Here is a 57,671-nt window from a genome sequence, read left to right as displayed (position 1 = left end):
TTCAATTTCGCCAGTCGCCATATCAGCGTTGACGTTTTTCGCGTCACGCGCACGCACGGTGCCCGTTACCTGAATGCAGAACTCATTACGCAGTTCGGAGGCCAGCTTTAACGCGTCCGCACGGTCCGGATCGAAAAATACCTGCACGATACCTTCGCGGTCGCGCATATCGATAAAGATCAGGCTACCAAGATCACGACGACGGTTGACCCAACCACACAGAGTCACCTGCTGCCCCTCGTGGGACAGACGTAGCTGTCCGCAATATTCTGTACGCATGAGATATCCCTTAACTTTGCCGCAGGCGGATTGTCATCTGCCCGGCAGATGACGAAGTCGCAGCTTTAGCTGAATGTCACAACTGAATGAAAAAAGGCGGCTATTATACTGGAAATTCTGCCGCACGATAAGAGCCTACTGGGATAGACTCTCAGTCCGGTACTGACTGTACGCGTGTTTCCTAAGCGGGTATTGCGTAATCTCACAAAAAATAACAAAAATTGTCACCCCTTTCACACAGATTCGCGATTAAGGTGTAACGGAAATCTTTTTTTACTGGAGTCACCATGCTGGAACTGAACGCAAAAACAACCGCTCTTGTCGTCATCGATCTACAGGAAGGGATCCTGCCTTTCGCGGGTGGGCCTCATTCGGCAAACGACGTCGTCGCCCGCGCGGCACAACTGGCGGAAAAATTCCGTACTAACGGTTCACCAGTGGTGATGGTTCGCGTCGGCTGGTCTGCGGATTATGCCGACGCGCTAAAACAACCGGTTGATGCCCAAGCGCCAGCCAAAGCATTACCCGACAACTGGTGGGAATACCCACAAGCGCTGGGAAAGTGTGCGACAGACCTGGAGGTCACCAAGCGCCAGTGGGGAGCATTCTACGGTACTGACCTGGAACTGCAATTGCGCCGTCGTGGTATCGACACCATCGTCCTTTGCGGGATCTCCACCAATATCGGCGTCGAATCCACCGCGCGTAACGCCTGGGAGTTGGGTTTTAATCTGATCATTGCAGAAAATGCCTGTAGCGCCGCCAGCACTGAGCAACATCAGGGCAGCATGACGCACATATTCCCGCGCATTGCCCGCGTACGCCGCGTGGACGAGATCCTGCAAGCGTTATGATCTATATCGGCTTACCCCAGTGGTCGCACCCAAAGTGGGTGCGTCTGGGGATCACCAGTCTGGAAGAATATGCCCGCCACTTTAACTGCGTGGAAGGCAACACCACGCTGTACGCACTGCCAAAAGCCGAGATTGTTGCGCGCTGGCATGCACAGACCACCGATGCGTTTCGATTTTGTTTTAAGTTTCCGGCCACCATTTCACATCAGGCTGCGCTGCGTAATTGTGATGACCTGGTACAGGAATTTTTCGCGCGCATGTCGCCGCTGGATGCCCGTATCGGACAATACTGGTTGCAGCTACCTGCCACGTTCGGCCCGCGTGACCTCCCTGCCCTGTGGCAATTCCTCGATGCCCTCCCTAAAACGTTTACCTACGGTGTCGAGGTTCGTCATCCGGATTTCTTTGCGAAAGGTGAATCAGAGATCCGACTCAATCGGGGTCTGCATGAACGCGGGATTAATCGGGTCATTTTAGACAGCCGTCCGGTCCATGCCGCGATCCCACACACGGAAGCGATACGCGATGCTCAACGTAAGAAACCTAAGGTCCCGGTGCATGCGGTGGTGACGGCAACCCACCCGATGGTCCGTTTTATCGGTAGCGATGATATGGCTCAGAACCGGGCATTTTTCGCCGCCTGGCTGGCAAAGTTACCACTCTGGCAACAGACCAGCACGCCATACCTGTTTTTGCACACGCCGGATATCGCACAGGCTCCTGAGCTGGTAGACACGCTATGGGCAGATTTACGTAGTGCCCTGCCAGAGATCGGATCAGCACCGTCGATTCCACAGCAATCTTCTCTTTTCTGAAAATGCCACCTATCATAGTCAATGCCAGCAGCCATTTTAAAAGGGAGTTTGTATGGTAAGCGCGCTTTATGCCGTCCTGGGTGCGTTATTGTTAATAAAGTTCTCCTTTGACGTCGTTCGCCTGCGCATGCAATATCGCGTTGCCTATGGTGATGGCGGCTTTAGTGAGCTGCAAAGCGCTATCCGCATTCACGGTAATGCGGTGGAATATATTCCCGTTGCATTAGTGCTGCTGTTATTTATGGAAATGAACGGCGCAGAAACGTGGATGGTGCATCTTTGCGGGCTGATGTTGATTGCCGGGCGACTGATGCATTATTACGGATTCCACCACCGTCTTTTCCGCTGGCGCCGTTCCGGCATGAGCGCCACCTGGTGTTCACTGTTGCTAATGGTGCTGGCGAATCTTTGGTATATGCCCTGGGAGTTGGTTTTCTCCCTGCATTAGCGCACAATACGCCACTTTATTTTTCCCGGATTTTTACGTTATGTCTCACCGCGACACGCTTTTTTCTGCGCCTATCGCCAGTCTGGGTGACTGGACCTTTGATGAACGGGTAGCTGAAGTCTTCCCGGATATGATCCAGCGTTCCGTTCCTGGTTATTCCAATATCATTTCGATGATTGGCATGCTGGCCGAACGTTTCGTGCAACCCAACACGCAGGTCTACGATCTGGGCTGTTCTCTGGGCGCGGCGACGCTCTCGGTACGTCGCAATATCCATCATGAGAATTGCAAAATTATTGCCGTCGATAACTCCCCGGCCATGGTTGAGCGCTGTCGTCGTCATATCGATGCCTATAAAGCCCCCACGCCTGTTGACGTGGTCGAAGGCGATATTCGCAACATAACTATCGAAAACGCCTCGATGGTGGTGCTGAATTTTACCCTGCAATTCCTTGAACCACCCGAGCGCCAGGCATTGTTGGATAAGATTTATCAGGGGTTAAACCCCGGCGGCGCGTTGGTGCTGTCAGAGAAGTTCAGCTTCGAAGATACCAAAGTTGGCGAGCTGCTGTTCAACATGCACCACGACTTCAAACGCGCCAATGGCTACAGCGAACTGGAAATCAGCCAGAAGCGCAGCATGCTGGAAAATGTGATGCTAACTGACTCTGTTGAAACGCACAAAGCGCGTCTGCACCAGGCAGGTTTTGAGCACAGCGAATTATGGTTCCAGTGCTTCAACTTTGGTTCTCTGGTGGCATTGAAAGCTGAGGCTAGCGCATGATCGACTTTGGTAACTTTTATCAGCTGATTGCCAAAAATCATCTTTCCCATTGGCTGGAAACGCTGCCAGCGCAAATCGCGACCTGGCAGCGCGATCAACACGGCTTGTTTAAGCAGTGGTCGAATGCCGTGGAGTTTCTGCCGGAACTGACGCCACATCGTCTGGATTTACTGCATAGCGTGACAGCCGAAAGCGAGGAGCCGCTCAGCGAAGGACAGATCAAACGGATTGATACGCTGATGCGTCATCTCATGCCGTGGCGCAAAGGTCCATATTCGCTGTACGGCGTCAATATTGATACCGAATGGCGTTCCGACTGGAAGTGGGATCGCGTTCTGCCGCATTTGTCTGACCTCACCGGACGTACCATTCTTGATGTTGGCTGCGGCAGCGGATACCACATGTGGCGCATGATTGGCGCGGGGGCGCATCTGGCGGTTGGCATTGATCCTACGCAGCTGTTCCTGTGTCAGTTTGAAGCGGTACGTAAACTGCTGGGTAACGATCAGCGCGCGCATCTGCTGCCGCTGGGTATTGAGCAGCTTCCGGCGCTCAACGCCTTTGATACCGTATTCTCTATGGGCGTGCTTTATCACCGCCGCTCACCGCTGGAACATCTCTGGCAGTTGAAAGATCAACTGGTAAAAGACGGAGAGCTGGTGCTGGAAACGCTGGTGGTCGAAGGTGATGAAAATACCGTTCTGGTACCAGGCGATCGCTACGCGCAAATGCGTAACGTCTACTTTATTCCATCCGCACTGGCGCTTAAAAACTGGCTGGAAAAATGCGGATTTGTCGATGTTCGTATCGCCGACGTGTGTGTGACCACTACCGAAGAACAACGTCGCACCGAATGGATGATAACCGAATCGCTGGCCGACTTCCTTGACCCGAACGACCACAGCAAGACGGTGGAAGGCTACCCCGCCCCACTGCGCGCGGTATTGATTGCACGTAAACCGTAATGGATTGCCGGAGCACCGTTTCTCCAAAATAGTTCAAGTTGCAGCAAGGCGGCAACGCAGCAAATCCCCGGGAGCGTAGATAACTACGTGACCGGGGTGAGCAAGGCGGCCAACGCTGCTGCGGCTTGAAATATGAAGGAGAAAAAAAGGCCCCTGTTGAATTGGCAGGGGCCTGGTACGAGCAAGCATCATATTGGGCGACATGATGCAACGGTAAAAATCAGCTGGCCTGGTGGTGCGCAATGATTGCCTTCATTTCAGCAACCGCCGCCCCGTCAACCGCATAGCGGGAATATTCATCCGCCTGCGTATCCGAAGACATCGACAACCCCGAATTGCGATACCGCATGGGTGAAGCCAGCCATACTCCGGCAGAACTGTGGACTTCCTGCACTCCAGCGTTGAGGAACAGGGATAAATTCGCGGCGCGAACCCCCGCTCCGGCCATAATGATTGGAGCATCCACCTGCTCAATAAGTTCCATTATTTTTGTTAAACCTTGCGCTGCATCTGATTTTTGCCCGGAAGTTAGTACTCTGGCGACGCCTAAATCGGACAATTTATTCAGCGCATTTAATGGGTTGGCGCACATATCGAAGGCCCGATGAAACGTGACATTTAGCGGGCCCGCAGCAACCATTATTTTTTCCATACGTGGCATATCGACATTCCCGTCCACATCGAGAATGCCGGTCACCAGCCCTGAAAAACCTAAATCTCTGACCATCGCGATATCATCAAGCATCGCGGCAAATTCACCGTCGGTGTAACAAAAATCGCCCCCACGCGGACGGATAATGGGATTAACGGGAATAGAGACGTGCTGGCGTACAGAGCGCAACACCCCCAGCGACGGCGTTAAGCCTCCTTCTTTGGGCGCCGAGCACAGTTCAATACGATCCGCGCCGTTTTGCTGCGCCGTGCGCGCGCACTCCATGCTGTAACAGCAGATTTCCAGCAATGTCATATTTACTCCTGTTGCTCGCTTGCGACAATCGCTTCAATTGACCACGGATGAAATTTGAGGGTGACGCTGCCATCACTGACCGCCAGTGTCGGATTCGGTAAACGCTCACGCTCTCCTTTTGGCGAGCTGGTTTTCACGAAAATCCCCGGCTGACTCAATCCTTCATCAGAAAGCAGCGCCAGCGCTCGCGCATTCAACGTCTCCACGTCACCCGGCAGAACTATTTCAACATGCTCCCAGCCTTCATGTGGATAGCGTTTTTCGCCCGGCCATGGCAGCTCTACGATGGTAAATTGCCAGTGTTGCACACAAACGGGTTCATCAAGCTTGAACAGGCAAATCGGTCGGCCATTAATGATATTTTCTGACAACAGTTCGCCACACTGTTCAAATCCCCGACGCCAGCGCTCTGCGGTGGTATTTTGATGACAGCGCAGAGAAATGTGATCGGCTTCAAGCGATGAGACATCCAGCCCAAGGCGAGTGGAAAGATCCGTTAACGCCTGAATGAAATGCGGTAAATCTGCGGAAATATCATGCAGTTCTGCAACTGTTTGCCAGTTCGCCATAATGAAAGCTCATATCCATGTTCAAAGCGGCTAATTTACCCTGTTGCGCAGCCCCAACCAACTGCTGATTTTCTTAAGCGCGATATGAATAATTATACGTAATAACAATGTTTATATTTCAGGCTGCTGGCGGTACTCGCAATGCTGACGGCAACGGGCATTTGCAGTATACTCCCGCCCTTAATTCTTAAACTGGTGCGGTCAATTTTAAGCCGCTTCATAAATGTAAGGTATTCCGGTGAATATTCAGGCTCTTCTCTCAGAAAAAGTCAGTCAGGCCATGATTGCTGCAGGCGCGCCTGCAGATTGCGAACCGCAGGTTCGTCAGTCAGCAAAAGTACAGTTCGGCGACTATCAGGCTAACGGCATGATGGCTGTCGCGAAAAAACTGGGTATGGCGCCGCGACAACTGGCTGAGCAGGTGCTGACTCATCTGGATCTCAACGGGATCGCCAGCAAAGTTGAAATTGCGGGCCCGGGCTTTATTAACATTTTTCTCGATCCGGCATTTCTGGCGCAGCATGTTCAGCAGGCGCTGACCTCCGATCGTCTGGGCGTTACCCAACCGGCTAAACAAACCGTTGTGGTTGACTACTCCGCACCTAACGTCGCGAAAGAAATGCACGTGGGTCACCTGCGCTCCACCATCATCGGCGACGCTGCGGTACGTACGCTGGAGTTCCTTGGTCACAATGTTATCCGCGCTAACCACGTCGGCGACTGGGGCACTCAGTTCGGTATGCTCATCGCATGGCTGGAAAAACAGCAGCAGGAAAATGCCGGTGAGATGGCGCTGGCCGATCTGGAAGGTTTCTACCGTGATGCGAAAAAACATTACGACGAAGATGAAGCCTTCGCCGAGCGCGCCCGTAGCTATGTGGTGAAACTGCAGGGCGGCGACGAATATTTCCGCGAGATGTGGCGCAAACTGGTCGACATCACTATGTCGCAGAACCAGTTAACCTATGACCGTCTGAACGTGACTCTGACCCGTGACGACGTGATGGGCGAAAGCCTGTACAACCCGATGCTGCCTGGCATTGTGGCCGATCTCAAAGCCAAAGGTCTGGCTGTTGAAAGCGAAGGCGCTACCGTCGTATTCCTTGATGAGTATAAGAACAAGGAAGGCGAACCGATGGGCGTTATCATTCAGAAGAAAGATGGCGGCTATCTCTACACTACAACCGACATCGCCTGCGCCAAGTATCGTTACGAAACGCTGCACGCCGACCGCGTCCTCTATTACATCGACTCCCGTCAGCATCAGCATTTAATGCAGGCCTGGACCATCGTGCGTAAAGCCGGTTATGTGCCGGACTCCGTACCGCTGGAACACCATATGTTCGGCATGATGCTGGGTAAAGACGGTAAGCCGTTCAAAACGCGTGCGGGCGGCACGGTAAAACTGGTCGATCTGCTGGATGAAGCGCTGGAGCGCGCACGTCGTCTGGTTGCGGAAAAGAACCCGGACATGCCTGCTGATGAGCTGGAAAAACTGGCGAATGCCGTTGGTATCGGCGCGGTGAAATATGCGGATCTGTCGAAAAACCGTACCACCGACTATATCTTCGACTGGGACAACATGCTGGCGTTCGAAGGCAATACCGCGCCGTACATGCAGTATGCTTACACCCGCGTACTGTCCGTATTCCGTAAAGCGGATATCGACGAAAGCGCGCTGGCCAGCGCGCAGGTGATTATCAACGAAGATCGCGAAGCTCAGTTGGCCGCCCGCCTGCTACAGTTTGAAGAAACGCTGACCGTTGTAGCACGTGAAGGTACACCGCACGTGATGTGCGCTTATCTGTACGACGTTGCCGGCCTGTTCTCTGGCTTCTACGAACACTGCCCGATCCTCAGCGCTGAAAACGAAGAAATTCGTAACAGCCGCCTGAAACTGGCACAGCTGACGGCGAAAACCCTGAAGCTGGGTCTGGATACGCTGGGTATCGAAACCGTAGAACGCATGTAATCACCTCGAGTGATGTGAAAGCCTGCGCTATGTCGCGGGCTTTTTTATTTTCCCGAATGACCTCCCTCGTAGGCCTGATAAGCGAAGCGCCATCAGGCGGTCAGGCGCACCTTGCCGGATGGCGGCATAAACGCCTTATCCGGCACGACTACGTTCACTGTAATTTGTAACAACTCACAAGGAATGACACATTTCCGTAGAGGGATGGAACATTTTTTGCCTGTCATCCCGTTTACTCCTCCGTATCATTAGGCGGCGAATTAATCGGGTACGGGTCAATGACATTCAGAGATTTTGAGGCGGAAGAAAAACTTTTCCAGCGGCGTGTAATGGTGGCCTTTGGCCTGGTCGTCATCTGTTTTGGCATCCTGATTTATAACCTCTACAACTTACAAATCCGTCAACACCAGTATTACACCACCCGATCGGATGCAAACGACATCAAAATGCTGCCCGTCGCCCCAACGCGCGGTATCATTTATGATCGCAACGGTATCCCGCTGGTACGAAATGTCACCTGGTACGACATTTCTGTTACGCCTTATAAAATCAGCGATATGGACGCCCTGCTGAAACAACTCACGCCGATTGTTGACCTCACGCCAGATGATATTGACCAGTTTCGCCATGAACTGAAGGCCAGTAGCCGCTATCGCCCGGTAGTACTTAAAAATGCGCTGACCGATGTAGAAATTGCCCGTTTTTCTGTGAACCAGTTCCATTTCAGCGGCGTGACCATCAATAGCTACGAAGATCGCCAGTATCCTTATGGGGCGGCACTGGCACATGTACTTGGCTACGTATCAAAAATCAACGATAGCGATCTGAAAGCACTGGATAAAAAAGGACTGGCAGAGAACTACGCCGCCGATCACAACATCGGTAAACAGGGCATTGAGCACTACTACGAGAATGATCTGCACGGCAAAACGGGTTATCAGGAAGTGGAAGTTGATAATCACGGGCGTATTGTACGTTTGATTAAAGACGTTCCCCCTGTCGCCGGCAAAGATATCCATCTGACGCTGGATTTACACTTGCAGGAATACATTGAAAGCCTGCTGGTGGGCCAACGCGCCGCGGTGTTGGTGGAAGATCCCCATGATGGCTCCGTGCTGGCAATGGTCTCAAACCCCAGCTACGATCCGAACCCGTTTGTCAAAGGCATCAGCTACCAGGATTACAACACGCTGTTGCAGGATAAAGACCTGCCATTAATTAACCGCGTCACCCAGGGGTTATATCCTCCTGCCTCAACGGTAAAACCGTACATGGCGATGTCAGCGTTACTGGACGGCGTGATCACGCCGCAGACCAGCTTCTTCGGCGCGCCCACCTGGACGCTCCCCGGCACCGAGCGACATTACCGGGACTGGAAGAAAACCGGCCACGGTATGCTGGATGTCACCAAAGCGATTGAAGAGTCTGCCGACACGTTCTTTTATCAGGTGGCGTATATGATGGGAATTGACCGCATTAACAGCATGCTTAGCCAGTTTGGCTACGGCAAACCGACCGGCATCGATCTTGATGAAGAGTACAACGGCCTGCTGCCAAGCCGCGACTGGAAACAACGGGTGCATAAAAAAGCCTGGTACCAGGGAGATACCATTTCGGTCGGCATCGGCCAGGGCTACTGGATTGCCACGCCAATTCAGATGGTAAAAGCGATGGTCGCACTGATTAACAACGGGAAAGTTATTGCCCCTCACCTGCTACAGGATGAAGAAAGCGGCAAATCAATCACCCACTATCAGGCACCGGAGGCACCCACACAAATTGCTTCTGCTTCATCACCCTATTGGGGACTGGTACGTCAGGCGATGTTCGGCATGGCGAATGCACCAAACGGTACCGGGTATAAATTTTTCCATACGGCACCTTATGGCATCGCAGCCAAAAGTGGGACATCACAGGTCTTTAGTCTGAAAGAAAACCAGACTTACAATGCGAAGATGATCCCCATACGACTGCGTGACCATGTGTTCTATACCGCATTTGCGCCGTATAAGAATCCAAAAGTCGCCATCGCATTGATTCTGGAAAACGGCGGCAGCGACGGGGTTACCGCCGCGCCAGTCATGCGTCAAATCATGGACCATCTGTTTGCGCCGCAGGACAACAGCGGGCTACCCGATGCCGCAGAACAACCAGGCCCGGTCAGCACGGCGTCAGCGAACGACACGATTAATAGTACTTACGCAAGTATTCGGTAAGGCACAGCATTGCCATTGCCTGCCCGTAAGGCATAGAGGTGAGTGGGATGTTGTGGTAGAAATCGAGATCGTGCCCCATGCCGGTGCCAAACGAGGTTTGTAGCAACTCCCCTTCAGGGGAAATGTGTTGCACAATACCTCTGATAGCTTTCTCCGCCACCCCCGCATATTCCTGCCCGACATAGCGTTTACGCACCGCTTTGAGAATACCGTAAGCGAATCCAGACGTTGCGGAGGCTTCCAGATATGACTGAGGATCGTCCAGTAAGGTGTGCCACAACCCGCTCTCATCCTGACATTCCGCCAGAGCTGCAATTTGCGCATTGAGAACCTGCACCAGATAACGGTGAACGGCACTGTTTGCCGGCAAATCGATAAGTTCAAGGAAGTCCGGGATCACCATCGTAAGCCAACTATTACCACGCGCCCAACGGGCGTTTGCGAAGTTATGCCGTCCCACATAGCTCCAGCCGTGGAACCACAGCCCCGTTTTCTTATCCATCAGATTTTGTACATGCAGCAGAAACTGATACGTGGCCTCTTCGATATACGCTGGACGATTGAGCAACTTGCCAATTTTCGCCAGCGGCAGCACCGTCATCATCAGCGTGTCATCCCACATCTGTTGATGATTTTCTTCTGCCAGCGTGATGTGTTGCATACCGCCAAACTCGGTGCGGGGCATATCATGCATTGCCCACTCCGCCCAGTTGTCGAGCCACGGCAGGTACGCCGGATTACGCGTTTCTTCATAACGATATGCCAGCGTTAAAAACGGGGCCATGGTGTTAACGTTTTTGGTTGTTGCGCCTTCCGCAAAGCGTTCGGTAAACCAGCTGTCGATGATATCGCGCATCGTTGCATCGCCAGTTTGCTGATAATACTGATACATTCCGTATAGGCCAACGCCGTGCGTCCACTCCCATCCGGCCCAGCCTTTGGTATCAATAACACGTCCGTCATCCAGCCGCAGCAAGAACTCGCCCGTTTCATCATGAATATTGACCAGGTTATGCGTCACCTTTTTAATGAGCGTTTTTAATTCATCCCTGGCAATAAAATGTTCTGGTTGACGCAACAATGGACTGTGTTTAACCGGGTAAACAATCATTTCCTTAACCTCTGTCAGTGTCGAATTCAATGCTGCACCCTGTTCCAGTTTCGGCGCGGCAGGTTTATTACGATTCGGATAACCCTGTGTGTTGTTACCCTAAAGTGCTTCGTAAACATTGGGTATCATTACCGGGCCACAGTAAAAGCTAACCGCAGGGGAAACCTTTTTGTTTCTGCCAGGGGTTTTTTCGAAATGGCAATAGCACAAAGAGTCCGATAACACAGGTCACTGATTTTATAAAACAGCGTTTCTTTTTAATCGGGATGGTTGATCAGAACTGCGAGGTGACCAGCAGTTTCGCCTGCTGGCCGACGTAAAGAAGGGAATTAACGGTAGTTCACAATCACCTGATTGCTCTGAACCTGCAAGGCAGGGAGCAGGCGACCGCCACCAGGCACTTCCCAGACGAAGTGCATTGGTTCAATTGCAGGGACATTATTAAAGCCATTGGTGGTACCGCTTTGTCCATCCAGTTCGACACAACGGGATTGAGAGCATAAGCGCACACGTAACCCCGCAGGCGTAGGACCATTTAATTCATAGCGCCAGGCGACCAGCGTCATCAGACCGGAAACGGGCTGGCTGGGAACCAAAGGCGAAGATGAAGCCGACTCTCCACGATAATTTAAGGTAATCCCCATACCACTTGCCTGCCATGTCCCTTCCCCGGCGGCCTGTGCCGCCAGTGGAAAAAGCAACAGCCAAAGAAATGTACGCATTATTTACCTCCAATGGTCGCGGTCATACGGATATGGCGGTTATCGGAAAGCTCCATATTCGACAACACCACCAACTGCGGAATACTGCGGCGTAAAAAACGCGCAAGGAGAGGTCGCAGCGCATGATTCACCAGCAATACTGGCGGCGCACCCAACATTTCCTGACGCGACAGTGCTTCCTGCGTCTGTGCCAGCAACCGGTCTGCCAGACCAGGTTCAAGGCCCCCACCGCCCTGTAACGCCTGCAACAACAGACGCTCAAGCGGTGTATCAAGTCCGATAACCTGAACTTCCTCGTTACCCGGGAACCACTGCTGAGTAATCGCCCGTCCAAGCGCCACACGCACCACTGCGGTAAGTTCATGCGGATCATTCTGTAACGGGGCATGTTCCGCCAACGTTTCAAGAATGGTGCGCATATCACGAATAGGGACTTTTTCATCCAACAGGTTCTGCAGCACTTTGTGCAGTGTGGTCAGTGTGACCACACCCGGCACCAGATCTTCTGTCAGTTTTGGCATTTCTTGTGAAACTCGATCCAATAACTGTTGCGCCTCCTGGCGACCAAAAAGCTCTGCGGCAAACTGGCCAATCAGATGGTTCAGATGTGTGGCAACGACCGTACTGGCTTCGACAACGGTGAAGCCCTGAATTTGCGCCTGCTCTTTTAGCGCGCTTTCAATCCAGATAGCATCCAGACCAAAAGCAGGATCAACTGTTTTCTCCCCTGGCAGCGATCCGGCCGCGGTACCTGGGTTGATAGCCAGCCAGCGCCCAGGGTAAGCATCACCACTACCAATCTCGACCCCTTTCATCAGAATACGATAGCGGGCAGGTTGCAGATCCATATTGTCGCGAATGTGTACCACTGGCGGCAGGAACCCCATATCCTGGGCAAATTTCTTACGAATGCTGCGAATACGCCCCAGCAATTCGCCGTCCTGTTGGAAGTCCACCATCGGAATCAGGCGATACCCAACCTCCATTCCCAGCGTGTCTTCCAACTGAACATCACTCCACGTAGCTTCCACCACCGAGTTGTTTTCCGGCATTTTCACCGGCTGAGCTTCTTCTGGCGCTTTTTGCTCGCGTCCGCGCATCCACCAGGCCAGCCCCAGCAATGCCGCGGTAAACATCAGAAACACCAGGTTTGGCATTCCCGGTACCAGCCCCAGTAAACCGAGGACCGCCGCACTAAGCAGCATAACGCTTGGGTTGCTGAACAACTGGGTGACCATCTGCTCACCCACGTCCTGATCGGTACTCACGCGGGTTACGATAACCCCCGCCGCCGTTGAGATAACCAACGCAGGGATCTGGGCTACCAGCCCGTCACCGATGGTCAGCAGGGTATAGCTTTCTGCCGCACTGCCCATGCTCATACCGTGCTGCAACACCCCAACCAGCAAACCGCCCACCACGTTGATGACCATGATCAGAATACCGGCGATGGCATCCCCACGAACAAATTTACTCGCACCGTCCATGGAGCCGTAAAAATCGGCTTCCTGTGTCACTTCAGAACGGCGTTTTTTTGCTTCATCTTCACCAATCAATCCCGCATTCAGATCGGCGTCAATCGCCATCTGTTTACCCGGCATCCCATCCAGCACGAAGCGCGCACCCACTTCCGCGATACGTCCCGCACCTTTGGTGATAACCATAAAGTTAATGATGACGAGAATGACGAAGACCACGATACCGATGGCAAAGTTACCGCCGACAAGGAAGTGACCAAAGGCTTCCACCACCTTACCTGCCGCCGCGGCACCGGTATGTCCTTCCATCAAAATGATACGCGTTGACGCGACGTTCAGTGCCAGGCGCAACAAAGTGGTGAACAGCAGAATCGTTGGGAATGCGGCGAATTCAAGCGTGCGCTGAGTGAACATCGCCACCAACAGCACCATGATCGACAGCGCAATGTTAAAGGTGAACAGTAAATCGAGGATGAAGGCCGGAAGCGGCAACACCATCATCGACAGGATCAGCAGAATGAGGATCGGCCCGGCAAGAATTTGCCATTGCGTGGATTTCAGGTTGCCGGGCAGACGCAGCATCGCGACCAGATTAGCCATCAGTATTCTTCTCGTTCATAAAATCCAGTGCTTCAGGCACCGGAAGGTTTCCAGGTTGTGGTGGCGGTGTGCCGCCAGCCAGACGCCAGCGTTTTAGCTGCCATACCCATGCCAACACTTCGGCAACGGCGGCATACAATTGGCCAGGTATTTGCTGACCGATCTCAGCATGGCGATATAACGCACGCGCCAGCGGCGGAGCTTCTAACGTTGGGACACGGTGCTCCGCGCCAATCTCTCGAATACGCAATGCCACCCGCCCGGCCCCTTTAGCCACAACTTTTGGCGCGCTCATTTTGTTTTCGTCGTACTGCAAGGCAACCGAATAGTGCGTAGGGTTGGTCACAATAACATCCGCCTTCGGCACATCCGCCATCATGCGGCGCTGCGCGGCCGCACGCTGCATCTGGCGAATTTTGCCCTTAACGTGCGGGTCACCTTCGCTTTCTTTAAATTCGTCACGGATATCCTGACGCGACATCCGCAGTTTTTTCACGTGGCTATAAATCTGGAAAAAGACGTCAAACCCCACCATCGGGATGACGCCAAGCACCACCAGTAATGCGCACATACCGACTAAATCCAGCGCATTACCCATCGCCGTAATCGGGGATTCGGCCATCAGGCGCATCATCTCCGGCCAGTTGTGCCAGAGATAGAAGCCCGCTACGCTACCCACCAACGTGGATTTTAATATGGCTTTGAGCAGCTCCGCCCCGGTTTGCGCCGAGAACATACGCTTAATACCTGGTAACGGATTCAGCTTTGAGAATTTGGGTTGCAGCGATTTACCACTGAAGATCAAGCCGCCAAGCATCACCGGGGAGATCAATGCCACCAGCACAACCCCGGTAATCAGCGGCAACAACGCAATCATGGCGTCTTTAATCAACAAAATGATTTGACTCAGGATCAGGTTTGGGTCGTTGACCATACTGTGGTCAAAACGTAATCCGGCCGACAGCATACCGGCCAGTCTGCGGGCAAGCGACTCCCCACCAATCCAGATGATGCACACGCCCACCAGCAAAATAAGCAGTGAGGTTAGCTCCTTGGATCGGGGTATCTGCCCTTCTTCCCGTGCTTTTTCAAGTCGGTGGGGTGTGGGGGCTTCTGTTTTGTCGTCGTCGCTTTCTTCTGCCACGCATCAGACCCTGGATAGAGATATAGGCGTGAATGATGCCAGAACAGCCATGCAACAATGGGAAGAGTAAGCGGTAAAAAAGACGGGATTTATGGCTTTAACGCCAATTGCCGATGAATAACATGTAAGCCGGATGAGAAGTTTCCTTCCGCATCCGGCAAATACACATCAGAAACCGAGGCTATCCAGCAGGTCGTCGACCTGATCCTGGCTTGCCACTACGCCGGCTTTAGAAGTGTCAACCTGCGGACCGTTCAGCAAGCTTTCGTTCTCGCGTTTTGGACGAGCGCCCTGCTCCGGAATGTTTTCCAGCAGCACCATCAGCAGTTGACGCTCAATCTCCTGGATAACATCCATCATGCGCTTGATAACCTGACCGGTGAGATCCTGGAAATCCTGCGCCATCATGATGTCCAGCAATTGGGCATTGGTAAAGCTGGTATGACCGGGGACATCACCAAGGAACTGGCGGGTATCAGTGACCAGTTCACGGGCATCGGACAGTTCAATCGGATTTTCGAACCATTCATCCCAGCGTTTGGTCAGGTCTTTTGCCCCTTTTTCCATGGCATCCTGGTGCGGCTGTGAAGCTTCTACGCTGTTCAGCGCACGCTCTGCCGCCTGTGCAGTCATTTGTACAACGTAGTCCAGGCGATCGCGCGCGTCAGGAATGGCTTCCGCCGCTTCGGCAATGGCCTGATCCAGCCCCAGTTCACGCAGGCTGTCGCGCAGCATTCGGGTCAAACTACCGATGCGCGCAATGATGTCCCCTGCAGAGTGTTCGTCAACAGGTTTAATTTGTGGTTGCATCATCATCACATCCTCACATGCCCAGTTTCTCAAAGATCTTATTGAGTTTTTCTTCCAGCGTCGCCGCGGTGAACGGTTTTACAACATAACCACTGGCACCCGCTTGTGCTGCCGCAATAATGTTTTCTTTCTTCGCTTCTGCCGTCACCATCAGCACCGGCAGGGCAGACATACTGCCGTCAGCACGAATGGTTTTCAGCAGTTCAAGACCGTCCATGTTAGGCATGTTCCAGTCGGAAATCACAAATCCGAATCCCCCTGCCTGCAGTTTGTTCAACGCGTCTACGCCATCTTCAGCTTCTTCAACGTTGTTAAAACCCAGTTCTTTCAGTAGGTTACGCACAATGCGACGCATGGTGGAAAAGTCATCCACAACCAAAAACCTAAGCTCTTTATCCGCCATAAAAATAAACTCCTGATTCAAATACGTATTGCCTGTCCGGCACTGATTTTCGCCAGCATTTGCTGGCTTACCTGGCTAAGATCGACCACTTCGCTTACGCCACCCATATTGATGGCCTCGCGCGGCATGCCGAACACCACACAACTTGCTTCGTTTTGCGCAATGGTCCAGGCACCAGCCTGGTTCATCGCTAACATTCCGGCGGCCCCATCGTTGCCCATACCTGTCAGGATCACCCCGACGGCATTGCGCCCCGCATGTTTCGCCACCGAATGGAACAGCACATCCACTGAAGGCCGATGCCGGTTAACCGGCGGGCCATCATGAATTTTGATCTGGTAGTTCGCCCCGCTACGCGCCAGTTCCATATGCTTGTCGCCAGGTGCGATATACGCATGCCCAGGAAGCACACGTTCTCCGTCTTCAGCCTCTTTCACGGTTATCTGACACAGTTTGTTCAGACGTTCGGCGAACGAACGGGTAAATCCTGGCGGCATATGCTGGGTAATAAGAATACCGGGACTTGAAAGCGGCAATGGCTGGAGTACATGACGAATTGCCTCTGTTCCTCCGGTTGATGCGCCGATAACCAGCAGTTTTTCCGAACTGAGTAACGGTCCTGCTTTCAAGGTCGCTGGCGCTGCCGTGGGTTTGTGGGCGGCCAGTTTTGCGCGCGATGCAGTGCGGATTTTCTCCGCAATCATCTCGCTATACGCCAGCATTCCTTCGCGGATCCCCAACTGAGGTTTGGTGACAAAGTCAATTGCCCCCAACTCCAGGGCCCGCAGCGTGACCTCAGACCCTTTGCCAGTCAGTGAAGAGACCATCACCACGGGCATCGGACGCAGACGCATCAACTTTTCAAGAAAATCGAGGCCATCCATGCGCGGCATTTCAACATCCAGCGTCAGAACGTCGGGATTAAATTTTTTGATGAGATCCCGCGCAACCAAAGGATCAGGCGCCGTCGCAACCATCTCCATATCGCTGTGGCTGTTAATAATCTCGGTCATGATTTGACGCATCAATGCAGAATCATCAACCGACAATACCCTGATTTTACTCATGCTTTATCCTTACCTAGCGCATACACCGTCTGCCCGCGCAGGCTAAACTCGCGCACGAGGTTGCTAAAGTTTTCTGAATGACCTGCAAACAGCAGTCCGTCAGGTTTAAGGAGTGGAACAAAACGGTGCAAAATGTCCTGCTGAGTCGTTTTGTCAAAATAGATCATGACGTTACGACAGAATATGGCGTCGAACGGGCCTGGCACGTTGTATTTTTTGTCCAGTAAATTCACGCTGGAAAACTCAACATGGCTTGCCAGTTCCTGCCGTACGCGCACCAGCCCTTCATGAGGCCCGGTACCGCGCATGAAATAACGCTGCAACTGTTGTGGCGACAACGTCTTTAGCTCGTCAAGACGGTAAATACCGCTTCTTGCCTTTTCCAACACCTCAGTATCAATGTCGCTCGCAAAAACACGCCAGCGACCCGGCGCCATACCCAGGGTATCGGCCAGCGTAATCGCAATACTGTAAGGTTCTTCTCCGGTAGACGCTGCCGCGCTCCAGACGCGATATTCACCGCTGTGTCGACGGGCGTGGTCAGACAGCACAGGAAAGTGATGCCCTTCGCGAAAAAAAGCGGTCAGATTGGTGGTCAGGGAGTTAATAAAAGCCTGCCACTCAGCACTGTTCTGGTTGGCTTCCAGCATACTGAGATAGCGACCAAAATCATCCAGTCCCAGGGTACGCAACCGGCGAACCAGGCGGTTATAGACCATGTCCCGCTTGTGGTCGGCCAGCACGATCCCCGCGCGCTGGTAGATTAATTGACATATCCGACGAAAATGCGCGTCAGACAGCGCGAGGCGCTGTGTCATCTGTAACAATAATGACGTTTGCCCGGAGGGCAGAGATGATGTCATAGCGCCTTCTCAATCACATTCAGGATACAACGGGCACAACCTGCGGCTGTGCCAATTCTTGTTGTGTTACGGTTTGTTCTTCAATTTTAAAAAACGCGACACAGGCGGAAAGATTATCTGCCTGGGTAGCTAACTGCTCAGTGGCGGCTGCCGCTTCTTCCACCAGCCCGGCGTTCTGCTGTGTGACGGAATCCATCTGGCTGACGGCTTGCGCCACCTGCTCAATGCCTCTGCGTTGTTCATCGGAGGCCGAGGCAATCTCCCCCATGATGTCGTTAACCCGGGTAACCGAGCTAACAATCTCTGTCATCGTGCGCGCCGCCATATCCACCAGTTGTGATCCCTGGTGAACGCGGGTGACGGACTCTTCGATCAGTCCTTTAATTTCTTTCGCTGCCTGTGCGCTACGGCTTGCCAGATTACGGACCTCTCCGGCGACCACGGCGAAACCGCGCCCCTGCTCACCGGCACGGGCAGCTTCTACCGCAGCGTTTAACGCCAGGATGTTGGTCTGGAAGGCGATGCTGTCAATCACACTGGTGATGTCACCTATCTTCTGCGAGCTGGCAGAAATCTCATGCATAGTGCTGGCAACCTTAGCCGTCTGTTCCCCTCCTTTATGCGCCGTGTCGGCCGCACTTTTGGCAATGCCTGAGGCTTGTCGCGCGTTATCCGCATTTTGCCCCACGGTAGCGGTAAGCTGTTCCATACTGGCTGCCGTTTGCGCCAGCGATGCCGCCTGCTGTTCAGTTCGCGAGGACAGGTCGTTATTACCCATCGCGATTTCCGAGATCCCGGTATGCATTGCCGAGCTCCCCTGGCGAACCTCACTGACCGTCTCACGCAGTGCCTGTTGCATCGCTTTCAGGCTGGCAAAAATGGCTGAAATCTCATTACGCCCATAAACCGCTATCGGTCGCGCCAGATTACCCGCCGCAATACTGTCGAAATGGCTACCGATGATAGCCAGCGGCTGTACAATCATTTTGCGCGACCAGTACAGCGCTGCAGTCGTTAATAGCGCCGCCAGTACCAGCATGGTGGCGAAAATCACCCCGGACATATGGTAACTACGCTGGCTGTGATCCTCTGCTTTTTGCAATACCTGGTTGATGTTGTTTTGCCACGCCGTAAAGTTTGCATCAAAGGCATCCTGTGAAGCCTGCACCGGGGCGGTCAAAAAATCTGACAGCTGATTATTTTCCAGCCAGGTTGCCTGGTGAACCAGATCGCTATGCCATTGACTGAAACTTTTCTCGGTTGCGCTTTGCAGCGCCTTCCCCTCTTCTGCCGTCTCTGTCGTCGCCATAAAGCGTTTAAATATCGATTCGGACTGGGCCAGGCTGTCCTGTGCAATCGTCATCAGCGCTTTGATATCCTCTGGCGGATAGCTCAGAGCCGTCAACGTGCCTGCTTTATTAAGCGCAGTACTGGCCTGTAATAACACAGCGCGGGTTTGCGCCAGCGCAGCGCGTTGCTGATTACTCTGTTCGACCTGGTTCAGGTTCTGAAAACCATCCCGAAATGCCCAGAAGGACAAGCCATTACTGCCAATCTGCAAAACACCGCAGAGGATTAAAATCAAAAACAGCGTGGTCGAAATTCGAATACGATTAAACATCAACGCTCCCATCAGGCGGCGCAGGCCGCGGTTTAGCTGTCAGTCAAAATGTTTCCCAATGCGTATCTTGTTCGGTGGCTAGCTGGCGCGGTTGTGACGCCGGAGTCGCTGTCGCAGGTAGTCGTGTATCTCGTGTCTTTGATGATGAAGGACGTGACGCGAGGCGGAATGTCGACACCGACTGGGTCAGGCGACTGGCCTGCTCCTCAAGTGCGGCAGCGGCAGCGGCCGACTCCTGCACCAGCGAGGCGTTCTGTTGCGTAACCCGGTCCATTTCAGACACGGCGAGCGCAACCTGATCTATCCCTCGACTTTGTTCATCGGATGCCGAGGCGATTTCCCCCATGATGTCGGTCACACGCGTGACCGCATTAACGATGTCATGCATGGTTTCCCCGGCGCTTTCTACCAATACAGAACCGGTATCAACCCGCGATACAGAATCTTCAATTAGCGCTTTAATCTCTTTTGCTGCCTGCGCACTGCGGCTCGCCAGGTTACGCACTTCACCGGCAACGACGGCAAAACCACGGCCTTGTTCACCGGCACGCGCAGCTTCTACCGCCGCATTCAGCGCAAGAATGTTTGTCTGGAATGCAATGCCATCAATAACGCTAATAATGTCGGCAATTTTCTTCGAACTATCGGCGATTTCGTGCATGGTATTCACCACGCTATCGACCACTTTGCCGCCATGTTGCGCGGTATCGGAGGCGCTTTTCGCCAGTTGAGAAGCCTGACGCGCATTGTCCGCATTTTGCTTCACGGTAGCCGTCAGCTGTTCCATGCTGGCTGCTGTTTCTTCCAGTGCGGAAGCCTGTTGTTCAGTACGGGATGAAAGATCGGTGTTACCACTTGCAATTTCACTGGTACCGGAATAAATCGCATCCGAACCTTCGCGCACCAGGGTTACCGTTTCGGTTAGCGAACGCTGCATATGATCGACCGTGCTGGCCAGCTCGCCAATTTCATTACGACCGCTGACCGCCAGAGTTGCGGTTAAGTTACCGCTGGCAATTTCACGGATATGCGCAATGACGCGAGACAAAGGGTTTAGCAAGGCATGACGAATGCCATACCACACCACCACCAGAATCAGTACCAGCACGACAGCCAGAATGCCAAGTTGCCATTGAGCAAAATGGTAATCGCTTGCGCTTTGATCAAAGGCCTGGCGGTAGAGTTTCTCGCTAACATCGGCATATTTACCTAACGCTGCGCCGAGGGCATTTTGCATACCCTGAGTTGGCTGTGCGAAATATGCATCCATGTTGCCGTTTTCAAGGAACTGGACGAGCTCCACCAGGGCCGCATGGTACTGCTGATATTTTTCATCGACGTTACCGCTGGCATCCGTCATATCAGGCAACGGCGTGATTTTTTTGAAATTAGCGTAATGCGCTTCGGCTTGCGCCAATGACGCTTTCGCATTCTTCAGCAGATCGTTTTTCGCGCTGCTTTGCTGGTTGGACGCATCCATCATCATGCGCGCAGAGGAACGACTCAAATTGATGCGTGTTTGCAGCATCAGATCCCATGTTGAGGTGAGTTCGCTTTGCTGCTGTCGAAGATCGTTAGAAATAACAAAACTTTGCTGATTCTGCTGCAATGAAGAAAACAACAGACCACCGGAAACAAGCTGTAGCAGTGCGAAAACCCCCAGCACCATCATCAGCATTGTGACAACGCGGATACGGTTAAACATAAGGCACCTTCCTGAAAACGAGTTATCAACATTATCGGCATTCACTGAGATAACTTTACGTTTGCAAAAAGGAAATCCATCAGGAAAGCAAGGCCCGGTGGGTGGAGGGAAAGCCGGAGGCACAGAAACCACAACTCATTTACATAAAAACATCATAATTATCATGCAAATAACATTTTCAACTCGCCTGATTTTGCCGCTATTTGTATTCTCCGCCCCTTTTTCGTGTGACACCGTTCACATAATCACTCGCCAAATACCACAACAAAATGGATAAAAAATTAAAAAAAGTTGTATCTGCTTACGCTTTAATCCAATTTATATGATGAATATTTCGTTACCACTTAATAAGTATAAAAAATGAGTAACAGAACAATAAATGTTAAATCCTTACTGAGGGCTTTTTAGTGGCAAATGCAAACAAACTCACGTTGTTTATTGTGATCTTCATGCTGGCGGGGATCCTGTCGGGTGCGGTGATCCACTCTTATGCCTCCCCCGGCGTCGTTACCGCCTGGGCCGATAATATTACGCTGCTCACCGACATCTTTTTGCGCCTGATTAAGATGGTAATTGCGCCTTTAGTATTCAGTACCCTGACCGTGGGTATTATGCGCCTGGGCGAAACCTCAACCATCGGGCGCGTGGGCGGCAAAGCGATGATCTGGTTTATCAGCTCTTCTATTCTGTCTATTCTGGTCGGCCTGTTTGTGGTCTCCCTCGAACAACCCGGCAGCGGTCTGAACCTGGCGATCCCGCTGGAAGCCACTGATACCGGCCTGGCCGTTGGTGGTATGAGCCTGAAAGGTTTTCTGACGCATACCATTCCCACCAGCATCGCCGAAGCGATGGCGAATAATGAGATCCTGCAAATCGTCGTATTCTCGATGTTCTTCGGAATCGGTGGTGCTTCGCTCGGCGAAAAATTTAACGCACCGCTGGTTGCTGCGCTGGATGTGGTCTCCCACATTATGCTGAAGGTGACCGGCTACGTGATGTATGTTGCGCCGCTGGCTATTTTTGCCGCTATATCTTCCGTTATCTCCACCCAGGGCCTGGGGATCCTGCTCAACTACGCATCGTTCATTGGTGGTTATTATGTGGCGATTTTGCTGACCTGTCTGGTCCTGCTGGCCGTGGGTTATATGATGCTGAAAAAAGAGGTATTCCGCCTGGTCAGTATGCTCAAAGACCCGGTTCTGGTTGCCTTCACCACCAGCAGCTCCGAAGCCGCTTATCCGAAAACGCTGGAGCAATTAACCAAATTTGGTTGCTCGCCCAATATCGTGTCATTTGTACTGCCTATCGGTTATTCGTTTAACCTGGTGGGTTCCATGGTCTACTGCTCGTTCGCCTCCATGTTTATCGCACAGGCTTATAACATCCACCTTTCCTTCGCGGAAATTACCGTGCTGATGCTGACATTGATGCTGGCGTCAAAAGGGATAGCCGGTGTGCCGCGTTCAGCGCTGGTGGTGCTGGCGGCAACCATCCCAAGCTTTAATATTCCGGTTGCCGGAATTCTGCTACTGATGGGTATTGACCACTTCCTGGATATGGGACGTTCAGCAATCAACGTATTAGGTAACGGGATTGCAACGGCGATGCTGGCACAGGATGAAGGTTTACTGGAAGAAAGCGAGTCTTCAGAAAACATCACAGAAGAGATTAAGGCTTAACTTTTTTAAGACAAGAGCGAGCTAAGTAAACAAGAGCAGCAAATCAACAAAGATTACCCCAGCCACAGGCTGGGGTATTTCAACAACACCTGGATGATAATTTACATCAATTACCAGCTGTAACGTACGAGCAAACTACCGCTGAGATCGCCATAGTCATTACGTCCTTTTTGACCCGCCACTTGTCCAGTGATACTCCACTGGCTATTCAGATTCGCCTGGATACCCACTTTCACCTCGGCGCGATCTGCCGGAAGATCCTGCTTCACCTCAGCACAATCAAATGCTACGCCAACATCATCACTGGTGTGTAACCAGTTTACCTCCGCAAATGGCTGGATAACCGACGTCGTATTCTTGTGCAGCTTACCATCTACCCGCAGTCCGAGGCGCGTGGTCCAGCTGTCACCGTTTTGTCCGTCAATACGCGTTCCATTCTGCACAACCGCGTCCGCTTTATATTGCTGCCATGTCACCTGAGCCTGTGGCGTCAGGCTGACAGTATTCAGGTTTTCAAGTCCGATGTCGTACCGATAGCCCGTTTCCAAGGAGACCGCGCTGGCCGCCGAATCATAATCTGTTGACCCGACATCGCCGTTATCGACGCTGTTATTGTAGAGGCCGTACTGGTACCAGCTATCCACATACAGCCCGCTGTGATTCTTCGCATCCGCAAACCAGGTGGCATAAGCGCCGAGATTATAACCGGCTACGTTACCACTGGCAGAGAACTGGCTCCCATCCGCCCCTCGGTTACCGGTGCTGTCCGTGTCGGCGTTAATGTAACTCACCATCAGTCCCGCCTTCAGGCTCTGCTCGCCATTATCCCAGCTAAGCACATCACCACCGATTTGCAGTTGCGAGTAAGTGTTGTCAATATCCACATGACCGTCTGCCGCTGTTGACGACGCATCACCTGCTTTAAAGCGCATCCACATACTGCCATCATCGGTACGTAATTGACTCCCTTCGCGGTCATAAAGGGTCTGCATTTGCAGATTACGCGCCATCCACTGGTTGCCCAGATAAGCGCCAATATCAGCCCGATATTGCGGATCTACCGGTTTACTATCACCACCATCGTCCGGTTCTACCGGCGTAACATCGTCGCCATCATCCGGGTCTACCGGCGGGACAGCCTGCGAACGCAAATACCAGTCACCGCCGTCTTCATACAATCGGTATTCATACAAACCTGTCTGCACCTGATTACCCTGAGTAAAAACGCCATCAGACTGACCGCCGACATCAATCACTTCAATACCTTTTGTTGTTAACGCCCCTTCCCCCCCGATGTTATTGACATAGAGCGTCGTGCTACCGGAGGTATCACCAGTGATAATCACTTTATCCGTCGGTGAATTGTCATCCCCTAACTGCGTGTTCAGATAAAGATGACTGTTATCGCCATGATAATTCCCATTAATCGTCAGCGTTTTAAATTGTCCGTTCTGTGAAGGAGTATCAAATACAATATCTCCGGCATTATTTAATTGAGTTAAAGAAGAATCACCGGTAATTGTCCATTGCGTCTGTTCAGCCAGTGAGAGATTCAGCGAGGAGTCTACCGTCGGATCGGTGTTAACAAACGTCGCCCCCACCAACCGCGAACCAGACGCCATATCCAGTGAAATACGGCCTTCACCCGCGCTAATGATATCGCCCGTAATATCCATTACACCTGAACCGGTCACGGTCCCGCCGGGTAAGAGATTTCCCGCACTGTCGGTAACAACAGGAACAAGAATAGCGACACCATCCTGGGTTTTAATGGTAGTGTCACCGGTCAGCGATATTGCCCCGCCCTGCTGAACCACCGCGCCATAACCATTTGCCCCACTCGCTGTCACATCAATGGTCAGGTTTTCACCATTAATTATTCCCGGACGGTTTAAATTATTACTTCCTATCGCCCAAAGCCCGTAAGGGTTATTTTGCCCACTCATGAGAATATCGGTATTCGCGATATTAACCGTTGCGCCGTAGAACTGGGATGACACGCCGTAACCATCGATCGCGTAAATAACATTTCGATTGTCGGCATCCCCTTTAAAATCAAGAGTACTCCCGGAGGTCGCAGCGATACCGCTGGTCGCAGAGCCCGACATGGCAGAACTTCTGCCGTCAACAACGCTGCCTGCGCCAATCATCACATCGCCCCCCTGCGCAATGATGCCCACAGACTGAGCGGTATTGACGGTAAGCGCGTCCGCGTGGAATTCGCCCCCCGTCACCCAGAGGGTCGTCGCCCCTCCGGCTGCGCTTATGATGCTGTTTTGGCCTAAATCCATAAAACCTGTGCTCATTGATATTGCACTTACCTGCGTCCCAGTCACATCAATCGTCAGATTATCAGCAATAAATTCAGAACCTTCTGCCGCGGGGTTTATCGTTACTCCAGCCCCATCATAGAACCCGGTGATTGAGATGGTCGATCCGCTGCCCAAATCAATGCGTGATCCGGCCCCATTAATAGCGATGCCACGCGTGGTACACCCCCCTGTACGACAATCCAGAGTCGTACTGATATTAATATCCATATTATTGGCGATTAACGTAGCATCGGGACCCATAACGGAGATGCCTTCAGCAAGATCGGAGGCACCATTGATGGTTACTCTGCTGTTATCTCCCAAATCAACATGATTATTTTTACCCAGCTTTAAACCTGTCACAGAACCATAATCTGTTGCCAGTCCTGTTGCAGTGACAGTGAGTTGATCGGCATCTAATACACCATCAGTACCTATCTCAATACCGGTTGCAATATTATTGCCCTCTACAACCACCTGGCTATTTTTACCTAAATCAATTTTAGCATTACCCGTACTTTGAATCCCCCACGCAGTGTTATCTATACTTGTAGCATGGATAAAACCATTATCCATGGTGAAAGTACCACTACCGCCTAATAAATAGACACCGCGGGCATCACCTATCCCACCAATACTATAATCAGTTTCAGTTATGGCTGTAATAGAACTTCCACTACCAAGATCGACGTTACTGTCTTTGCCTATATTTTTAAATCCATAAACATTATTTTTACCCGAAACATCAATATTAATACCGGATGCTGTTACTTCTGTACCCAGGTTATTACCTGAAATCAAAATTCCGGTGGTATTTTTACTTGAATTTTGTGTGCCATCCGTATCGACGACATGGATTTCGGTATTCGTGCCTAAATCATTTTTGGTGCCATTATCCAGTGAAACCCCGGTAGACAAAGTTTCACCCGATACGTTGATAGTTGCTTTTCCTTTAATCTGTAAGCCATCACCGCCGGTAGTGATGCTCTCAACACCCGTGGTATTTGTTTGTCCACTCGCCGTAACGACTTCATTATCATTCAAAATAATTGATGCACCGTTTTGTGGGCCTAACCCGGCAGCATTGACAGCAGCACTGCATATTAATGTTGCCAGACCTGTTACCCTGATGCTATTACGCATTCCATTATTACCGCGGGAAAACTCACCAGCGACCACAAACATATTACGCGCCGTACTCCAGACTATATTATACATAGCATTCACATTTAGTTCCCTCTACGCCAATAGAAAAATCAGGAGGCACAACTTCATTACATATTCATTAGCAATATAAATCATTCTAAAAGATAAATTATTTATATATTGCACTTGTAGATTATATTATATGTACCCGCAAACGACAGATACTATAAAGATTCGCCAATTTTAATTAAAGAAAAAAATAAAAATAAACCAAGTGAATAAGATAAATATAAACATTCAAAATCAAAATAAAACAACCATTATTACCTGGCTTCCCTACACATAAAATTAAAAGCAAAACGCCCTCCATATTGTGGAGGGCGTTTAATAACTGCCAGCTAAATATTACAAAGAATGATAATATTGACTACTTTTATGCCATATGCGAAGCCGCGATATCCAATAGCGCCATCTCTTCGCTGTTCAGCAATTTCTCAATGTTAACCAGAATCAGCATCCGGTCTCCCAACGCGCCCAGTCCCGTCAGATATTCCGTTGACAGCGTAACCGCGAATTCCGGTGCCGGTCGGATTTGATCGGTCGTCAGCGACAGCACATCGGATACGCCATCCACGACAATCCCAACCACCCGTTGTCCCAGATTCAGCACAATCACCACGGTGTTCTCGTTGTAATCCACATCGCTCTGGCTGAATTTCACACGCAGATCAACAATCGGCACAATCACGCCGCGCAGGTTAGTCACACCTTTAATAAAGGCTGGCGTATTGGCAATACGCGTAACCTGATCGTAGCCGCGGATTTCCTGCACTTTCAGGATATCGATACCGTACTCTTCATCCCCCAGCGTAAACACGAGGAATTCCTGACCTGACGGTTCGCCGGCCAGTTTAGTTACATTACTCATACCGGTCATATTCTTCCCTTTCTTACTCAATCAGGCGGCTGTGATTGCCACACGTTGTTCGCGGTTTAACCCCTGCAATGCAGAGACATCGACAATCAGCGCGACGCTACCGTCGCCGAGGATCGTTGCTGCGGAAATGCCTGGCACTTTGCGGTAGTTGCTCTCCAGGTTTTTTACCACCACCTGGTGTTGACCAATTAGCTGATCGACCAGCAACGCGTAGCGACGCCCTGCACTTTGTAAAATCACTACAATACCCTGAGTTGCTTCGGTTTTTGCACCTTCAACTTCAAAGACTTTCCACAACTCAACCAGCGGTAAATACTCACCACGCACTTCCAGAACGCGCTCTCCGCCGGCCAGCGGATGGAGATCTTCTTCACGAGGTTGCAGAGATTCCATCACCGCATTCAGCGGCAGGATAAACACTTCATTGGCTACACGAACGGACATGCCGTCAAGGATAGCGAGCGTCAGCGGCAGTAAGATACGGATGGTTGTGCCCTGACCCTGTTTTGACTGGATCTCAACATGACCGCCCATCTCCTGGATATTTCGCTTCACCACATCCATACCGACACCGCGCCCGGAAACATCCGTCACCTGCTCGGCGGTCGAGAATCCCGGGGCGAAGATCAGCATGCCGACTTCGTCATCGCTCATATTTTCGTGGATCGGCATCCCCTGGGAAATAGCCTTCGCCAGGATACGTTCGCGGTTCAGACCCGCGCCATCATCAGTCACTTCGATACAAATATTCCCGCCTTGGTGTTCGGCAGAAAGTGTCAGATTACCAATCGGGCTTTTCCCGGATTCGATGCGTTTTTCCGGCAATTCAATACCGTGATCGAGGCTGTTACGTACCAGGTGCGTCAATGGATCAATGATGCGTTCAATCAGGCTCTTATCGAGTTCGGTTGAGCTCCCCACCTGCGTCAGTTCGACCTGTTTACCCAGCTTACCGGCCAGATCGCGCACCAGACGTGGGAAACGGCTGAACACATACTCCATTGGCATCATACGAATCGACATCACCGACTCTTGTAAGTCGCGGGCGTTACGTTGTAACTGCCCCATGCTGGTGATGAGATCGCCATGATTGACGGGATCCAGTTCATTAGAGCGCTGAGCCAGCATTGACTGTGTGATGACCAGTTCACCCACCAGGTTAATCAGTTGATCGACCTTCTCAACCGCCACGCGGATGCTGGTCGACTCGCTGGCGCGGGCTGGTTTCTCACGCTCTGCCCGTCCATGCGGCGCTTCGTTGGCGGTCGCTTTGACCACCGGCGCAGGCGCAGCAACCGGTAGCGGCTGTGGTTCGACGACATCCGCGACAGCTGGCGTTTCTGCAACAGTCGGCGCGACAGTGATAGTTTCGAACTCAATCTGATCCGCTTCAATGACGAAGCAGAGCACAGCAATAATGTCATCTTCAGCGAGGCTACCGTCGATCGTTGCCGACAGCGTATCGGCACCTTTGACCACATCGCTTAAGGTCGCCAGATTCCCCAGTTCCTCTTCCAGTAAATCGACTTCACTGGCTTTCAGGCGCGAGAGAATGATCCGCTTTTTGATCTCTTCAGTGACAGGGGCGGCTTGTGCAACCACCTCGTCTGGTATCGCCGTGCTATCAACAACGCTCAGTTTGGCGCTATTGACCACCGCGGGCGCGGTTTCACCTTTTGCTTCGAGCGCTAACTGTCGTAACGCATTACAAATGTACTCAAAGCTGGCGGCATCCGGCTCCTCTGAGTTTTTATAGGCGTCGAGCTGTTCCTGCATAATATCTTTCGTTTCCAAAAACAGGTTGATAATGTCGGCATTGAGCTGCATCTCGCCACGCCGCGCTTCATCCAGCAGGTTTTCCATCAGATGGGTCGTTTCCTGCAAAATGGTAAAGCCGAAAGTGCCCGCCCCGCCTTTAATCGAGTGCGCTGCACGAAAAATGGCATTCAGCTGTTCGGAGTCCGGGGCTTCAGGCACCAAATCCAGCAGGTGTTGCTCCATGTCAGCCAACAGTTCGTCAGCTTCATCAAAAAATGTCTGATAAAAATCGCTAATATCCATGCTCACGCTATCACCTCGGATTGGCTGGTGGCGATGTGGGAACGCTTGCCGGCGGCATCGCCACTGGCTGTTGTAAGACACTTACCGGCTCATTCTGGCTTTCAGCGTTTTCATGCAAAATGGCCTCTTCGGCCTGCTTATTCAGAACCAGCAGGCTTATACGGCGGTTGATGGCGTCCTCGGGACCGCGATCGCTCAGACGCATCGTGGCGGCCATACCTACCACCCGTAATACTTTTCCATCATCCAGTCCGCCGCTGACCAACTCGCGACGCGAGGCATTGGCGCGATCGGCAGACAGTTCCCAGTTGCTATATCCCTTCTCACCGTTGGCATAGGGATAATCATCCGTATGACCAGAAAGACTGATACGGTTTGGGATCCCATTCAGCACCGGCACAATCGCCCGCAAAATATCACGCATGTAAGGTTCAACCTCTGCGCTTCCGGTTTTAAACATCGGGCGGTTCTGACTGTCGATAATCTGTATCCGCAGCCCTTCCTGGACCAAATCAATTTTCAGATGTGGGCGTAGTGCACGCAGCTTAGGATCGGATTCAATCAGTTGATCAAGATCGCCACGTAGCTTGCTCAAGCGACTTTGCTCCATGCGCTTTCTCAGCTCATCAATGTTGGGCTGCTTATTCACTTCCCCCTGCTGCTGGGTGTAATCATCACCCCCACCAGGAATTGGACTTTGGCTATTCGAGATCCGATTTCCGCCCGTCACCGCAGTGGCCAGCGGAGTACGGAAATATTCGGCAATTTGAATCAGTTCTTTAGGGCTGGAGATGGAAATAAGCCACATCACCAGAAAGAAGGCCATCATCGCGGTCATAAAATCGGCGTAGGCAATTTTCCACGAACCATGCGCCCCACCACCGTGATTTTTATGTTTGCGTCGCTTTACGACGATAATGGGATGGGCCTGATTTTTCATGCGTCCTCGGTCGTCTGCTGCGCTGCTGGATTCCTCACCGCACGAACATGCTCTTCCAGTTCGATAAACGAAGGACGTTCGCTGGAATAGAGCGTCTTACGACCAAACTCGACCGCAATCGGTGGCGCGTAGCCATTCAGATTGGAGAGCAGAGTTATCTTCACACACTGCATCATCTTGGTGGTTTCAGCACTCTTCTGTCGCAGGACGCTGGCGAGTGGGGAAATAAATCCATAGGCCAGTAAAATCCCGAGGAATGTCCCTACCATCGCATGCGCAATCAATGAACCCAGTTCAGCCGCCGGACGGTCAGCAGAAGCCAGAGCGTGAACAACCCCCATAACGGCTGCCACGATCCCGAACGCCGGTAATGAGTCACCGACCATCGCCAGGCTATTGGCCGGGACTTCAGCTTCACTTTCGTGAGTCTCAATTTCTTCGTCCATCAACGCTTCAATTTCAAACGTGTTCATGTTGCCGCTGATAATCAGACGCAGATAATCAACAATAAAATCAAGCATCACCGCATCCGCAAGAATGCGTGGATAGCTGGCGAAGATTTCACTCTCTTTGGGGTTTTCGATATCGCGCTCAAGCGAAAACATGCCCTGCTGACGTGACTTGGCCATCAGGCGATACAGCAGCGCCAGCAGATCCATATACATCGCTTTGGTGTATTTTGAACGACGGAAAAGCATCGGGATCGCTTTCATCGTCCCCTTGATGGCTTTTCCGTTGTTGCCAACGATGAATGCCCCGATACCTGCGCCACCGATGATCACCAGCTCAGCCGGTTGATAGAGTGCCCCAAGGTGTCCGCCGGTCATCATGTAACCGCCGAAAACTGTACCAATAACAACCAGGTAACCTAATAAGATAAGCACGACATCATCCTTTCGCAATTGACTATGACAGGATGCGCAGTCGGGCAGTTAACTCATGGTCAGGACAAAAAAAAGCAGCGGTAATCGCTTACCGCTGCTGGAGTGTTTATCCACACCGTTTCAGTTAAACAGCCTGTTCGATCTGTTCATCCAGCAGTTGTGGAATAATATCGGCAGCATTCTGGGAAAGTTTACGTCTTTTTACGGCTCGCGATGGCGGCTGACATAAACTGCAGGCAAAGCTACCTGCGGGTTGGTGCGCGTGGGTAATAAAATTTCCGCCGCAGCAGTTACAGGCGGACAATTCAAGCAAACCACTGTCAACAAAACGGACAAGGGTCCACGCACGAGTAAGCGCCAACAACGGCCCTTCTTCTGGTTGCGGGCACTGCTCAAGATATAACCGATACGCTTTAATCACGGCATCCACGCCGCTGCACAAACCGGTTTTAAGCAGAAATTGCCATGCATTACAAAACATCGATGCATGAATATTTTGTTCCCACGTCATAAACCAGTCGGTGGAAAACGGAAGCATCCCTTTTGGCGGAGGACTACCGCGTAATTCTTTGTACAGCTTGATGAGTCGGCCACGGCTTAATTGCGTTTCGCTTTCCAGCATTTGCAAACGGGCGCCCAATGTGATTAATTCCATCGCTAACTGGATATCACGCGCTTCCTGAACAATGCTTTTTTCGCTCATCATCAAGCCCTTTTCTTACGCGCTGCGTCATCGATGTCGTTAAGCAGGCGTGTTGAAAGCATAATACCGGTATGAATTTGCTGAAGATCGTCAACGCGGGAATCTTGCGTCAAACGCGTTACAGTCTGATGATCGTCGAAACGGAAATGGCATACCAGTTGATTGGTTTCAGCCAATTTGACCATTTGAGGAAGTGTTAATGTTGCCAATGTATCTGCCATCTCCTCGCTGATACCCAAGCGGAACATTGCAGACGCTTTGTCCTGAACGATCAAACGCTGTGCTAGCAATAAATACGACAAATTGATGTCATAAATGTGTTTCAGCAACTCGGATGTATGCATTATTTGCATCCATAATAACCAACATTATTTTCATGCGGCAGAACCGCACCCCGTGATGTCGCCGGGAAGGCCCGGTAAAAAAAAAGCAAAAGGTCAAATACATAGCAACGTGATGGCGCTTACGCGTTGTCTAAACATTCCTTTCGTAGAATGCCGCGTCCCTTACAAGCTCACATCATTTCTTACAAATGTCTAAGATTTTTCCTAATTCGACGCAACTCTACCCGCCACCCGTTACACATACAACGTAGCCATGCTGCGAATTTAAAGAATATGTGACGCAGATCACATAATCAAGCTAAACACTTAACATAAATCCATCAGCACAGCTTTTATTTTGGCTATTTTTTAAACCACCATTATCTTTTTCGATTCCAGCCATACGAATAATCTTGCAATAAAAGCGAATAGTATTCTGTTTACGAACGTTAATATCACGCGCAGAAATAGCGAGCTGGATCACAGATTTAATATGAAATGACATTTCAGTTAAACTCTTTATAAACAAAGACTTAAATATTAAGACTGATTAATTAATACCGGGCTGTGATAACCGTTTAAATGTTAATTGATGTATACTTTTTATTAACAAATTGTTTTTATTAGAGATGAGTTTAACTTAAATCATCCGAACAGATTTGCAGCTTATATGAAGTGATTATTCTATTTATAAGAATAATTAATGAATAATCATGATGACATTCACACAATTACCGTACGAAACGTAGCAGTATGGCGTTATACGATCAAAACTGAAAAGTTCTCTCATAATTCATGAACAAAAGGAGCGAGTTATGAGCTATGCGCACATTCTTGTCGCTGTTGCCGCCACCCCCGAAAGTCACCAACTGTTAGCAAAGGCTGTTTCAATCGCTCGCCCTGTCAACGCCCGCATTAGTCTGATAACCCTGGTTTCAGATCCCGAACTGTATAACCAGTTTGCTGCTCCAATGCTGGAAGATCTGCGGGAAGTCATGCAAGAAGAGACCCATAATTTTATCGATCAGTTAAGCAAAGAGGCGCAGTACCCCATTGAGCACACGTTTATTACCTATGGGACATTGAACGAACACATTCTGGATGTATGCCGCAAACACGCGGTTGATCTGGTGATTTATGGCAACCATAACCACAGTTTCTTTTCGCGAGCCTCCTGCTCAGCGAAAAGCGTGGTCAGCGCAAGCCAGGTTGATGTGTTGCTGGTACCGCTTGCCGGCGATTAATCACGCCTGTTTGCTGCAGGCTGTCTGCGGGTCAGGCGACAGGTTTTCTATATGACGCGATGCGACGTTCTTCAGATCGCAAATAAATCGCGCCTGCCAGTTGTTGATATCATTTTTAACGATGGTCTGCAGCATTGCCGCATGACGGGAAATGCGCTCGGCAAGCGACATCGTCAGAGCCTGGTTTAATGCGCCTGCAACATCATCCCGATCATAAGGGTTTACAATGAGTGCAGAAGTCAACTCATTCGCAGCCCCGGCAAACTGCGAGAGCACCAGGACGCCGGGGTTGGCAGGGTCCTGTGCGGCGACATACTCCTTTGCCACCAGATTCATGCCATCGCGTAGTGGCGTCACCAGTCCAACATCTGAGTAACGGAAGACCTTCATCAGTAATTTACGGTCAAAATACTGATTCAGGTAGTACAGCGGCGTCCAGCCCAGTTGCCCGTATTTACCATTGATCCGCCCGGCCTCGGTCTCTAACTGGTGACGAATATCCTGATAAGCCTGTACCTCCTCACGCGAGGTCGGTGCTATCTGCGTATAACGAATCTTACCGTGATGCTGGGGAAACTGTTCCAACAGCGCCTCATAGGCCTGAAAGCGCTCCGGCAGGCCTTTGGAGTAATCCAGCCGCTCAACAGAGAAGATATTTTTCACATTTTTAAGTTCTGCTTTTAACTGCGCCAGTTTCGGCGGTAGCGATCCTGATGCTTGCCGTGCAATCTCCTCAGGTGCAATACCAATAGGATAAACTTCCGTGCGGAACGCTTTCCCCCAGGCCAGATGCTGTTTCTCGCGGAGCGTAGTTACCTGAGTTTGCGCCGTCAGACAGTCAAGAAAGGCCTGGCGATCGTTGTCGGTTTGAAAGCCCAATAAATCAAAGTCGCACAGTTGCTCAAGCAACGCCTGATGTGGCGGCAACGCATTGAAAATTTCGGGTGTCGGAAAAGGAATATGCAGAAAAAAACCGATGCGATTATTCACACCACGTTTGCGTAGCTCGCAGGCAAAGGGTAACAAGTGATAATCGTGGACCCAGATGATATCGTCATCGCTAAGCAGTGGCAGCAGCTTATCAACCAGTAAGGCATTAACCCGCTGGTAGCCTTCCCAGGCACTACGCTGAAACTGTACCAGGTCCAGTCGATAATGGAACGCGGGCCATAACACGGCATTCGAAAACTGGCAGTAATACTCCTCGTAATCCTGTTCACTCAGATTAAACGATGCCCAGGTGATGTTGCCACGGGTAACCTTTTTTAACGGTTGTTCCTCATTGCCTGTATCACCACTCCAGCCGAACCACAGGCCGCCAGCCGCCTTCAGTGCGCCCAGCACACCTACAGCAAGACCGCCAGCACTGCCTTTGTCATCCGGGGAGGCGATGCGGTTAGATACTACGACTAAACGACTCATAGCCACCTCTCCTGTCATTCGTTGCTTCTTGTTCCTGCTGCGGACAGTTGATTTGTTCCAGCCAATGCCAGACGTTCCTGACAGCAGCCAGGCGCCATGTCGCCTGAGTCTCCCCGCTACCCACTTTTACCGAGATACCGCCGGCGCGATTGACCACGACAAAACCTGTTTCATCGGTCAGATCATCACCAACAAAAACAGGGGTCCGTCCGACAAACGGCGCTTCCTGCATAAATGCCGCAATTGCATCTCCTTTATTGGTGTCCTGTGATTTGATTTCCACAACACACTTCCCGGGCTGCAATGCCAATTGCGGCCAGATATGGGTAATACGTTCCGCCAACGCCAGCAGCGCGGCCTCATGCTCAGGCGCCTGCCGGTAATGCAGAGCGAAAGCCATGCCTTTAGTTTCAAGCGTTGTCCCCGGTAACGTCGCCAGCGCCGCATGCAATAACGCCCCCGCTTCGCGCTCGACCACCGCAGGCAGATGCACAATATGGGTTTGACCATTGATGTCACGGCGTTCTGCCCCATGCACCCCGGCGAGCGGGAAACGATAAGGGGTGGTGAGTGCGTCAAGCTCTGCCATTGAGCGCCCTGAAATCAATGCCAGAGCACCCGCATTTTGCGTGGCCAGGCGATGTAATAACTGCAGAATTGCCTGTGGAACAACAACCAGGTCAGGATGCGGTTTGATTTCAGCCAGTGTTCCATCGAGATCGAAAAAATAAGCACTGTTTGTGGGATGCTCAGGGGGTAAGGTTAGCGATGCTGTCACCCGATTCTCCTCCTCGTCATGGTCTGTACGCCGCGCGGATCGCGCCGTATATAGGATGTATGACGGGTATAAGTATAGACAGTGTGACCGTGCTCGCCATTTAGAAAAACAATCGCCAGCCGGGTAGCGGCTGGCGATTGGCGGAAGCTAGACTAAAAAGTTGGGATTTAAATCATCAAACAGTACGCTTAGCTTTTTGTTTGTAGCGGTCGAAGATCACCGCCGCCAGCAGGATCAAACCTCGTACCACATACTGTGCGAATGGAGAGATATTCAGCAGGTTCATCGCGTTCTCGACCGTCCCCAGAATCAACACCCCTGCGACGACATATGAGATTTTTCCGATACCGCCTTTGAGCGAAACGCCCCCTAACACACAGGCAGAAATCACGATCAGCTCATAGCCGATAGAGGTCATTGGCTGGCCGCTGGTCATACGTGATGCCAGGATAATCCCCGCCACGGCGGATACCAGACCGGAGAGAATAAAGATAATAATCTTAGTGCGAACGACCGGCACCCCAGCCAGACGAGCCGCTTCCTCATTGCCCCCAATCGCCAGCGTATTACGACCAAACGTGGTTTTATTCAACAGCAGGCCAAAAATAATAAAACAGCCCACGGTTAACCAGATCGGTGCCGGCAGTCCTAACCAGTTGGCATAGCCAAGCGTAAAGAAGCGCTCGTCTTCGATTCCCACAGCTTTACCGTCGGAGATAATGTAGGCCAGACCACGAACAATTTGCATGGTGGCGAGCGTCGTGATCAACGCGTTAATTTTTAAGCGTGCAATCACGAAACCATTCACCAGACCGCACAGAACGCCGAGCAACAACCCTGCCGCCACGCCAATCCACAGGCTTTCGGTCATATTAATGACCACTGCCGTCGTCACCCCTGCGCAGGCAATAACGGACGCTACCGAGAGGTCAAAATCGCCGGATGCCAGGCAAAATAACATCCCGCACGCAACCATACCCGACATAGATACCGCCAGTCCCAGCCCCTTCATGTTGATGAACGTCGCAAAGTTTGGCACAAAAATAGCGCAAACCAGGAACAACACGGCAAACACCACCAGCATCCCGTACTGATCCCAAATTCGGCCAAGATTTAGCGCCGACTTCGCAGCGCCTGAACCCGATGTAGAAACGGAAGACATCATATTCTCCTTATTCAGGCGACTGCCTGGCTGACTTTAGGCATAGCAAGGCTCAACGCCTGGCGTTCATCCGCCTGTTCATGAAGTAATTCACCTGCGATCTCACCTTCTCTCATCACCACAATGCGGTCGGCGACACCAAGAACTTCCGGCAGGTCACTGGAGGCAAACAGCACGGCAACACCGCGCGCAGCCAGGGCATAAATCACGTTATAAATTTCATGTTTCGCTCCAACATCAATGCCGCGGGTGGGCTCATCCAGCAAAATCACTTTCATCTCTTCCGATAACCAACGCCCCAGAATGGCCTTTTGCTGATTACCGCCAGAGAGGTTCATGATCAGTTGCTCTGCACCCGGCGTTTTAATGTTGAGTGAACGGATATGATGGTCAGCATTGGTCTCTTCCCAGCCGTTGTTGATCAGACATCCCCCCGTAACATGTTTACGGCGCGCACTAATATTGATGTTGTTGCGTACCGAATGGACCGGGATGATCCCTTCGGCTTTGCGATCCTCCGGACACAGCATCATGCCTGCTTCAATGGCGTGACTGGGTTTGCGGATATCTATCGCTTGTTCGTCAATAAACACCTGGCCCTGTGTGATACGCGTCCCGCCAAACAGACCTTTCATTAATTCGCTACGTCCGGCACCAACCAGGCCGAACAGTCCGACGATTTCGCCGCTACGCACCGATAAGCTGATCGGAGTGCGCACGCCTGGCGCTTTTACCTCATGCAGACGCAGACGCTCCGCGCCATAAGGTCTGGCTTTCCAGCCATAGATGTCCCCAAGATCACGCCCCACCATCGCCTGTACCAGTGCGTCGTGATCAACCTGCTGCATATCCGTAAACGTTTTGACGTACTGGCCATCCTTAAACACCGTTATGGCATCGCTGAGGGCGAAAATCTCCTCCATGCGGTGGGAAACGTACAGAATGATGCGGCCCTCATTGCGTAGCTCACGAATTACGCGAAACAGATTGTCAATCTCCCTGGCGGAAAGAGAGCTGGTGGGTTCATCAAAAGCGATAATCTTGGCATTACGCGCCAGCGCCTTAGCAATCTCCACCATTTGCCACTGACCGATGGAGAGATACTTCAACGGAATATCAGGATCGATATCCATTCCCAGATGCTTTAACTGCAGCCCCGCCTCGTAGTTCAACAACGAGCGGTTCACAATCCCACCCTTATGCGGAAGCTGACCTAAATAGATGTTCTCGGCGACGGTCATTTCCGGCACCAGATGCAATTCCTGGTAAATAATGGCGACACCGGCATTCAGCGCAGTGGTTGTGTCCGCAAACGAAACTTCCTGTCCGCGGATCGCTATAGATCCCGTGGTTGGCGCGTAGTTACCGCTGAGAATTTTTAATAATGTTGATTTCCCTGCGCCATTTTCACCCATCAGTGCATGCACCTGACCGGCATAGCAGTCGAAACTAATATCCGTTAGCGCTTTTACGCCAGGGAAGGTTTTGCCGATGCCGCGAAATGAGAGATACGGGGTAGACTGTTGCATAACGTCTCCGTGGATCTAAACGGTTGCCGGATGGCGGCGTAGCCTCATCCGGCCTACTAAGGGCGTTATTTGTAGGCCGGATAAGATCGTTTTACGGCAGTTGAGTTATTTGCCGCCTAAGCCTTTTTTCGCCAGTTCTTCTTTGAAGTTGTCGCGGGTAATCAACACCACATCGGTAACTTCAGTAAACACCGGCGGTTCTGCGCCTTTGGTGACCCAGTTGTAGAGCATTTCACTGGATTTATAACCGTGAACGTCCGGGCTAGGTAGCAGTGAACCGTAGAATCCGGTGGCTTCCGCTTTGGAGAGTTCGCTAATTGCATCAACACCGTTAATACCGATACCAATCACGTTTGCAGCTTTAAACCCCTGCCCTTCGGTAGCACGCACGCCACCCAGCACAGTGTTGTCGTTCATACCGACAATCAGCCAGTGTTTAACTTCAGGATGTTGCACCAGCATGGAGTTTGCGGCGTCGAATGCGCCCGGGATATCATTCGATTTGGTTGGGACCTGGTAGATCTGTTTTTCCGGGAAGCCTGCAGCTTTAAGCGCTTCCATCGAACCCGATGTACGACGGCGCGCGGTATCCAGTTCGTTTGCGGTAATCGCCATTACAGCGGAAGATTTCACATCCCAGCCACGTTTCTGCATTTCTTTGTACAGTTCCTGGCCCTGGCGTTCACCAATTTTGGTTGCTGCCATCATCACCAATGGCACAGTATCCATCGGCTTACCTTTCGCATTGGCGAACTGATCGTCAACCGCGATGACTTTCATGTCATAGCCACGCGCCTTTGCCATAATAGCAGGCCCAAGTTTTGGGTCCGGCGTACAAATTACAAATCCTTTTGCCCCGCTTGCCGCCAGGCTGTCGATAGCATTCAGGGTTTTCTCGCCGTCTGGAACGGCAATTTTAATCACCTCAAACCCAAGGTCTTTACCGGCTTTATCAGCAAACTTCCACTCTGTCTGGAACCAGGGCTCTTCCGGTTGTTTGACCAGGAAACCGAGCTTCATGGATTCAGCGATAGCGGATTGTGACATAATGGCAGCCAGACCAATGGCCGCCAGCGCTTTAGTGAATTTGTGCATGGTTAACTCCAGCTTTAACGTTCTTTTATGTAGGGTAAAATCAAACGATTTTTTGTAATCCGGACGTAAAACAAGGCATTACCTTTTATTGATAAGATCAATGCCAGTGCTGAGAGTATTTTTAGCGGGAAATTGATTCTCCATAAGAGAGCGGCATCACACCCTGGAATTACAGTAGTTGCGTACATAAATTCAGCGGGAAATGACATAAAAAAACTCAATTTTCAGAATAGGGAAAATGAGAAATAGCAGATTAATCCATAACATCAGCCAGTGAATCCTTGTTCCCGAATATCGAAACATCCGGGAGTCCAATGATTACCAGGGGTAATAAATATGGTCAGCGTGATCGCGAACAGGGATATCGTCTTCTAACAGACGCGCAGAAAGCGTAAACGCAAAATCAAAAATATGGCCCAGCCCTTTGCCACTGATAAGATTGCCATCTTCAACAACAGGCGCATCGACATACTCGCCGTCGGTGATGGTTTGCCACAGCTCACCTGAACACACGTAGCGCCGTCCTTTCAGCAACCCATTACCCGCCAGCACCCGCGCGGCTGCCGAACAAACCGGGCAAATCAGTTTTCCTGCATCGTCATGACGAGCGACAAACTGAACGACTGCAGCGCTGGCGGCAAGATTTACGCTACCCTGTGGTCCCCCTGGCAACACGATCGCGTCGTAGAAGGCATCCCGACGGGCCTCCAGCGTACTGTCGGTCACCATCGGCACGTCATGATAGCTCACCACCGCACGAGACTCAGCGCAGGCCAGCGTCTCAACCTCAATTTGCAGGCGACGTAGAATATCAATAGTAACAATGGCTTCAGCCTCTTCAAAACCGGGTGCCAGCAACACCGCCACCTTCTTCATATACAACTCCTCGATTTATCCACCGATATCCAACAACAAATGCCGAATAATTCATTCCGTTAAATTTATTAAAACTGATCTGGCGCAAGAAATTAGGTTGCAGATAATTTCCAGACACATCACTTCACCGGGAAGTTCGCATCAAAACCAGCGGTGATAATCACCAGACGTCATAGAATACCGCGGCCTGAAATTTAATTTTGAGACTTGAAACGGCATTTCACTGTCTTTATTTTACATAAATACATTATAAATCAGATAATTATATTCATATCGCTTATATACAAAAACGGCATGGCTAAACATATTGTTATGCCAATATGTAAAAAAACATAAATAGGTGGTTTTAAGGATTTTCTTGATACCAGGCACGCGCTATGCTGATTCACGATCGGAAGCGGATATAATTCGCGATCATCTAAAGGACCGGCGGAACGGATTTATTCTGCTAACAGTATTACTCGTACGTAGATGTGAAGTGCAACGGCAGCCCGTTGTACTGGCGTTGGTGACGTACTTCTCTTTTCTGGAAATAAGGATATTGATATGGCTGCAGTTGGAATTGTGCACAAACTCAACACGCAAATGAACCTTGAGTTTTACGCATCGAATCTCTACCTCCATCTCAGTGAATGGTGCTACGAACACAGCCTGACAGGCACCGCGACGTTTCTGCGCACTCAGGCGCAGGGTAACGTGACGCAAATGATGCGTATGTTTAATTTTATGAAAAACGCAGGGGCTAACCCCATCGTCAAAGCCATCGATGTTCCCGGTGATGACCTAACGTCCCTTGAAGAGCTGTTTCAGAAAACGCTGGAAGATTATCAGCAGCGTTCTCGTACGCTGTCACGTCTGACGGATGAAGCAGAAGCGTTGAACGACGCACCAACCGTTGATTTTCTTCATGATCTGGAAAAAGAACAGCAGCAGGATGGCGTGCTGCTACAAACGATTCTTGATGAAGTTCGTAGCGCTAAACGTGCTGGGCTGTGTATGGCGCAAACGGATAAGCATTTGCTAAACGTCGTAAACTACCAACATCACTGATATCCGATCGCGACAAATCTGCGCCTCCCGTTCTGAGAGGCGTAAAAAAACCTTTCTAAAACCTGAAACAACGGTTTATTTTAGTGAGACTCATTCTGCGGAGTGAATTTCAGCTCGATCAACGCAACCGCTTTTTGAATTGCGCGCATCGTAACGGGATCAGCGCCCGCGGGATGGCTGGAAAAGTCGATGCTTTTCAGTTGACTGGACATTTTTTCCCGAACTTCTACCGGGGCAATAACATCAATAACATCCAGAATTTGCTTGATAACCAACTGGCAGGCAACAACGTCCGAGAGCAGTTCCTGATCGGCATTCAGTGTTTGGGACATAGTGAGCTCCTTATAGAAAGGTCGTCATAGTACCTATTCAGCGCTCGAAACGGTAGCGGTGCAAGCAGTACAACCGCGCTGAAAATAAAAAAACAGACCCAGTTAATTTCGTTTGAGATGGCAAGCACAACATGAGTGAACATTTAGCGGTTGAGAATAAGCGGGGTCTTTCTCCGGCTGCACTACTGGTCGCCGGGGCCTTCTTTATGGAGTTCATCGATGGCACGGTGATTGCGACGGCCCTGCCCGATATGGCAAAAAGTTTCGGCGTGCAGGCCGTTGATCTGAACATCGGCATCAGTGCTTATCTGATTACGCTGGCGGTTCTCATCCCTGCCAGTGGCTGGATTGCCGATCGTTTTGGTGCCCGAAAAGTATTTACCCTGGCACTGGCGATCTTTACCTTCGCCTCAGTCTTATGTGGACTCGCCACCAGCATTGAAGGCTTTGTGGCAATGCGCATTTTACAGGGTGTCGGGGGGGCACTGATGGTGCCGGTCGGCCGCCTCGCCGTTCTGCGTACCACGCCTAAACACCAGTTAATCACCGCAATCGCCACCCTGACCTGGCCTGCCTTAGTGGCCCCAATAATTGGCCCCCCCCTGGGCGGATTTATTACCAGTTACGCCAACTGGCGCTGGATCTTCTTCATTAATGTGCCGCTGGGGTTGCTGGCGATTGCGCTGGCGCTGCGTTTTATCCCGGATATTCATGATGACGAGCGACGCCCGTTCGATTTTCCCGGTTTTATTGCCACATCGGTCGCGATGGTCAGTCTGGTATATGCGATGGAACTGCTGGGAACCCAACAGCCGCAGGGCTGGTTAACCGCGGGACTTCTGGCACTTGGAATAGCCACGTTCCTGTTTGCCCTGCACCATTTTCGCCAATCCGCGTGGCCAATGATTCGTCTGGATGCCATGCGTGTGCCTACATTTCGTGTCACGATGTACGGAGGCTCGCTGTTTCGTGCCTCTATCAGTGCGGTACCCTTTCTGTTGCCACTGATGTTTCAGGTTGGGTTTGGTATGAATGCTTTCCATGCCGGTTCGCTGGTGTTGGCCGTGTTTGTTGGCAACCTGACGATTAAACCCGCTACTACGCCGTTAATACGCTGGTTAGGCTTTAAAAAACTGCTGTTGATAAACGGTGCGCTTAATGTGCTGGCGCTATTGGCGTGTGCGCTGATCACGCCGCAAACTCCCGTATGGGTAATTTTACTGGTGCTGTATCTGGGCGGCGTTTTTCGCTCAATTCAGTTTACCGGTGTCAGCACGTTGGCATTTGCGGATGTTCCTGCATCGCAGATGAGCTATGCCAATACGCTGTTTAGTACAGCGACGCAACTGGCTGTTGGATTAGGGATTTCGTTGGCGGCTATCGGGATCCGTATCGGGGATCAAGTGAGTGAATGGTTGTCACTGGGTGCAATACCCGGCATCAGTTTCCGGCTGGCATTCGTCGCTATCGCCATGATTTGCCTGATAGGAATGGTTGATACCCTGCGACTTACCCGCGATGCGGGAAGCGCAGTGTCAAATAAGCGTCGATAAGCCCGATAGTTCACGCCATCGGGCCAACCGGGTTTAGCCAATAACTTCACGGACAAAGGCTTCAATCGCTTTATCCTGGCAGTTTTCAAAGAAACACTGCTGGAAACGTGGGCCGGAAACGGCGGTTTTCACCAGTTCAGGATCGATAGCGCGCAGGGTATCAAGATAATTTTCTTTTACTACTGCCGCTTTCACCTGGTTTAAAATCCCCGCATTACGCACCTGCGGGTCTTTACGCTCCGGCGGATAACCTTCACCATTACGACCGGTAAACGCTTTTTCAAACATATACCGGACGTTCAATTCAGCCCCCCAGCCAAACCCTTTCGCAAAGGCCAGCGAGAGCGCATTACCGTTGTTTATCTGCGCAAACAGGAACGCATCCGCGGGATCAAGGCAGTAGCCACACACCACGCCTGGGTGAATATTCAGTGACATCATTGCCCCCTGACCCGTACCGCAGCCCGTGACAACGAAATCAATCGCTTTTGAATTGAGCAGAATGCTGGCCATGATCCCTAAATGGATGTAAGTCAGATGGTGATCGTTTTCGTCGCTCATCCCGACATTGAACACAGGAAAACCTTTTTCATCCGCGACAGACTTAAGCTCATGGTGAATGATCGCGTTTTTGCTTGCCTGGCTGTTTTCCATCATCAGTGCAATTTTCATTGTGTATTCTCCTGAATGCGTCGCGGAGGTTCCGCCGTAACTCATGACATTTCAGTCACATTACTATTTAGCAAATCAGCTTTCAAATTTTATGAAATTAAGTTTCATAAAATATCGAGATGCTCACGGTTTTTGCACCAGCCTTCAGATTTAACTCATAAACAGGGTGTCGTTGTGATTAATCGCAGGTGATCTTCTGGCTATTCAGGCCATTGACTAGCCGTGATGTATGTCAGGATAGCGTATCACCGATTTTTCAGAGCGATTTCATGAAGACCTTTATTCTTGCCCTCTTACCGCTCATGCTGACGGGATGTACCATCACCAGACAGGCTCAGGTCAGCGAAGCCAGCAGCATTACCGGCGTGGTTCGTCTGACTTACAACCAGGCCATGCTACAAACAGCACGTACAGACGATTATGTTGCTCAGGGAACGGCGACAAAAGCATGTCAGCGCATGGGTTATGCCAGTGCAGTCGGATTTGGCCAGCCGGTTGCGACCTGCAGCGTTTATGCGGGTTCTCTGTGTTTGAATACCAAAATCACGCTGTCCTGGCAGTGTCACGGTGTTGCCGTACCACAAACTTCCACTTTCCATTATTAATCATTCCGACCAGCACATCTGCTGGTCATCTATTCTATTTTTATTTATATCATCAATTTAATAGCGTTAATGCGTTTTATTCCCATTCGCATTTTTAATAAATAAATTTATTATTTTACCTTTTGCAAATAATTAAATAACAAATTATAGTGGCGCCACGTCAATATATAATAACGTTCGTGGAGCAGAACCATGCTGAAAACAGAAATGATCGACAAACTGAATGAGCAAATGAATCTTGAATTATATTCATCCCTGCTCTACCAACAGATGAGTGCGTGGTGCAGCTATCACAGCTTCGAAGGTGCCGCCGCGTTTCTGCGTCGCCACGCCCAGGAAGAAATGACGCACATGCAGCGTCTGTTCGATTACCTGACGGATACCGGCAGCCTGCCGCGTATTAATACTGTTTCTTCACCGTTTGCAGAATATGCGTCCCTGGATGAGCTGTTCCGTGTAACCTATGAGCACGAACAATTGATCACGCAGAAAATTAATGAACTGGCGCATGCGGCAATGACCCACCAGGATTATCCGACCTTTAATTTCCTGCAATGGTATGTTGCTGAGCAGCATGAAGAAGAGAAGTTATTTAAATCTGTCATCGATAAGTTATCGCTGGCCGGTAAAAGTGGCGAAGGTCTTTATTTCATCGATAAAGAACTGGCAACCCTTGATACACAGAATTAATGTTGTTGGGTAACGGTGGCTGTTTGCCACCGTTATTCGAGAATCTTAGTGACGGCAGATCTTGCTTTCATGCGTAGAGAAGCCGTCTTCTTTGGCAATAAACTTCCCCTTCGCCGCTAAAAACGCGACCAGCTCACCCGCCGTCATGCTTTCTGCTGAACAGGTGTGAAAACGTGCCTGCTCACCAAAACGCGCGGTAATTGCCGCCTCAAGGCTGGCATGTGAATACTGCTCACCAGATTCAATCATCATGTTGAGCACCTCGTGACCGTGAATAGATTCCATACTACCTCCTCAATAAAGCCCGTAGCCTAATGTGAACCGTACAACGCTGCTTTGCGCTAACGCAGGTTTATGCGGGCAGAGAGCAGATAAATATCATTTTTAATACATCTTAAGCCCCAAACATCTGTAAACATTAATATACAGCACTTGTAACGGTGATTTGACGAAAATAACGTTATGCCTTAACCTGCGCCGCAGATATAACCGTTGATTATCTCTGGGACAGAGGAAAGCGTGAAAAACAGAACCCTGGGTAGTATTTTTATCGTGGCGGGAACCACGATTGGTGCCGGTATGTTGGCAATGCCGCTGGCGGCGGCAGGCGTGGGGTTTAGCGTCACGCTGGTGTTGTTGGTTGGGTTATGGGCCCTGATGTGCTACACCGCGCTGTTGCTACTTGAAGTGTACCAGCATGTACCGGCAGACACCGGGCTTGGCACACTGGCAAAACGCTATCTGGGTCGATACGGGCAGTGGGTAACGGGCTTTAGCATGATGTTCTTGATGTATGCCCTGACCGCCGCCTACATCAGTGGTGCAGGCGAGCTGCTGGCCTCCAGCATCAGCGACTGGACCGGAACCAGCATCTCGCCCACCACAGGCGTATTGCTGTTCACCTTTGTTGCCGGTGGCGTGGTATGCGTCGGGACTTCACTGGTTGATTTATTCAATCGTCTGTTGTTCAGCGCCAAAATCATCTTCCTGGTGGTAATGCTCGCGCTGTTGATGCCGCATATTCATAAGGTGAACTTGCTTACCCTGCCGCTTCAACAAGGCCTGGCGCTTTCCGCGATCCCGGTTATTTTTACCTCATTTGGTTTTCACGGTAGCGTGCCCAGCATCGTCAGCTATATGAACGGCAACATCCGTAAACTGCGCTGGGTGTTTATCAGCGGTAGCGCCATCCCGTTAGTAGCCTATATTTTCTGGCAACTGGCCACGCTCGGTAGCATTAACTCGTCAACATTTATGGGACTTTTAGCCAATCACGCTGGCTTAAACGGTTTGTTACAGGCATTACGTGAAGTCGTGGCTTCGCCGCACGTCGAACTGGCGGTGCATCTGTTTGCCGACCTCGCACTGGCAACCTCTTTCCTCGGTGTCGCACTGGGGTTATTTGATTACCTGGCAGATCTCTTTCAACGCCGTAATAGTGTGGCCGGCAGAATGCAAACTGGCGTCGTGACGTTCCTGCCACCGCTGGCATTTGCTCTTTTCTATCCGCGAGGTTTTGTCATGGCGCTGGGATATGCAGGCGTTGCTCTGGCCGTTTTGGCTCTGTTGATCCCCTCCATGCTGGCCTGGCGGAGCAGAAAGCACAATCCACAGGCAAACTACCGCGTAGTGGGTGGCACGCCAGCGCTGGCGCTGGTCTTTATTTGCGGTATCGTGGTGATAGCAGTGCAGTTTTCTATTGCAGCAGGATTACTACCAGAAGTGGGTTAAAACAAAGGGGCTTACGCCCCTCTCTCTTAATGCAGGCAGCACTGTTTATATTTTTTACCACTGCCGCACGGGCATGGGTCGTTGCGCCCCACTTTGGCATCCACTTTCACCGGTACTTTGACTGGCGTTTCCTGAGGATGCGCCATCCAGTAAGCGTGCAGATCCAGAGCCGCCAGACGAATGGCATCGACGCTCGCTTCAAATGCCTCTGGCGTCAGTTTCTCTACCACCTCGAAGTTTTCTTCTGTCCCGTGTAGCGCAATAGCATCGAGAGCGGGTTTCAGTGAATCAGGTAGCGTTGACCAATCCGACAACGCGACGCCTCGCATATAACCAAAGCACCACTCTTCAACGATAGTCAGCTCATGCTCTTCAATTTCACGCAGGCCGAACAGCGGTTCAAACTGCTCCGGGAACTCATCCAGACGATCGGCCGTATCCGCCATATGCTGGAACGCCAGATTCATAAAACGCGCCATTTCTTTTTCGGAGGACCAGCGCGGAACATACTGTGCACCGCCCCATATAGCGACCAGCCACTGCTCCGGCTCGATCTCATACGGTGAACTGAGCACCGCCGTCAGTAAGCCATCCAGCTCTGACACATCCAGAATAGACTTGTCCGTATTGTACTTAGTCAGCACATCATCCAGCCATTCCAGCTCGCTCTCGTTTAGTGGTCCCGTTTTCATAACGCTTTTCCTTAGTAAAAATTCTTGCCTATGATTATCTTACATGGCTGGTGGGATAGCAGATCCAAATGGGCATGAGCGGCTTACAGGTACCGCCAATTCAGGTTAACAGGAAACGAGGGGAATTCCGGTAGTTAACGCACAAAAGGGAGCATCAGCCGCGGGGCATCATACGCGGAAAACAGAACAAAACCACCCGAAGGTGGTTTATTGTGGCTCAATACGGTTCAACGTTGCGGTATATCCCGTTTTCGCCACCGCGTTAAGTAGCGTATCCGTAGAAAATCCCTCCGGGACGATAGCCTCTGCCTGCCGGGTCTTGAGCGAAGATTTGGCTTTAATCACCCCATCAGTTTCACGTAACGCCTGATTGACCGAAATGACACATAACGAGCAGGTCATATTTTGGATATCCAGCACCACTTTCTGATTGGCAGCCTGAGTCCACAATGGCAACAGCAAACATGCGATTAACGTAATAATCTTCACTCAAACACCTCATAAAACCAGGCCACGATCGTGGGGTAAAACAACACGGGCAGAATCAGCGCCAACGCACACCAGTAAAGAACGCGCGCTTGCTTCAGGGACAGCCATCCGGAACACCATAGCTTTTTAGAAAAGTAGAGTCGCCAGAAAACGCGTAATAATAGCCCTAAGGACAGCAACATCAGAGGAACGCGCAGAAACTCAAACTGAGTGAACACGGCAAAGCTCGCCGCCGAAATACCAAACAGCAGATACAGTAGCGGTCCGACGCAACATAAGCCAGCCGTGACGGCAGCCGCGGCGGCCGTCAGCAGGGTCAATCCCGCCCCTTTAGCGTTGTTCTGTTGCGACATAGTGGTAAGAGAACGCTTTCGGGTCATAGAAATTGATGGGGTCACCGTCAACTTCAGCATAAGGATAACCAAAGTTGTTCATCGCTCCCTGCTCAGTAGCCGGGTACAGTTCAAAATCACGACCATAGTTGAAGCCAACCCAGTTCATTTCCCAGTTGCCAAACAGATAGGTATTCACTGCCTGGACGTCCGCATCCTGATGCGTTTTTTTCTCCGCCAGACGCATTTTGGTTACATCGGCCGGATCGCATGGTAACCAACCGTAACCCGCCAGGTAGAACTCCGCACGGCAGTGCTGTCCCCCGCTAACATCAGCAACACCTGCACTGTCGGCTTTGCCAAATGCGCTTTTTGAGTAGCGCTCCAGCTTGTTTGCTTTCCCCAGACGAATCCCGAACAATTCACGTGCAGGAATGCCGCTGGCTCGGGCCAGGGCGACAAAAACTGAGCTCATGTCGGTGCATTTGCCCTTGAGCTTTCCGCTTTTCAAAATCTCCGCGACATCCCCGGTTCCGCAGCCGATAACGTCATTATCACGCTCCATATGACTGCTCACCCACTCGTATATCAGGCGAGCTTTTTTCAGCGGATCTTGTTCATTACCGGTAATTTTACGCGCCGTTTCCAGGACCTGCCCATCAATCGGTGTGTGCGTTGTTGGCAGCAGATACGGTTTTGCATCCAGCGGATACGTAATCTGTTCCGGTGCTTGCCAGTTTTTTAGCGCGTCATGTTGCAGTGGTTCCCAATCGGCTGTCTCAATGTCGAGATCAACCTTGATCAGCAGTTCTCCCTGCGAGTCAGGCCAACTGGCAAACAACGTTTTCGCGCCATAAGCATTGTTGGTTGTGACGTACGCCTGTTTATAATTGCCGCTAAAAGCAAGATTCGTCATTTGCTGGAATGCGGTATCGACCGGCAAAGGGATCCACAACTTCACGACACCATTCGACCCCTTTGGTGGGTTGAGCTTATACGTTTGCGATAGCACAAAGCGCCGACGTGCCACAGGCATGATTGCAGGCTCAGCAGCCTGGACCGTGCGGCTAACAATCGAAGGGCCGACTATACCGGCGGCGGAAAGGAGAACGCTATTTTTGAGAAATTGTCGACGTTGCATTGCTGTCTGTCCATGTTATGAGAGTTGAGCGGCGGCTGAATAACAAACCGTAGGCGATCATCACAGCAGACAGACGCTTCCATAAAAAGGCGAGTCGATGGAGGTTATTCATCAATAACAGACCTGTTAACTGTGAATGAAATAAGAAACTACGTGGTCGCCATTAAGCCACTTACCGGCGAGAAAGTACAGTAATGGCGGCATGAAGATCCCTCATTCTCATTAAGGAAAGACCGCCGAAAACCTGTCTATATTTAAACGCAGGCACTTCCACATGTAGTCCTCCGCTTTCATGTTTCATACACTGAGGGGAAGTCAAAATGGCGATGAGAATACTGTCTATTGATGGCGGTGGCATCAGAGGCATCCTGCCAGGTATGCTATTAGTCGCACTGGAGAAAAAGTTACAAGAAAAAGCAAAAAAGCCAACAGCAAGAATCGCTGATTATTTCGATTTAGTTGCAGGCACCAGTACTGGTGCCATCCTCTGTTCTGCCTATGTGTGTCCCGACGCGACAGGAAACCCCAAATTTTCCGCACAGGAAGCCGTCAACTTCTATCTTCAGGACGGCGATGAGATTTTTGACGTCGGCATTTGGAAAAACATCACTTCATTAGGCGGTGTCAGTGATGAAAAATACTCGGCAACAGAACTGGAGCGAGTATTAAAAACAGCCTTCGGTGATACGAAACTGAGTGAATTATTAAAACCAACCTGCTTTGTTGCTTATGATGTCAGCAGTCGTCTTCCTGTGATCTTCAAACAACACTCTGCCGTAGCCAAAAAAAGGGATTTTTTGGTCAGAGATGTTTTACGTGGTACCTCCGCAGCACCGACGTACTTCGAAGCAGCGCGTATTTACTCACTTCCCCCATTGCCGCAAAAGTATGTCCTGGTCGATGGTGGTGTCGTGGCGAACGATCCAGCACTGTGTGCCTATTCCGAGGCGATTAAGTTTTCAAACGTCGCTGGCATCAAAGACATGATCATTGTCTCTCTGGGTACCGGTAAAAAGCTGCAGGGTTATTCATATTCAGAGGTTAAAGACTGGGGACCCTTTGGCTGGGCGAAACCCGCTATCGATATCGCGCTCGAAGGCGGTCCGCAGATGACTGCCTACTATTTACAACAAATCGCCTCAACGGTAAAAAACGCAAAATATTACAGGCTTCAACCCGAATTATATGGTGCCGATCCAACGCTGGATAACGCATCGCGAGAGAATTTAGAACGGCTGCATAACGCAGGACTGCAAAATGCAGCGGAATTCGACAAGACGTTAAATGAAATTGCTGCATTGTTAGTTAGCAACGGCGGGATTTTTAACTTTCAGGGATAAAACAGCCCCTGAGAACAGAGAACTAGAACCTATCCTGGCAGACGTCATTGGCGCAAACAGTTTGAGCACTGCCCAGCGGCGAAATGGCAAGCAAAATAGCCCTGATGGGATAGGTTCTGAATCAAAATATATACACATGGGTGCCAAGTTTACGGGCTAATCCCTTCGCTCCCTCGCGCATTACCGTATCGTGGTTCCAGCGAAATACCGGCGCCGCCAGTGGGGCAAGTATATTCATCCAACGAATCGTGGTTCGTACATTCCAGTCGTACCTGACAATCGTCTCCTTACCGGTATCAATAAAAGACCATACCCCGCGCCCTTCAACCTCGCCGCTGGCAGCACCTTCAAGAAGAGAGTACTGCATAATATTTAATACATTGATATCAAAGGTTAAACGATACGGAAGTACACCCTTCCAGGTGTAACGATGCAACGCTCCGATCCCCTGTATATCGCCTTTCTTGATCTCAACAACACGCTCAAGGCTTCTCCACCATTCTGGCCACTGATCCGGGTGGGAGAAAACATCCCAGACATCCTGCAGTGAAGCCTCAACCCGCCAGACTGTGGAAAACTGATAGTCAGTCATCGCCTTCTCTCCCCTATGGGGTGAAAAATCTGCGGCACCTGCCTGTGCTACGAACAGGCATAATCACCTGTGAGCTGTTTTTATTATAGTGCTTAATACAGCCAGGCCCTCCAGAATCACCGCCTCAGCCGCCAGAAAATGGTTTTACCGCCCGGATTAGAGCGCCATTAAACGCTATACTTTAATAGCCACATTATTTATGAGTATTTATCATGAAACTGCCACGGGTATTTTCATGCGCCGTCCTTGCACTACTGCTGTTGACGTCTTCATCTGTTGCAGCCGGCACATTGCAACGTCAGGCTCAACGAGAGCAAGAATTGAGTGCTGCGTTAGCTGCCGGCAATGGCGTTATCGTGATTGGCGGCGCGGATGATTTTGCGTTTACGCTCAGAGCCCGTAGCCGGATCCACAGACCCTTTGCGATTGAGGATGGCATTAACGATCCCCTCATAATGAGCGGTTTTCAGAACCATAACCCCGCCCGTGATGGGTTCATGAACAACCCGGCCCGGGGAGGGTTTATGCTGAGCACGCCTATTCGCCGATAAGCGAATGGGCTAAATCATGTTGGTGACTGGGCCGTTTTGGCGGTTTTGCTTTATTGGTGGGTATTGTGACGCACGCTATTAGCTGTCAGTAAGTTTCAGGCACAAAAAAACCACCCGTAGGTGGTTTCACGACACTGCTTATTGCTTTGATTATTCTGTTCTTTCCCATGGTACCCGGAGTGGGACTTGAACCTACACAGCGCGAACGCCGAGGGATTTTAAATCACACGTGTTATTGATGTTTATCAGACAAATACGTGATTTTTTCGCCATTAATACGCTATTCAATAATCAGATTTATCAATCAGTTAGGATTTACAAAAATTCATAATGGCGAAGATTTTTTCTAACTTAGGAACGGTTTTCGAGACCGTCCTGATCTATATAAAACTCATAAAATCACCTTCGATATTGAGAAAATTGTTTATTGTTTGTACTCGGTTTTTTCAGCGAGTTATGTAAATCATAAATGTTATTTTCTCATCATTTTTTTAGGTTTAGGAGATGGTTCCGCGCTATCCGTCGTCGTACCGGTGCCATGACCCCTCCGACGACGCCAGAGAGGGGGCTGAAATCTGGCGATGCCGACTTTAATATATTAATGTTCCCGAAATTTGGCGCTTTTCATATGGGCGGCGTACTTCCCGAATTACGGGGTAAATCTACTCGTGGGTGGGATGATTGTCGAAGGGTTGATTCAGGACGTTCCATTTCATCTGTTCGGATGGGTAACTTAATGGCTTTATCTATTTCGGCTAGAATACAGAATGATGTCTTAAGCATTACACACTTATATGCCCAACCTTCTGACTACAAAACTTTGAGGGATGGATTCGAGGGTATCTACCAGAACCCTTTTGGCATCAGCAGAACGTCTTCAAATGATACAACGTCATTTTCTATCTCAGCATTAGTTACAATCGTAAACGAACAATCTGTAGTGGGTGGTTTAGCATAGGCACGCAACGTATCATTTAACTATACCGTCAGTGCAATTTATGAAGTTCACTTCAGCACCCGCAATTATTTGCGGGTTATTATTAAATCTTTTATATAAATCATTTTATTTTAGGGAATTTGAAACCTACATTAGGTATCAAGTATGCATGCTCGTCAGTAGCCAACTCTGAAGGCGGTAAGTTATCCATTAACTGAAACTCAATCATATACTTCTTGAAGTTTTTTCCTCTTTCAGTAAAAGAGTTGTAATATATTAGATACAATTCTTGATTCGATATCTGAGCCCTGATTAGTTTGGCGTAGAGGTCTTTGTTATCCATTTCATGCTCTGATAAAAAACGCAATATGTTGTATAAAAACCTAAAGTAATGAGCAAGTTGGTAACCTTCATTAAGATAAAATCTATCATATGAGTCGCTAATTTTTTCAGCGTTAGACTTTTCATCCACACCACGACTCCTGAAAATATCTTCTAATTTATCTATCATAACATGCATTAATTCTCGACCGCGAAGTGTTCGGGTTGTGCCTGCCAAAATAAGATGCTCTTGATATATATCATTTAATATTTGATTGTGAATTTTTAGCATTTGAAAGAATGAATTTTCAAACCCTTGCTTAATAATTTCTTTCCTAGCATCCTCAGCCTCTTTTCTCTGTATTTTAATCTCTTCTCCTTGCTGTTTAAAAACATCTTTTTGAATAGCTATTGTTAAAGCTACCCCAGCAAAAGCTAATGCAGAAAAGAGGGAGGTTAAAACACCAAAGCTATCGCCGAAAACCCCTGCATTTGTTATTGAGTATTGTGTTATAGGAGATAGTATAATTATCAGAAAAACACCGTATGCAATAATACAAGTTACAGCACCAATCCCTGCCAAAATGGCAAATTTCATATCTCTAGACATTCAATATCTCCTTATTATTTGAAGAGAAAGTTATCATAAAAGAGAAGGTCCTTCAACATAACTTATGAATTGCAAGGTCTTCTCCAACACAAAATATTGGGATAAAGCCAAAGAACTATCCCAACGTTAAAGAATGTCAGATCATCGGACAATTATCATCCTCAACGCGGTTATGAGGAACGTCCCGACTCCCAATAGTTCGACACCATCCAGTGCCCCCCTCAAACGCCTTCCATCAGACGTTCGAAGTCATATGCCACGACCTTCAGGGCATTCGAGCTTTCAATCCTTTTGACGACCAGGTCTGCAACTTCGAACCTGTGCGTGCGGCGCAGCATTACATAGTCGAATTCACACTAATATATTGAAAAATATAAAATAATAATGTTTTCAAACTATCGCTGATGCCCTGTAACTTCTATTTGTAAGTCATTGATTATCTAAACGATGTTTACAGTTTTGGGGAAAGGTATCTATTCAGCTTTGAAACTACTTGATTTTGCTTTGGCTAGTACTTTATAGCGTGAATTATAGACCAACCTGCCTTGAATAGACATCAGGGTCTTCGGACAGTTATGAGTGAGGAGCGGACTTAACTATTGTATTTAAGTACAAAACTAAGTCCCACTCCAACACTATTCTTTTGTTACCTTTACATTGCCTATTTAAATTCTGTGCTGATTGCTTGAGAAACTATCAACTTGTGATTTTCTACGGTTTTCTGCGATAATATTCATTGCCGCATTTTGATGCCATGAGATTTTGGATAAAAAATTATTCTTTGAAAAGGATTCCTCTAACTCCCCTAAAAAAGAGTCAAGCCACCAATAGTATTCCCACCCTTTAGACGTAAGTAAAGACCTAAAAGAAAAATCAACAGAAATTTTTAATTGTGCATCAAAAATAGATATTGAATTGAACGTCTTTCCCATATATAGCTCAGTAAATCTTCTTGGCAAAACACTATTGCACCCACTAAATATTGGTCGAAATCTAAGTTTAAATCTCTTGGTAATTATACTAATAGAGGTATCTTCTTCTCGAATAATGGAACTTCCTTTCGGTAGTACCATTTCGAAATTTTCAAAAATTGCACCGTCCTTACCAGTTGCATAAATTACTTTTCCATTGGACGGATTAGAATCATAATCGATAAATTTTTCGCGTTCTTCCATTGGTCTTGAGAACATATCAATGTATCTATTTTTTAATAAAATATCCGGAATGTGTTCTCTTTCTAAAGTGACTAAATTTTCTTCTGAAAATAATGGATTATTGTCAAAATGGCCACTTAGATGCATAGATAGAAGATCAAGGACATAGTATTCCATGGCTTCCGTTAGTAGATCGTTTGCCTTTGGTCTTACTCCACTGATTGCTTTATTTTTGGCAAAAGAAAAACTTGGTCCCAAAGATTCATTAGTCCATATTTTATGAAGCGCATTATTCTCAGCGCAAAGGGCTTTTATATAACCACTTACTTCCTCCGCGAAGTTATAACCTTCAATTTCTAGTAATTCTTTAGTGTTTTTTTCTATGCAGATCACACCTTCGTAATCATATTTACCACTAACAATGGGATGGGAATTTCGTAAAAAAACCACTAACCCTATAAATATAAGCAGGCTACCAAAAAAAATTAAATTAGGAAATGAGAGGTTAAAATACCCAGCAATCCCTGATGAAAAAAAATTCACCCCCAAAGTAAGGAAAATTGCTATAATCAACACTTCGAATAAGTTTGTTTTGAAGGCCAGTAAATCTGCTATTGTTTTATTACTCATTAAAGAGTCTCCAAAGACTAGCGTTTATTAAATAATAAGGTTTGGCAAAAACGAGGACAAAACCATACAAACATAGCAATCAGATTACTCTTTATTTTATTTAATAGCAATATATCGAAAAGTGGGCCCTTATCAGAAAACCAATAAAATATTAGTAAAATCATTGAAACGCATACTCTTAACGCATTGCAGTCTTCAGCAACATCATAAGGACCTTAAACTCATACTCCGGAGTTTAAAACTTTCTCACCATGACTTTATACAGGACAGTTCAAGCGTCCCTTCCGGATAGCCGTCACGCAGCAGGAATGAACGAAGCTCGGCCTCTACTGCGGCGCGTATTTCAGGAGTATCCGGGTTCAGGTCAATGGTGTAGTTGACCGTTTTTGGCGTCCCCTTAAATACATAGAGGTCTGAACCCGCTACGGGTGCCAACGGTTCAATATGTGCCTGAGCCGCAGCAACTGTTGCATCATCAAGAATCGGGTTAATCAGGTCGCTACTGGCTATCATAACGCCAACCGTTCCCGTCCCCATCCAGTGCCGGTAAGTCCACGCGCGTGTTACGCCGGGTACTTCTTTTGCCCAGACAACATAATCTCCGTCAGCGCCGCCTTGCGGGGTCCAGTAGTAGCGTTCCAGGACACGGGCACGCCAGACATCAAGGTCTTCAATATCAAAACCGCCAGCGATCGTATCGGCCATGCCGCCGGAAGGAAGTCCGTTAACCGGCGTAACCAGTGAGAGCGCCTCACCATCATCCATATTTCCGGTCATACCTGTCATGCTGCAGACAACGGGTACACGAAGCACGCCACCGGCACTCGTTGCGTCTGCCTGAGCGATGTACTGGACGAGGTCGTCACGCTGAATTACCGATCCTGCACTCACCTTGAGCCCGTTCGTTACGCCATCCCAGCGCATAAAACCTGATGCGGACACGGCCTCTTTTCTCGGGCAGCGTTTCATCGCCGCATGCCGATAAAGCCATGACTCATCGCACAGGTCAGGCAGCATATTCATCGCCAGATAATCGATATAGCCATAAACCGTGTGCAGCGCCCCCGCATAAACCCTGGCCCTGACATCTTCATCCATGCGACGAAGTTCATCATTGATGTCAAGGCGTGCAAAAAGGTCGGCGCGGATCATACTGATGTTTTCGGCCAGCGTTGGCCGCTGAAATTCACTGTCCGCCATTGGTGATCACACTCCACAGGTCGTTAAAAGAAATCGTTACCGGACCATCCCGGCACCAGAGGACGATCGTATTCCCCAGATCATTAATACCGGTTCGCTGGATATCAATGTCGATACGAGATACCACACCGTCATCCTGCATCCACTGAAGAGCTTCACGCAGATAGTTACGCACGGTATTCACCAGGGCATTAGTGAGCTTGCTCCGCTGGAGTAGCCACAATTTCGAACCATAACGGTCGTTCGCGACAACCGGCCAGGTATCACCCCACCACCCCATCGGTACATCAGCGTTATCATCAGGATCGGCGCGACGGTGAGTGAATAAAGAAATCACTACAGCGCGGGTGAGCGGGTCAAGCTGAGAACTGGCGCTAACCTGTTTTCCGTTTACCGTAAGCCAGAGTTCCATCACGCCTCCATTTTCGTATCAGGCACATCAGTGGTGTTGCCGTTCTCTTTATGCTTGTGCCCGTTGTAGGCAACACGCATCGCCGACATTGTCTGGCCAGAAGTATCACAGAGGTCTTTGATCTGGCCGGTAACGTCCAGATCCATTTCAAAA

Annotated in this window: 54 protein-coding genes and 2 pseudogenes (2 of these 56 only partly in view); 15 read left to right on the top strand and 41 right to left on the bottom strand. The window is 50.0% G+C overall.

Annotated features, from left to right (window positions below; genetic code table 11):
* On the bottom strand, window positions 1-279 hold the 5' portion of the coding sequence (gene aspS, locus SK32_RS03520; protein WP_048211367.1) for an aspartate--tRNA ligase. 1,494 nt of this gene lie to the left of the window's left edge; the window shows 279 of its 1,773 coding nt (coding positions 1-279); the start codon lies at window positions 277-279; its stop codon lies beyond the left edge, outside the window.
* A gap of 287 nt (window positions 280-566) precedes the next feature.
* On the opposite strand from aspS, the gene SK32_RS03515 reads away from it, so the two are divergent.
* Genes SK32_RS03515 through cmoB form a run of 5 tightly spaced genes read left to right on the top strand, consistent with a single transcriptional unit; the run spans window position 567 to window position 4,145 of the window.
* The gene (locus SK32_RS03515) at window positions 567-1,133 is read left to right on the top strand and encodes a hydrolase (RefSeq protein WP_048211366.1); all 567 of its coding nucleotides are present in this window, start codon (window positions 567-569) and stop codon (window positions 1,131-1,133) included.
* Entirely contained in the window at window positions 1,130-1,948 is an 819-nt protein-coding gene (locus tag SK32_RS03510) for a DUF72 domain-containing protein (RefSeq protein WP_048211365.1), read from the top strand. The genes SK32_RS03515 and SK32_RS03510 overlap by 4 nt, the downstream gene beginning before the upstream one ends.
* Window positions 1,949-2,000: 52 nt before the next feature.
* Complete coding sequence (locus SK32_RS03505; RefSeq protein WP_003034689.1) at window positions 2,001-2,396, top strand: MAPEG family protein; 396 nt, start codon at window positions 2,001-2,003, stop codon at window positions 2,394-2,396.
* Between the two features lie 40 nt (window positions 2,397-2,436).
* Window positions 2,437-3,180 carry a carboxy-S-adenosyl-L-methionine synthase CmoA gene (cmoA, locus tag SK32_RS03500; RefSeq protein ID WP_048211364.1) on the top strand — a complete coding sequence of 248 codons (744 nt, stop codon included), beginning with the start codon at window positions 2,437-2,439 and terminating at the stop codon, window positions 3,178-3,180.
* Complete coding sequence (gene cmoB, locus SK32_RS03495; protein WP_048211363.1) at window positions 3,177-4,145, top strand: tRNA 5-methoxyuridine(34)/uridine 5-oxyacetic acid(34) synthase CmoB; 969 nt, start codon at window positions 3,177-3,179, stop codon at window positions 4,143-4,145. Before cmoA ends, cmoB begins: the two co-directional genes overlap by 4 nt.
* A 220-nt stretch (window positions 4,146-4,365) precedes the next feature.
* Here cmoB and cutC read toward each other — a convergent pair whose 3' ends face one another.
* Entirely contained in the window at window positions 4,366-5,112 is a 747-nt protein-coding gene (gene cutC, locus SK32_RS03490; RefSeq protein WP_048211362.1) for a copper homeostasis protein CutC, read from the bottom strand.
* Between the two features lie 2 nt (window positions 5,113-5,114).
* Complete coding sequence (locus tag SK32_RS03485; RefSeq protein WP_048211361.1) at window positions 5,115-5,681, bottom strand: VOC family protein; 567 nt, start codon at window positions 5,679-5,681, stop codon at window positions 5,115-5,117.
* Between the two features lie 238 nt (window positions 5,682-5,919).
* On the opposite strand from SK32_RS03485, the gene argS reads away from it, so the two are divergent.
* Together argS and mrdA are read left to right on the top strand one after the other, a co-directional pair.
* Complete coding sequence (argS, locus tag SK32_RS03480; protein ID WP_048211360.1) at window positions 5,920-7,653, top strand: arginine--tRNA ligase; 1,734 nt, start codon at window positions 5,920-5,922, stop codon at window positions 7,651-7,653.
* Window positions 7,654-7,931: 278 nt separating this feature from the next.
* On the top strand, window positions 7,932-9,869 hold the full coding sequence (gene mrdA / locus SK32_RS03475; RefSeq protein ID WP_048211359.1) for a penicillin-binding protein 2: 1,938 nt from the start codon (window positions 7,932-7,934) through the stop codon (window positions 9,867-9,869).
* On the opposite strand, the gene bglB is transcribed toward mrdA, so the two are convergent.
* From bglB to tar, 10 genes are all read right to left on the bottom strand, one after another.
* Window positions 9,841-10,980 (bottom strand): beta-galactosidase BglB, encoded by a 1,140-nt coding sequence (gene bglB / locus SK32_RS03470; protein ID WP_048211358.1) that lies wholly within the window; start codon window positions 10,978-10,980, stop codon window positions 9,841-9,843. The two genes, mrdA and bglB, sit on opposite strands and share 29 nt — an antisense overlap.
* A 329-nt stretch (window positions 10,981-11,309) precedes the next feature.
* A complete protein-coding gene (flhE, locus tag SK32_RS03465; RefSeq protein ID WP_048211357.1) occupies window positions 11,310-11,702 on the bottom strand; it encodes a flagellar protein FlhE in 393 nt (130 codons plus the stop codon).
* Window positions 11,702-13,780 (bottom strand): flagellar biosynthesis protein FlhA, encoded by a 2,079-nt coding sequence (gene flhA / locus SK32_RS03460; protein WP_048211356.1) that lies wholly within the window; start codon window positions 13,778-13,780, stop codon window positions 11,702-11,704. The genes flhE and flhA overlap by 1 nt, the downstream gene beginning before the upstream one ends.
* A complete protein-coding gene (flhB, locus tag SK32_RS03455) occupies window positions 13,773-14,924 on the bottom strand; it encodes a flagellar biosynthesis protein FlhB (protein WP_048211355.1) in 1,152 nt (383 codons plus the stop codon). The genes flhA and flhB overlap by 8 nt, the downstream gene beginning before the upstream one ends.
* A 168-nt stretch (window positions 14,925-15,092) precedes the next feature.
* Window positions 15,093-15,737: a protein phosphatase CheZ gene (cheZ, locus tag SK32_RS03450; protein ID WP_040232409.1), complete on the bottom strand. Its 645-nt coding sequence runs from the start codon at window positions 15,735-15,737 to the stop codon at window positions 15,093-15,095.
* A 10-nt stretch (window positions 15,738-15,747) separates the two neighbouring features.
* On the bottom strand, window positions 15,748-16,137 hold the full coding sequence (gene cheY, locus SK32_RS03445; RefSeq protein WP_005127682.1) for a chemotaxis response regulator CheY: 390 nt from the start codon (window positions 16,135-16,137) through the stop codon (window positions 15,748-15,750).
* A 17-nt stretch (window positions 16,138-16,154) separates the two neighbouring features.
* Window positions 16,155-17,204 (bottom strand): protein-glutamate methylesterase/protein-glutamine glutaminase, encoded by a 1,050-nt coding sequence (locus tag SK32_RS03440; protein WP_005127683.1) that lies wholly within the window; start codon window positions 17,202-17,204, stop codon window positions 16,155-16,157.
* Window positions 17,201-18,067 (bottom strand): protein-glutamate O-methyltransferase CheR, encoded by an 867-nt coding sequence (gene cheR, locus SK32_RS03435; RefSeq protein WP_048211354.1) that lies wholly within the window; start codon window positions 18,065-18,067, stop codon window positions 17,201-17,203. The genes SK32_RS03440 and cheR overlap by 4 nt, the downstream gene beginning before the upstream one ends.
* A gap of 19 nt (window positions 18,068-18,086) precedes the next feature.
* Window positions 18,087-19,688, bottom strand: coding sequence for a methyl-accepting chemotaxis protein IV (tap, locus tag SK32_RS03430; RefSeq protein WP_048211353.1), 1,602 nt, complete (start codon window positions 19,686-19,688; stop codon window positions 18,087-18,089).
* Between the two features lie 43 nt (window positions 19,689-19,731).
* Window positions 19,732-21,393, bottom strand: a complete 1,662-nt coding sequence (gene tar / locus SK32_RS03425; RefSeq protein WP_048211352.1) for a methyl-accepting chemotaxis protein II — start codon at window positions 21,391-21,393, stop codon at window positions 19,732-19,734.
* A 407-nt stretch (window positions 21,394-21,800) separates the two neighbouring features.
* On the opposite strand from tar, the gene SK32_RS03420 reads away from it, so the two are divergent.
* Window positions 21,801-23,072 (top strand): dicarboxylate/amino acid:cation symporter, encoded by a 1,272-nt coding sequence (locus SK32_RS03420; RefSeq protein WP_048211351.1) that lies wholly within the window; start codon window positions 21,801-21,803, stop codon window positions 23,070-23,072.
* Between the two features lie 110 nt (window positions 23,073-23,182).
* Here SK32_RS03420 and SK32_RS03415 read toward each other — a convergent pair whose 3' ends face one another.
* The 7 genes from SK32_RS03415 to flhD form a co-directional block, all read right to left on the bottom strand.
* Window positions 23,183-26,611, bottom strand: a complete 3,429-nt coding sequence (locus tag SK32_RS03415) for an autotransporter outer membrane beta-barrel domain-containing protein (protein WP_048211350.1) — start codon at window positions 26,609-26,611, stop codon at window positions 23,183-23,185.
* Between the two features lie 352 nt (window positions 26,612-26,963).
* Window positions 26,964-27,467 (bottom strand): chemotaxis protein CheW, encoded by a 504-nt coding sequence (cheW, locus tag SK32_RS03410; protein ID WP_003839146.1) that lies wholly within the window; start codon window positions 27,465-27,467, stop codon window positions 26,964-26,966.
* A gap of 21 nt (window positions 27,468-27,488) precedes the next feature.
* A complete protein-coding gene (gene cheA / locus SK32_RS03405) occupies window positions 27,489-29,534 on the bottom strand; it encodes a chemotaxis protein CheA (RefSeq protein ID WP_048211349.1) in 2,046 nt (681 codons plus the stop codon).
* 4 nt (window positions 29,535-29,538) lie between these two features.
* A complete protein-coding gene (gene motB, locus SK32_RS03400) occupies window positions 29,539-30,468 on the bottom strand; it encodes a flagellar motor protein MotB (RefSeq protein WP_048211348.1) in 930 nt (309 codons plus the stop codon).
* On the bottom strand, window positions 30,465-31,352 hold the full coding sequence (motA, locus tag SK32_RS03395) for a flagellar motor stator protein MotA (protein WP_032939611.1): 888 nt from the start codon (window positions 31,350-31,352) through the stop codon (window positions 30,465-30,467). The genes motB and motA overlap by 4 nt, the downstream gene beginning before the upstream one ends.
* A 124-nt stretch (window positions 31,353-31,476) precedes the next feature.
* Window positions 31,477-32,055 (bottom strand): flagellar transcriptional regulator FlhC, encoded by a 579-nt coding sequence (flhC, locus tag SK32_RS03390; protein WP_005127694.1) that lies wholly within the window; start codon window positions 32,053-32,055, stop codon window positions 31,477-31,479.
* A gap of 2 nt (window positions 32,056-32,057) precedes the next feature.
* Complete coding sequence (gene flhD / locus SK32_RS03385) at window positions 32,058-32,399, bottom strand: flagellar transcriptional regulator FlhD (protein ID WP_040232414.1); 342 nt, start codon at window positions 32,397-32,399, stop codon at window positions 32,058-32,060.
* 794 nt (window positions 32,400-33,193) lie between these two features.
* Here flhD and uspC point away from each other — a divergent pair.
* Window positions 33,194-33,622: a universal stress protein UspC gene (gene uspC / locus SK32_RS03375; RefSeq protein WP_048211346.1), complete on the top strand. Its 429-nt coding sequence runs from the start codon at window positions 33,194-33,196 to the stop codon at window positions 33,620-33,622.
* Here uspC and otsA read toward each other — a convergent pair whose 3' ends face one another.
* The 6 genes from otsA to SK32_RS03345 all read right to left on the bottom strand — a co-directional run bounded on the left by otsA (window position 33,623) and on the right by SK32_RS03345 (window position 40,484).
* Window positions 33,623-35,044, bottom strand: a complete 1,422-nt coding sequence (gene otsA, locus SK32_RS03370) for an alpha,alpha-trehalose-phosphate synthase (protein WP_048211345.1) — start codon at window positions 35,042-35,044, stop codon at window positions 33,623-33,625.
* A complete protein-coding gene (gene otsB / locus SK32_RS03365; RefSeq protein ID WP_048211344.1) occupies window positions 35,019-35,822 on the bottom strand; it encodes a trehalose-phosphatase in 804 nt (267 codons plus the stop codon). Before otsB ends, otsA begins: the two co-directional genes overlap by 26 nt.
* 175 nt (window positions 35,823-35,997) lie before the next feature.
* A complete protein-coding gene (araH, locus tag SK32_RS03360) occupies window positions 35,998-36,984 on the bottom strand; it encodes an arabinose ABC transporter permease AraH (protein ID WP_048211343.1) in 987 nt (328 codons plus the stop codon).
* Between the two features lie 14 nt (window positions 36,985-36,998).
* A complete protein-coding gene (gene araG / locus SK32_RS03355; protein ID WP_048211342.1) occupies window positions 36,999-38,513 on the bottom strand; it encodes an arabinose ABC transporter ATP-binding protein AraG in 1,515 nt (504 codons plus the stop codon).
* Between the two features lie 105 nt (window positions 38,514-38,618).
* Window positions 38,619-39,608 (bottom strand): arabinose ABC transporter substrate-binding protein, encoded by a 990-nt coding sequence (locus SK32_RS03350; protein ID WP_005127705.1) that lies wholly within the window; start codon window positions 39,606-39,608, stop codon window positions 38,619-38,621.
* A gap of 318 nt (window positions 39,609-39,926) precedes the next feature.
* Complete coding sequence (locus SK32_RS03345; RefSeq protein WP_048211341.1) at window positions 39,927-40,484, bottom strand: DJ-1/PfpI family protein; 558 nt, start codon at window positions 40,482-40,484, stop codon at window positions 39,927-39,929.
* Window positions 40,485-41,030: 546 nt separating this feature from the next.
* Between SK32_RS03345 and SK32_RS03340 the strand changes: the two genes are divergently transcribed.
* A complete protein-coding gene (locus SK32_RS03340) occupies window positions 41,031-41,534 on the top strand; it encodes a non-heme ferritin-like protein (RefSeq protein WP_048211340.1) in 504 nt (167 codons plus the stop codon).
* Between the two features lie 80 nt (window positions 41,535-41,614).
* Here the strand turns inward: SK32_RS03340 and SK32_RS03335 are convergent, their stop codons facing one another.
* Window positions 41,615-41,866, bottom strand: a complete 252-nt coding sequence (locus tag SK32_RS03335) for a DUF2766 family protein (RefSeq protein ID WP_005127709.1) — start codon at window positions 41,864-41,866, stop codon at window positions 41,615-41,617.
* 131 nt (window positions 41,867-41,997) lie between these two features.
* Here SK32_RS03335 and SK32_RS03330 point away from each other — a divergent pair, with 131 nt between their 5' ends.
* Window positions 41,998-43,419 (top strand): MFS transporter, encoded by a 1,422-nt coding sequence (locus tag SK32_RS03330; protein ID WP_048211339.1) that lies wholly within the window; start codon window positions 41,998-42,000, stop codon window positions 43,417-43,419.
* A gap of 33 nt (window positions 43,420-43,452) precedes the next feature.
* On the opposite strand, the gene SK32_RS03325 is transcribed toward SK32_RS03330, so the two are convergent.
* On the bottom strand, window positions 43,453-44,091 hold the full coding sequence (locus SK32_RS03325; protein WP_005127717.1) for an RpiB/LacA/LacB family sugar-phosphate isomerase: 639 nt from the start codon (window positions 44,089-44,091) through the stop codon (window positions 43,453-43,455).
* 269 nt (window positions 44,092-44,360) lie between these two features.
* Here SK32_RS03325 and yecR point away from each other — a divergent pair, with 269 nt between their 5' ends.
* Together yecR and ftnA are read left to right on the top strand one after the other, a co-directional pair.
* Window positions 44,361-44,696, top strand: a complete 336-nt coding sequence (yecR, locus tag SK32_RS03320; RefSeq protein WP_048211338.1) for a YecR family lipoprotein — start codon at window positions 44,361-44,363, stop codon at window positions 44,694-44,696.
* A gap of 192 nt (window positions 44,697-44,888) precedes the next feature.
* On the top strand, window positions 44,889-45,386 hold the full coding sequence (gene ftnA, locus SK32_RS03315) for a non-heme ferritin (protein WP_005127719.1): 498 nt from the start codon (window positions 44,889-44,891) through the stop codon (window positions 45,384-45,386).
* Between the two features lie 45 nt (window positions 45,387-45,431).
* Here the strand turns inward: ftnA and SK32_RS03310 are convergent, their stop codons facing one another.
* Complete coding sequence (locus tag SK32_RS03310) at window positions 45,432-45,671, bottom strand: YecH family metal-binding protein (protein WP_048211337.1); 240 nt, start codon at window positions 45,669-45,671, stop codon at window positions 45,432-45,434.
* Between the two features lie 234 nt (window positions 45,672-45,905).
* Between SK32_RS03310 and tyrP the strand changes: the two genes are divergently transcribed.
* Window positions 45,906-47,117 carry a tyrosine transporter TyrP gene (tyrP, locus tag SK32_RS03305; RefSeq protein WP_048211336.1) on the top strand — a complete coding sequence of 404 codons (1,212 nt, stop codon included), beginning with the start codon at window positions 45,906-45,908 and terminating at the stop codon, window positions 47,115-47,117.
* 26 nt (window positions 47,118-47,143) lie between these two features.
* Here tyrP and SK32_RS03300 read toward each other — a convergent pair whose 3' ends face one another.
* From SK32_RS03300 to SK32_RS03285, 4 genes are all read right to left on the bottom strand, one after another.
* On the bottom strand, window positions 47,144-47,809 hold the full coding sequence (locus SK32_RS03300; RefSeq protein WP_048211335.1) for a YecA/YgfB family protein: 666 nt from the start codon (window positions 47,807-47,809) through the stop codon (window positions 47,144-47,146).
* 207 nt (window positions 47,810-48,016) lie between these two features.
* Window positions 48,017-48,298, bottom strand: coding sequence for a heavy-metal-associated domain-containing protein (locus SK32_RS03295; protein ID WP_048211334.1), 282 nt, complete (start codon window positions 48,296-48,298; stop codon window positions 48,017-48,019).
* The gene (locus SK32_RS03290; protein WP_048211333.1) at window positions 48,295-48,651 is read right to left on the bottom strand and encodes a mercuric transporter MerT family protein; all 357 of its coding nucleotides are present in this window, start codon (window positions 48,649-48,651) and stop codon (window positions 48,295-48,297) included. The genes SK32_RS03295 and SK32_RS03290 overlap by 4 nt, the downstream gene beginning before the upstream one ends.
* Window positions 48,629-49,771: a transglutaminase-like domain-containing protein gene (locus SK32_RS03285; RefSeq protein ID WP_048211332.1), complete on the bottom strand. Its 1,143-nt coding sequence runs from the start codon at window positions 49,769-49,771 to the stop codon at window positions 48,629-48,631. The genes SK32_RS03290 and SK32_RS03285 overlap by 23 nt, the downstream gene beginning before the upstream one ends.
* Window positions 49,772-50,091: 320 nt before the next feature.
* Between SK32_RS03285 and SK32_RS03280 the strand changes: the two genes are divergently transcribed.
* On the top strand, window positions 50,092-51,111 hold the full coding sequence (locus SK32_RS03280; RefSeq protein ID WP_048211331.1) for a patatin-like phospholipase family protein: 1,020 nt from the start codon (window positions 50,092-50,094) through the stop codon (window positions 51,109-51,111).
* A gap of 121 nt (window positions 51,112-51,232) precedes the next feature.
* On the opposite strand, the gene SK32_RS03275 is transcribed toward SK32_RS03280, so the two are convergent.
* From SK32_RS03275 to SK32_RS26580, 8 genes and pseudogenes are all read right to left on the bottom strand, one after another.
* On the bottom strand, window positions 51,233-51,703 hold the full coding sequence (locus SK32_RS03275) for an SRPBCC family protein (RefSeq protein ID WP_048211330.1): 471 nt from the start codon (window positions 51,701-51,703) through the stop codon (window positions 51,233-51,235).
* 332 nt (window positions 51,704-52,035) lie between these two features.
* Window positions 52,036-52,179, bottom strand: coding sequence for a hypothetical protein (locus SK32_RS25905; protein WP_156182745.1), 144 nt, complete (start codon window positions 52,177-52,179; stop codon window positions 52,036-52,038).
* A 1,133-nt stretch (window positions 52,180-53,312) separates the two neighbouring features.
* Window positions 53,313-54,122 (bottom strand): putative phage abortive infection protein, encoded by an 810-nt coding sequence (locus tag SK32_RS03270; protein ID WP_048211329.1) that lies wholly within the window; start codon window positions 54,120-54,122, stop codon window positions 53,313-53,315.
* A 221-nt stretch (window positions 54,123-54,343) separates the two neighbouring features.
* Window positions 54,344-54,463 (bottom strand): annotated as a pseudogene (locus SK32_RS26365) (hypothetical protein); the annotation flags it as partial.
* Between the two features lie 324 nt (window positions 54,464-54,787).
* Window positions 54,788-55,906 (bottom strand): hypothetical protein, encoded by a 1,119-nt coding sequence (locus SK32_RS03260; RefSeq protein ID WP_048211327.1) that lies wholly within the window; start codon window positions 55,904-55,906, stop codon window positions 54,788-54,790.
* Between the two features lie 258 nt (window positions 55,907-56,164).
* Window positions 56,165-57,106, bottom strand: a pseudogene (locus SK32_RS03255) (baseplate J/gp47 family protein); the annotation flags it as partial.
* Entirely contained in the window at window positions 57,093-57,518 is a 426-nt protein-coding gene (locus SK32_RS03250; RefSeq protein WP_048211326.1) for a phage GP46 family protein, read from the bottom strand. The gene SK32_RS03250 and the pseudogene SK32_RS03255, both read right to left, overlap by 14 nt.
* Window positions 57,518-57,671: the 3' portion of a phage major capsid protein gene (locus SK32_RS26580; RefSeq protein WP_326924490.1), read on the bottom strand. Its footprint extends 542 nt past the window's final position; the window shows 154 of its 696 coding nt (coding positions 543-696); its start codon lies beyond the right edge, outside the window; its stop codon occupies window positions 57,518-57,520. Before SK32_RS26580 ends, SK32_RS03250 begins: the two co-directional genes overlap by 1 nt.

Source organism: Citrobacter sp. MGH100, from assembly GCF_001034465.1.
Lineage (GTDB): Bacteria > Pseudomonadota > Gammaproteobacteria > Enterobacterales > Enterobacteriaceae > Citrobacter > Citrobacter youngae.
The sequence above is the reverse complement of the archived record's forward strand: the minus strand, read 5'-3'. Positions and strand labels throughout refer to the sequence as shown.

What these genes read in the sequence shown, in the direction of transcription:
- SK32_RS03515 (WP_048211366.1), top strand. Translation starts at nt 567, where the DNA reads ATGCTGGAACTGAACGCAAAAACAACCGCTCTTGTCGTCATCGATCTA.
- SK32_RS03510 (WP_048211365.1), top strand. Translation starts at nt 1,130, where the DNA reads ATGATCTATATCGGCTTACCCCAGTGGTCGCACCCAAAGTGGGTGCGT.
- SK32_RS03505 (WP_003034689.1), top strand. Translation starts at nt 2,001, where the DNA reads ATGGTAAGCGCGCTTTATGCCGTCCTGGGTGCGTTATTGTTAATAAAG.
- cmoA (WP_048211364.1), top strand. Translation starts at nt 2,437, where the DNA reads ATGTCTCACCGCGACACGCTTTTTTCTGCGCCTATCGCCAGTCTGGGT.
- cmoB (WP_048211363.1), top strand. Translation starts at nt 3,177, where the DNA reads ATGATCGACTTTGGTAACTTTTATCAGCTGATTGCCAAAAATCATCTT.
- cutC (WP_048211362.1), bottom strand. Translation starts at nt 5,112, where the DNA reads ATGACATTGCTGGAAATCTGCTGTTACAGCATGGAGTGCGCGCGCACG.
- SK32_RS03485 (WP_048211361.1), bottom strand. Translation starts at nt 5,681, where the DNA reads ATGGCGAACTGGCAAACAGTTGCAGAACTGCATGATATTTCCGCAGAT.
- mrdA (WP_048211359.1), top strand. Translation starts at nt 7,932, where the DNA reads ATGACATTCAGAGATTTTGAGGCGGAAGAAAAACTTTTCCAGCGGCGT.
- bglB (WP_048211358.1), bottom strand. Translation starts at nt 10,980, where the DNA reads ATGATTGTTTACCCGGTTAAACACAGTCCATTGTTGCGTCAACCAGAA.
- flhE (WP_048211357.1), bottom strand. Translation starts at nt 11,702, where the DNA reads ATGCGTACATTTCTTTGGCTGTTGCTTTTTCCACTGGCGGCACAGGCC.
- flhA (WP_048211356.1), bottom strand. Translation starts at nt 13,780, where the DNA reads ATGGCTAATCTGGTCGCGATGCTGCGTCTGCCCGGCAACCTGAAATCC.
- cheZ (WP_040232409.1), bottom strand. Translation starts at nt 15,737, where the DNA reads ATGATGCAACCACAAATTAAACCTGTTGACGAACACTCTGCAGGGGAC.
- cheY (WP_005127682.1), bottom strand. Translation starts at nt 16,137, where the DNA reads ATGGCGGATAAAGAGCTTAGGTTTTTGGTTGTGGATGACTTTTCCACC.
- SK32_RS03440 (WP_005127683.1), bottom strand. Translation starts at nt 17,204, where the DNA reads ATGAGTAAAATCAGGGTATTGTCGGTTGATGATTCTGCATTGATGCGT.
- cheR (WP_048211354.1), bottom strand. Translation starts at nt 18,067, where the DNA reads ATGACATCATCTCTGCCCTCCGGGCAAACGTCATTATTGTTACAGATG.
- tap (WP_048211353.1), bottom strand. Translation starts at nt 19,688, where the DNA reads ATGTTTAATCGTATTCGAATTTCGACCACGCTGTTTTTGATTTTAATC.
- tar (WP_048211352.1), bottom strand. Translation starts at nt 21,393, where the DNA reads ATGTTTAACCGTATCCGCGTTGTCACAATGCTGATGATGGTGCTGGGG.
- cheW (WP_003839146.1), bottom strand. Translation starts at nt 27,467, where the DNA reads ATGACCGGTATGAGTAATGTAACTAAACTGGCCGGCGAACCGTCAGGT.
- motB (WP_048211348.1), bottom strand. Translation starts at nt 30,468, where the DNA reads ATGAAAAATCAGGCCCATCCCATTATCGTCGTAAAGCGACGCAAACAT.
- flhC (WP_005127694.1), bottom strand. Translation starts at nt 32,055, where the DNA reads ATGAGCGAAAAAAGCATTGTTCAGGAAGCGCGTGATATCCAGTTAGCG.
- flhD (WP_040232414.1), bottom strand. Translation starts at nt 32,399, where the DNA reads ATGCATACATCCGAGTTGCTGAAACACATTTATGACATCAATTTGTCG.
- uspC (WP_048211346.1), top strand. Translation starts at nt 33,194, where the DNA reads ATGAGCTATGCGCACATTCTTGTCGCTGTTGCCGCCACCCCCGAAAGT.
- otsA (WP_048211345.1), bottom strand. Translation starts at nt 35,044, where the DNA reads ATGAGTCGTTTAGTCGTAGTATCTAACCGCATCGCCTCCCCGGATGAC.
- araH (WP_048211343.1), bottom strand. Translation starts at nt 36,984, where the DNA reads ATGTCTTCCGTTTCTACATCGGGTTCAGGCGCTGCGAAGTCGGCGCTA.
- araG (WP_048211342.1), bottom strand. Translation starts at nt 38,513, where the DNA reads ATGCAACAGTCTACCCCGTATCTCTCATTTCGCGGCATCGGCAAAACC.
- SK32_RS03350 (WP_005127705.1), bottom strand. Translation starts at nt 39,608, where the DNA reads ATGCACAAATTCACTAAAGCGCTGGCGGCCATTGGTCTGGCTGCCATT.
- SK32_RS03345 (WP_048211341.1), bottom strand. Translation starts at nt 40,484, where the DNA reads ATGAAGAAGGTGGCGGTGTTGCTGGCACCCGGTTTTGAAGAGGCTGAA.
- SK32_RS03340 (WP_048211340.1), top strand. Translation starts at nt 41,031, where the DNA reads ATGGCTGCAGTTGGAATTGTGCACAAACTCAACACGCAAATGAACCTT.
- SK32_RS03335 (WP_005127709.1), bottom strand. Translation starts at nt 41,866, where the DNA reads ATGTCCCAAACACTGAATGCCGATCAGGAACTGCTCTCGGACGTTGTT.
- SK32_RS03330 (WP_048211339.1), top strand. Translation starts at nt 41,998, where the DNA reads ATGAGTGAACATTTAGCGGTTGAGAATAAGCGGGGTCTTTCTCCGGCT.
- SK32_RS03325 (WP_005127717.1), bottom strand. Translation starts at nt 44,091, where the DNA reads ATGAAAATTGCACTGATGATGGAAAACAGCCAGGCAAGCAAAAACGCG.
- yecR (WP_048211338.1), top strand. Translation starts at nt 44,361, where the DNA reads ATGAAGACCTTTATTCTTGCCCTCTTACCGCTCATGCTGACGGGATGT.
- ftnA (WP_005127719.1), top strand. Translation starts at nt 44,889, where the DNA reads ATGCTGAAAACAGAAATGATCGACAAACTGAATGAGCAAATGAATCTT.
- SK32_RS03310 (WP_048211337.1), bottom strand. Translation starts at nt 45,671, where the DNA reads ATGGAATCTATTCACGGTCACGAGGTGCTCAACATGATGATTGAATCT.
- SK32_RS03300 (WP_048211335.1), bottom strand. Translation starts at nt 47,809, where the DNA reads ATGAAAACGGGACCACTAAACGAGAGCGAGCTGGAATGGCTGGATGAT.
- SK32_RS03290 (WP_048211333.1), bottom strand. Translation starts at nt 48,651, where the DNA reads ATGTCGCAACAGAACAACGCTAAAGGGGCGGGATTGACCCTGCTGACG.
- SK32_RS03285 (WP_048211332.1), bottom strand. Translation starts at nt 49,771, where the DNA reads ATGCAACGTCGACAATTTCTCAAAAATAGCGTTCTCCTTTCCGCCGCC.
- SK32_RS03280 (WP_048211331.1), top strand. Translation starts at nt 50,092, where the DNA reads ATGGCGATGAGAATACTGTCTATTGATGGCGGTGGCATCAGAGGCATC.
- SK32_RS03275 (WP_048211330.1), bottom strand. Translation starts at nt 51,703, where the DNA reads ATGACTGACTATCAGTTTTCCACAGTCTGGCGGGTTGAGGCTTCACTG.
- SK32_RS25905 (WP_156182745.1), bottom strand. Translation starts at nt 52,179, where the DNA reads ATGGTTCTGAAAACCGCTCATTATGAGGGGATCGTTAATGCCATCCTC.
- SK32_RS03270 (WP_048211329.1), bottom strand. Translation starts at nt 54,122, where the DNA reads ATGTCTAGAGATATGAAATTTGCCATTTTGGCAGGGATTGGTGCTGTA.
- SK32_RS03260 (WP_048211327.1), bottom strand. Translation starts at nt 55,906, where the DNA reads ATGAGTAATAAAACAATAGCAGATTTACTGGCCTTCAAAACAAACTTA.
- SK32_RS03250 (WP_048211326.1), bottom strand. Translation starts at nt 57,518, where the DNA reads ATGGAACTCTGGCTTACGGTAAACGGAAAACAGGTTAGCGCCAGTTCT.